The sequence below is a fragment of the Bradyrhizobium sp. Unk1 genome, from assembly GCF_059512345.1.
The window spans coordinates 115,344-173,014 of record NZ_JCAMOP010000005.1 but is presented as its reverse complement, the minus strand read 5'-3'; the positions used below and the strand labels follow the sequence as shown (position 1 = coordinate 173,014).

Annotated in this window: 44 protein-coding genes and 12 pseudogenes (2 of these 56 cut by a window edge); 24 read left to right on the top strand and 32 right to left on the bottom strand. The window is 59.1% G+C overall.

Annotation, left to right across the window (positions count from 1 at the left end; all coding sequences use genetic code 11):
- Positions 1–1,106, bottom strand: partial view of a hypothetical protein gene (locus AC5ZFO_RS08335; protein ID WP_496121933.1) — the start only. The gene continues 1,708 nt to the left of window position 1, outside the view; 1,106 of the gene's 2,814 nt are visible here — the first part of the coding sequence; the start codon lies at positions 1,104–1,106; its stop codon lies off the left edge, out of view.
- A 2,020-nt stretch (positions 1,107–3,126) separates the two neighbouring features.
- Here AC5ZFO_RS08335 and AC5ZFO_RS08330 point away from each other — a divergent pair.
- A complete protein-coding gene (locus AC5ZFO_RS08330) occupies positions 3,127–3,465 on the top strand; it encodes a hypothetical protein (RefSeq protein ID WP_282520701.1) in 339 nt (112 codons plus the stop codon).
- 85 nt (positions 3,466–3,550) lie between these two features.
- Here AC5ZFO_RS08330 and AC5ZFO_RS08325 read toward each other — a convergent pair whose 3' ends face one another.
- The 4 genes from AC5ZFO_RS08325 to AC5ZFO_RS08310 all read right to left on the bottom strand — a co-directional run bounded on the left by AC5ZFO_RS08325 (position 3,551) and on the right by AC5ZFO_RS08310 (position 6,367).
- Positions 3,551–4,039, bottom strand: coding sequence for a hypothetical protein (locus tag AC5ZFO_RS08325; protein ID WP_282520702.1), 489 nt, complete (start codon positions 4,037–4,039; stop codon positions 3,551–3,553).
- A 385-nt stretch (positions 4,040–4,424) separates the two neighbouring features.
- On the bottom strand, positions 4,425–4,616 hold the full coding sequence (locus AC5ZFO_RS08320) for a CorA family divalent cation transporter (RefSeq protein WP_496121975.1): 192 nt from the start codon (positions 4,614–4,616) through the stop codon (positions 4,425–4,427).
- Entirely contained in the window at positions 4,589–5,419 is an 831-nt protein-coding gene (locus AC5ZFO_RS08315; RefSeq protein ID WP_496121932.1) for a hypothetical protein, read from the bottom strand. Before AC5ZFO_RS08315 ends, AC5ZFO_RS08320 begins: the two co-directional genes overlap by 28 nt.
- 702 nt (positions 5,420–6,121) lie before the next feature.
- A complete protein-coding gene (locus tag AC5ZFO_RS08310; protein WP_496121931.1) occupies positions 6,122–6,367 on the bottom strand; it encodes a hypothetical protein in 246 nt (81 codons plus the stop codon).
- A gap of 420 nt (positions 6,368–6,787) precedes the next feature.
- Here AC5ZFO_RS08310 and AC5ZFO_RS08305 point away from each other — a divergent pair, with 420 nt between their 5' ends.
- The 4 genes from AC5ZFO_RS08305 to AC5ZFO_RS08290 all read left to right on the top strand — a co-directional run bounded on the left by AC5ZFO_RS08305 (position 6,788) and on the right by AC5ZFO_RS08290 (position 9,723).
- Entirely contained in the window at positions 6,788–8,005 is a 1,218-nt protein-coding gene (locus tag AC5ZFO_RS08305; protein WP_496121930.1) for a hypothetical protein, read from the top strand.
- Between the two features lie 5 nt (positions 8,006–8,010).
- The gene (locus tag AC5ZFO_RS08300) at positions 8,011–8,595 is read left to right on the top strand and encodes a protein-S-isoprenylcysteine O-methyltransferase (RefSeq protein WP_282520706.1); all 585 of its coding nucleotides are present in this window, start codon (positions 8,011–8,013) and stop codon (positions 8,593–8,595) included.
- 141 nt (positions 8,596–8,736) lie between these two features.
- Positions 8,737–8,928: a hypothetical protein gene (locus tag AC5ZFO_RS08295; RefSeq protein WP_282520707.1), complete on the top strand. Its 192-nt coding sequence runs from the start codon at positions 8,737–8,739 to the stop codon at positions 8,926–8,928.
- A gap of 174 nt (positions 8,929–9,102) precedes the next feature.
- Positions 9,103–9,723: a hypothetical protein gene (locus AC5ZFO_RS08290; protein WP_404979768.1), complete on the top strand. Its 621-nt coding sequence runs from the start codon at positions 9,103–9,105 to the stop codon at positions 9,721–9,723.
- Between the two features lie 72 nt (positions 9,724–9,795).
- On the opposite strand, the pseudogene AC5ZFO_RS08285 reads toward AC5ZFO_RS08290, so the two are convergent.
- Positions 9,796–9,972 (bottom strand): annotated as a pseudogene (locus AC5ZFO_RS08285) (lipid A biosynthesis lauroyl acyltransferase); the annotation flags it as partial.
- 1,872 nt (positions 9,973–11,844) lie between these two features.
- On the opposite strand from AC5ZFO_RS08285, the gene AC5ZFO_RS08280 reads away from it, so the two are divergent.
- Together AC5ZFO_RS08280 and AC5ZFO_RS08275 are read left to right on the top strand one after the other, a co-directional pair.
- A complete protein-coding gene (locus AC5ZFO_RS08280) occupies positions 11,845–12,192 on the top strand; it encodes a hypothetical protein (protein ID WP_496121929.1) in 348 nt (115 codons plus the stop codon).
- Positions 12,189–13,589: a DASS family sodium-coupled anion symporter gene (locus AC5ZFO_RS08275; protein ID WP_496121928.1), complete on the top strand. Its 1,401-nt coding sequence runs from the start codon at positions 12,189–12,191 to the stop codon at positions 13,587–13,589. Before AC5ZFO_RS08280 ends, AC5ZFO_RS08275 begins: the two co-directional genes overlap by 4 nt.
- Before the next feature lie 155 nt (positions 13,590–13,744).
- Here the strand turns inward: AC5ZFO_RS08275 and AC5ZFO_RS08270 are convergent.
- The 4 genes and pseudogenes from AC5ZFO_RS08270 to AC5ZFO_RS08255 all read right to left on the bottom strand — a co-directional run.
- Positions 13,745–14,395 (bottom strand): annotated as a pseudogene (locus tag AC5ZFO_RS08270) (IS256 family transposase); the annotation flags it as partial.
- An 846-nt stretch (positions 14,396–15,241) separates the two neighbouring features.
- A complete protein-coding gene (locus AC5ZFO_RS08265; RefSeq protein WP_282520712.1) occupies positions 15,242–15,970 on the bottom strand; it encodes an SOS response-associated peptidase in 729 nt (242 codons plus the stop codon).
- A gap of 1 nt (position 15,971) precedes the next feature.
- A pseudogene (locus AC5ZFO_RS08260) lies at positions 15,972–16,419 on the bottom strand (hypothetical protein).
- A 34-nt stretch (positions 16,420–16,453) separates the two neighbouring features.
- Positions 16,454–16,858 (bottom strand): hypothetical protein, encoded by a 405-nt coding sequence (locus AC5ZFO_RS08255; protein ID WP_282520713.1) that lies wholly within the window; start codon positions 16,856–16,858, stop codon positions 16,454–16,456.
- A gap of 140 nt (positions 16,859–16,998) precedes the next feature.
- On the opposite strand from AC5ZFO_RS08255, the gene ku reads away from it, so the two are divergent.
- Complete coding sequence (ku, locus tag AC5ZFO_RS08250) at positions 16,999–17,925, top strand: non-homologous end joining protein Ku (RefSeq protein ID WP_496121927.1); 927 nt, start codon at positions 16,999–17,001, stop codon at positions 17,923–17,925.
- Between the two features lie 102 nt (positions 17,926–18,027).
- The gene (locus AC5ZFO_RS08245) at positions 18,028–18,495 is read left to right on the top strand and encodes a metallophosphoesterase family protein (RefSeq protein WP_496121926.1); all 468 of its coding nucleotides are present in this window, start codon (positions 18,028–18,030) and stop codon (positions 18,493–18,495) included.
- Between the two features lie 81 nt (positions 18,496–18,576).
- On the opposite strand, the gene dinB is transcribed toward AC5ZFO_RS08245, so the two are convergent.
- Positions 18,577–19,635, bottom strand: a complete 1,059-nt coding sequence (gene dinB / locus AC5ZFO_RS08240; protein ID WP_496121974.1) for a DNA polymerase IV — start codon at positions 19,633–19,635, stop codon at positions 18,577–18,579.
- A gap of 181 nt (positions 19,636–19,816) precedes the next feature.
- On the opposite strand from dinB, the gene AC5ZFO_RS08235 reads away from it, so the two are divergent.
- Positions 19,817–21,979: an exonuclease domain-containing protein gene (locus AC5ZFO_RS08235; protein ID WP_282520715.1), complete on the top strand. Its 2,163-nt coding sequence runs from the start codon at positions 19,817–19,819 to the stop codon at positions 21,977–21,979.
- Between the two features lie 74 nt (positions 21,980–22,053).
- Here AC5ZFO_RS08235 and AC5ZFO_RS08230 read toward each other — a convergent pair whose 3' ends face one another.
- Together AC5ZFO_RS08230 and AC5ZFO_RS08225 are read right to left on the bottom strand one after the other, a co-directional pair.
- Entirely contained in the window at positions 22,054–22,317 is a 264-nt protein-coding gene (locus AC5ZFO_RS08230) for a hypothetical protein (protein WP_496121925.1), read from the bottom strand.
- A 1,178-nt stretch (positions 22,318–23,495) separates the two neighbouring features.
- Positions 23,496–23,621 (bottom strand): DUF1127 domain-containing protein, encoded by a 126-nt coding sequence (locus AC5ZFO_RS08225; protein WP_496121973.1) that lies wholly within the window; start codon positions 23,619–23,621, stop codon positions 23,496–23,498.
- A 262-nt stretch (positions 23,622–23,883) separates the two neighbouring features.
- On the opposite strand from AC5ZFO_RS08225, the gene AC5ZFO_RS08220 reads away from it, so the two are divergent.
- From AC5ZFO_RS08220 to AC5ZFO_RS08195, 6 genes and pseudogenes are all read left to right on the top strand, one after another.
- Positions 23,884–24,174, top strand: coding sequence for a winged helix-turn-helix domain-containing protein (locus tag AC5ZFO_RS08220; RefSeq protein WP_404979757.1), 291 nt, complete (start codon positions 23,884–23,886; stop codon positions 24,172–24,174).
- A gap of 5 nt (positions 24,175–24,179) precedes the next feature.
- The gene (locus tag AC5ZFO_RS08215; RefSeq protein WP_404979758.1) at positions 24,180–24,689 is read left to right on the top strand and encodes a hypothetical protein; all 510 of its coding nucleotides are present in this window, start codon (positions 24,180–24,182) and stop codon (positions 24,687–24,689) included.
- Between the two features lie 34 nt (positions 24,690–24,723).
- On the top strand, positions 24,724–24,900 hold the full coding sequence (locus AC5ZFO_RS08210; protein ID WP_404979759.1) for a hypothetical protein: 177 nt from the start codon (positions 24,724–24,726) through the stop codon (positions 24,898–24,900).
- A gap of 1,331 nt (positions 24,901–26,231) precedes the next feature.
- A pseudogene (locus AC5ZFO_RS08205) lies at positions 26,232–26,644 on the top strand (hypothetical protein).
- Between the two features lie 61 nt (positions 26,645–26,705).
- The gene (locus AC5ZFO_RS08200; RefSeq protein ID WP_282520716.1) at positions 26,706–27,059 is read left to right on the top strand and encodes a hypothetical protein; all 354 of its coding nucleotides are present in this window, start codon (positions 26,706–26,708) and stop codon (positions 27,057–27,059) included.
- A gap of 63 nt (positions 27,060–27,122) precedes the next feature.
- Positions 27,123–27,782 (top strand): annotated as a pseudogene (locus AC5ZFO_RS08195) (SOS response-associated peptidase); the annotation flags it as partial.
- 1,153 nt (positions 27,783–28,935) lie between these two features.
- On the opposite strand, the gene AC5ZFO_RS08190 reads toward AC5ZFO_RS08195, so the two are convergent.
- A complete protein-coding gene (locus AC5ZFO_RS08190; RefSeq protein ID WP_496121924.1) occupies positions 28,936–29,298 on the bottom strand; it encodes a hypothetical protein in 363 nt (120 codons plus the stop codon).
- 853 nt (positions 29,299–30,151) lie between these two features.
- On the opposite strand from AC5ZFO_RS08190, the gene AC5ZFO_RS08185 reads away from it, so the two are divergent.
- Together AC5ZFO_RS08185 and AC5ZFO_RS08180 are read left to right on the top strand one after the other, a co-directional pair.
- Entirely contained in the window at positions 30,152–30,502 is a 351-nt protein-coding gene (locus AC5ZFO_RS08185) for a nuclear transport factor 2-like protein (protein WP_496121923.1), read from the top strand.
- Positions 30,503–31,071: 569 nt separating this feature from the next.
- Positions 31,072–31,293 carry a cupin domain-containing protein gene (locus AC5ZFO_RS08180; RefSeq protein ID WP_282520721.1) on the top strand — a complete coding sequence of 74 codons (222 nt, stop codon included), beginning with the start codon at positions 31,072–31,074 and terminating at the stop codon, positions 31,291–31,293.
- Positions 31,294–31,833: 540 nt separating this feature from the next.
- Here AC5ZFO_RS08180 and AC5ZFO_RS08175 read toward each other — a convergent pair.
- From AC5ZFO_RS08175 to AC5ZFO_RS08140, 8 genes and pseudogenes are all read right to left on the bottom strand, one after another.
- Positions 31,834–31,967 (bottom strand): annotated as a pseudogene (locus tag AC5ZFO_RS08175) (co-chaperone GroES); the annotation flags it as partial.
- 520 nt (positions 31,968–32,487) lie between these two features.
- Complete coding sequence (locus AC5ZFO_RS08170) at positions 32,488–32,886, bottom strand: SPW repeat domain-containing protein (RefSeq protein WP_496121922.1); 399 nt, start codon at positions 32,884–32,886, stop codon at positions 32,488–32,490.
- A 718-nt stretch (positions 32,887–33,604) separates the two neighbouring features.
- Positions 33,605–34,099: a DUF3788 domain-containing protein gene (locus tag AC5ZFO_RS08165; RefSeq protein WP_496121921.1), complete on the bottom strand. Its 495-nt coding sequence runs from the start codon at positions 34,097–34,099 to the stop codon at positions 33,605–33,607.
- 458 nt (positions 34,100–34,557) lie between these two features.
- A complete protein-coding gene (locus AC5ZFO_RS08160; protein WP_496121920.1) occupies positions 34,558–34,887 on the bottom strand; it encodes an FMN-dependent NADH-azoreductase in 330 nt (109 codons plus the stop codon).
- 44 nt (positions 34,888–34,931) lie between these two features.
- Positions 34,932–35,150: pseudogene (locus AC5ZFO_RS08155) on the bottom strand (carboxymuconolactone decarboxylase family protein); the annotation flags it as partial.
- Positions 35,151–35,929: 779 nt separating this feature from the next.
- Positions 35,930–36,463 (bottom strand): cytochrome b, encoded by a 534-nt coding sequence (locus AC5ZFO_RS08150; protein WP_282520723.1) that lies wholly within the window; start codon positions 36,461–36,463, stop codon positions 35,930–35,932.
- A 63-nt stretch (positions 36,464–36,526) separates the two neighbouring features.
- A complete protein-coding gene (locus AC5ZFO_RS08145; protein WP_496121919.1) occupies positions 36,527–36,745 on the bottom strand; it encodes a hypothetical protein in 219 nt (72 codons plus the stop codon).
- A 40-nt stretch (positions 36,746–36,785) separates the two neighbouring features.
- Positions 36,786–37,187: a hypothetical protein gene (locus tag AC5ZFO_RS08140; RefSeq protein ID WP_282520725.1), complete on the bottom strand. Its 402-nt coding sequence runs from the start codon at positions 37,185–37,187 to the stop codon at positions 36,786–36,788.
- A 378-nt stretch (positions 37,188–37,565) separates the two neighbouring features.
- On the opposite strand from AC5ZFO_RS08140, the pseudogene AC5ZFO_RS08135 reads away from it, so the two are divergent.
- Positions 37,566–37,964: pseudogene (locus tag AC5ZFO_RS08135) on the top strand (IS110 family transposase); the annotation flags it as partial.
- Between the two features lie 24 nt (positions 37,965–37,988).
- Here the strand turns inward: AC5ZFO_RS08135 and AC5ZFO_RS08130 are convergent.
- From AC5ZFO_RS08130 to AC5ZFO_RS08105, 6 genes are all read right to left on the bottom strand, one after another.
- Positions 37,989–38,408 carry a cupin domain-containing protein gene (locus tag AC5ZFO_RS08130; protein WP_282520726.1) on the bottom strand — a complete coding sequence of 140 codons (420 nt, stop codon included), beginning with the start codon at positions 38,406–38,408 and terminating at the stop codon, positions 37,989–37,991.
- 47 nt (positions 38,409–38,455) lie between these two features.
- Positions 38,456–39,493, bottom strand: coding sequence for a hypothetical protein (locus AC5ZFO_RS08125; protein WP_496121918.1), 1,038 nt, complete (start codon positions 39,491–39,493; stop codon positions 38,456–38,458).
- A 367-nt stretch (positions 39,494–39,860) separates the two neighbouring features.
- Positions 39,861–40,778: an NADP-dependent oxidoreductase gene (locus tag AC5ZFO_RS08120; RefSeq protein ID WP_496121917.1), complete on the bottom strand. Its 918-nt coding sequence runs from the start codon at positions 40,776–40,778 to the stop codon at positions 39,861–39,863.
- A gap of 65 nt (positions 40,779–40,843) precedes the next feature.
- The gene (locus AC5ZFO_RS08115; protein WP_282520881.1) at positions 40,844–41,761 is read right to left on the bottom strand and encodes an NADP-dependent oxidoreductase; all 918 of its coding nucleotides are present in this window, start codon (positions 41,759–41,761) and stop codon (positions 40,844–40,846) included.
- 466 nt (positions 41,762–42,227) lie between these two features.
- Complete coding sequence (locus AC5ZFO_RS08110) at positions 42,228–42,773, bottom strand: carboxymuconolactone decarboxylase family protein (protein ID WP_282520729.1); 546 nt, start codon at positions 42,771–42,773, stop codon at positions 42,228–42,230.
- Between the two features lie 35 nt (positions 42,774–42,808).
- Positions 42,809–43,444: a nitroreductase family protein gene (locus tag AC5ZFO_RS08105; RefSeq protein ID WP_282520730.1), complete on the bottom strand. Its 636-nt coding sequence runs from the start codon at positions 43,442–43,444 to the stop codon at positions 42,809–42,811.
- A gap of 575 nt (positions 43,445–44,019) precedes the next feature.
- Between AC5ZFO_RS08105 and AC5ZFO_RS08100 the strand changes: the two are divergent.
- Positions 44,020–44,345 (top strand): annotated as a pseudogene (locus AC5ZFO_RS08100) (endopeptidase La); the annotation flags it as partial.
- A gap of 1,187 nt (positions 44,346–45,532) precedes the next feature.
- Here the strand turns inward: AC5ZFO_RS08100 and AC5ZFO_RS08095 are convergent.
- From AC5ZFO_RS08095 to AC5ZFO_RS08085, 3 genes are all read right to left on the bottom strand, one after another.
- Positions 45,533–46,507 carry a LysR family transcriptional regulator gene (locus tag AC5ZFO_RS08095; protein WP_282520731.1) on the bottom strand — a complete coding sequence of 325 codons (975 nt, stop codon included), beginning with the start codon at positions 46,505–46,507 and terminating at the stop codon, positions 45,533–45,535.
- A gap of 697 nt (positions 46,508–47,204) precedes the next feature.
- On the bottom strand, positions 47,205–47,384 hold the full coding sequence (locus tag AC5ZFO_RS08090) for a hypothetical protein (protein ID WP_282520732.1): 180 nt from the start codon (positions 47,382–47,384) through the stop codon (positions 47,205–47,207).
- Positions 47,385–47,832: 448 nt separating this feature from the next.
- Positions 47,833–53,370 (bottom strand): trifunctional serine/threonine-protein kinase/ATP-binding protein/sensor histidine kinase, encoded by a 5,538-nt coding sequence (locus AC5ZFO_RS08085; RefSeq protein ID WP_496121916.1) that lies wholly within the window; start codon positions 53,368–53,370, stop codon positions 47,833–47,835.
- Between the two features lie 207 nt (positions 53,371–53,577).
- Between AC5ZFO_RS08085 and AC5ZFO_RS08080 the strand changes: the two genes are divergently transcribed.
- Positions 53,578–54,168, top strand: a complete 591-nt coding sequence (locus AC5ZFO_RS08080) for a hypothetical protein (RefSeq protein ID WP_496121915.1) — start codon at positions 53,578–53,580, stop codon at positions 54,166–54,168.
- A 461-nt stretch (positions 54,169–54,629) separates the two neighbouring features.
- Here the strand turns inward: AC5ZFO_RS08080 and AC5ZFO_RS08075 are convergent, their stop codons facing one another.
- Positions 54,630–55,859 (bottom strand): ABC transporter substrate-binding protein, encoded by a 1,230-nt coding sequence (locus AC5ZFO_RS08075; protein ID WP_496121914.1) that lies wholly within the window; start codon positions 55,857–55,859, stop codon positions 54,630–54,632.
- Positions 55,860–56,299: 440 nt separating this feature from the next.
- Here AC5ZFO_RS08075 and AC5ZFO_RS08070 point away from each other — a divergent pair.
- The 3 pseudogenes from AC5ZFO_RS08070 to hemC form a co-directional block, all read left to right on the top strand.
- Positions 56,300–56,482: pseudogene (locus AC5ZFO_RS08070) on the top strand (peptide-methionine (R)-S-oxide reductase); the annotation flags it as partial.
- Between the two features lie 2 nt (positions 56,483–56,484).
- A pseudogene (msrA, locus tag AC5ZFO_RS08065) lies at positions 56,485–57,021 on the top strand (peptide-methionine (S)-S-oxide reductase MsrA).
- Between the two features lie 153 nt (positions 57,022–57,174).
- A pseudogene (hemC, locus tag AC5ZFO_RS08060) lies at positions 57,175–57,671 on the top strand (hydroxymethylbilane synthase) (its annotated part continues 467 nt past the right edge of the window); the annotation flags it as partial.

Here is a 57,671-nt window from a genome sequence, read left to right as displayed (position 1 = left end):
TCAATGGTCGTGCGTTCGAAAGATACAAAGCCCCCAACCTGCATGCCGTCAGCGACAATCGCTGCGGGCTCGGCTGCGGGAAAATTGGCGGCGTTGATCGATGCTTCACGTATTTGGAATGCGCCGCCGATCGATGCGTTCCATAAGACGATCGAGCCCTGCACCGTGTTACGTGTTTGGTCGGTTGGGAGCATTAAAAGATCGCCACCAATCTTTACTCGTTCCAAATTGATAACAGGTCCATTCGAGTTCGAAAGGCTCGAGCCGCTCAGGTTGAGGTTGGCGCCGATCATCGCACTTCGCAGTAGCAGCGTGCCATCGACCGTCGCGCGGTCGAAGGATAGGAAGCCCTCGATTTGTGCGCCTTCAGCCGTGCAGGCCAACCCCATCTTTGCCTCGAACTTGGCGCGCGCGAATGTGCAAAAACCCCCAATCTTCGCAGCGTTCAGACGAAGCGCCGGGCCATCATCGTTGCGGAATATACCCTCGATGCCGTCGATGGCCGACGCGATTTGCGCCCCTTCGAGTGAAATTTGTGCGTTGCTTGTAAAACCATCACGTAGATAAATCGAACCACCGACGTTTACGCGGTCGGCGAGGATGCGGCTGTTGGCGCTCAATTTTGATCGGCGTAGGTCAATATCGCGACTGACGGATGCGCTGCTAAGGTCCAACGGCCCGTCGAGCTGACACTCGCGCATAAGAAGACTTCCGTCGAACTCTGCATAACGAGCATTTATCCCGACAACGTTGCATTCCCGGAATGAAGTCGACGACATCCTTGCATCGGTGCAATCAAGGGCATGAGAGAAGACGCATTTCACGAAGGAAATGGGTCTGGTGACGCTCGCAGCGCGTAGGTCGACCCTGCCAGAAATGCGCGCGCCAAGTATCTCTAGAGGTTGATTGGCGAGATCGGCACCCTCAAGGAGGATATCGCGGAGCAGGCGAGCATCGACGGTACGCTGCGAATCCCATTCCGAGCTCTTTTCGATGGTGTCGGCATTGATGTCAGGAGAGAAATTGCAAGCCGTTCGGTGCTTAAGTGCCTCCAGAAGCTTCTGTTTGACCCTTTCTTGCGAGTCTTGCTCGTCGGAGGATGACATCTTGAGCTCCTCAGCAAACCAGGGGGGCGTACCATCAAGAGTTGTGTCAAAAGTACATCTGAGTCTTGAGTTGTCAACGCCAACTAAGCGGTAAAACGCCAAGTGAGCGAATTGATAGCGATCCGGCCAATGTTGGAAGAGCACGCAACGCGCGCCGTCCGCTGATTGAACCTGGAGAGGCCGCGTTGTCTCAGGTACCGCTTCTGCGAGCTTACGACGCGCACCAACTCCGTCCCGTGGTGCGAGAGCGAGTCTTAGACTGACAGGGTTTCATTCGAGACGGAGATAGTTGGCGAAATAATAAGGGAATTGCCGAAATGGAGTCAGTCCGGGACTGATAAGGAAAACAGCGAGACGGAGTCAGTTGGCAAACTGATAAGGAAATAGCTGAAAGCTTATCAGTCTGTGCGAAAAGACTCGCTGCCAGACAGGATTGAACTGAGTCAACAACCCCGATGGACGCTGATTTTATTGAGCTTTTCGGTCCGGCGAATAGTTTTTGTGTGGCACTCTTGAGGGGCGCGGCGCGACCATGATTACCACATTCGGCGTGAGTTAGCCACGTCGGCGATGCCTTTGTTAATCCTCCTTTGGCCGACCGACGAGCCGTTCCTAGGCGCGTGGGAAAACCAGTCTTGTCCTATCAGAAGAGACGCTCGGGCGCTCTAGAGTGCGTTCCGGAGCAACCAGACGAGACAGTATGGCAAATCGTTTTCATCACCGGCAGCGGGGACGGTCTCGGCCTGGCAGCGGCCCAGCCGCTCCTTCGACAGGGACACGCGGTGCACGCTCGTTCGGACGACGCGCCACGGCGTCGGGTGCGGACAAGCGGCGGTCAAACGTCACGAAGGTGAAGTCCGGACTGCCCTCATAACCGGACCACCCGCAGACGCCTAAGTTGGTCGGCTTGGGGCCGACAGCCGACTTGAATATGAAACGCGGGGGTCGCCCCCGACGCATCGCAGATCTAATTTCTTCAGCCTTGCCTCACGTTTTTCGCGCTCGCGGGCTGCGCTTCCCCTTCTAATTGACGGAGTCGTTCGATTTGCGCTCTGAAGTTCTCAGGTAGCTCTCGATCTTCTTCAAATGACTTTCGCAGTCTTTCGCCAATCTTTTTAGCGATTGCGCGGCTGTGCGACGAGTCAATGGCAATGGAGTTTCGCATAACGGCGTTCTCCGGTCCTTGGCAAAGCCAATGAACCCCGGCCAACATCGATGGGGCGCTTAGTTCTATCCGGCTCGCCAGATCAAACGGAGACCCCAAAACCAGCGAGCGACTGTCGGTGAAAACCGAAAGTCGCGGCGGGCCACTTCCGCTTTGGGTCATTCGCGTCGATTTGACCGGCCGCCAATCACTTCCGGTCTTCCCCGATCAACGGACATTGTCAGAGTCCTACGTCATGTCTCAAAAGGGCCGATTGTGTTGCAAAAGTCGTTTTACAGGAGATGTCAAAAATTCTAAGGGCCGCTGGCGCGTTCTTCGTATAATGATCCGAGGGACCTCATCGCCTTGCGTAAAATTCATGGGCGACTTCGGTAGCGCGACTGAGGCTATGCGAATCATCGACCTCTTTGCGCTTCGGCCATAAGCCGACGTGACGTGCGCCAATGCACGGCCTGCCGTGCAAGTCGCGTCCATTGCCATCATTCATACTGCCGCCTTGAGCGCATTTGGTACGGTGAAACGATTGGCGGTGAATGCCTTTAGCAGATCACGAGGTCGGCTTTTGTACCAAGGCTCTTGACCCGCAAATCGATGATCCTCCTCATACGCGACTGGAGCCCCTTCAAAGCGCGGCTGAGCCCAACCTGAGCGCCAGAAGTTGTTTGACCTTGACGTAGATCAACGGTGGCAGAACTGGAGCGTTCTCTTGATGCACTTCGATCTTAGCTTATCAGCCAAGGCGCTGCCGTCCATGTCCGCTAGGATCACAAGCCGACCTAGGAAGTGCCCACTATCACCGAAAACGAAAGAAGAAACCCCTTCACCCCGGAGAAGTCAGGACAACCGAGAGCAGCTATGAAGGCGACCGCGCAAATGCTGTTTGTACTTGGGATGTTTCTTGCTCCTGTCGAGGTGAACGCTTCCTCGTGCTCGTCCTATTACATTTCGGAAATCACTCTTGTATCGCCGGGTGACAACGAGGCGGGGCGCGTACAGACTTTTGTTGGATTTGGAGCGTCGAAGGAAGAAGCCGAAAAGAACGCCCTGGGGTCTTGCTCGCACATCCAGCTTGACCTCGAAACATGCCTAGCCTCAGACCGTGTGCTGGATCGTAACGCCCCTTCGGATGACGCTAAAACCTCGCTTCATAAGAAGTACTCGAAGGCGGTCAAGCGCATCACTGGCTGCGATTAGCGCGACCCTCAGCTTCGGGTTGGGTCAGAAGCGGAAGTCGCGCAATTGGGGTTAGTGGTCGGCAAGTCGCCAAGGGCCGTAATTTTCACGGCTTCCCTTGTTCTCCTGCAATGGCCGCGATCATCTGCATGACATCATCGACATTCTCTCGCACGCCTTGAACTTTCCCACTCGCAAAGCCGAGTTCAGCGTTTGCACCCGGAATTTGTGTGTCGAACCTAACGGAGGTTACTTGTGATACGTTAATGTGGATCAGCTCGCCGTTAAGTTCAGTCAATTTGATCCAAGACATTTCGCCACGGTGCGATGCTTTGACCAACTGCATGACCTCATCGACATTCTCCTTCACCCCCTGAGCTTTGCCACTCGCCAAACCGAGTTCAGTGTTGGCACCGGAAATGTGTGTGTCAGATCTGATGAAGGTTACTTGCGCCACGTTGATATGAACCGACTTCCCGTTGGGTTCGGTCAATTTGAGAGAGCCGAGCCGAAAAGTTCTTGGCTCCTGCGCGCGGGCCGAGCGCGACCACGCCGCAGCGCCGCCGATTAACCCGAGAAAATCCCGTCGTCGCATCTCACGCCTCGCGATTAGGATGCGATAGTGTAGCTGTCCAGACCCGCCGCTTGGAATAAAATATATTTGGAGATACCGACTTCATGTCCGCTTTGGGTCTTGGCTGTGTAAAAACGCCAAAACGCTTGATGGCGTAGAAGCCGCGTTTCGATCTCTCGCGTTTTTACACAGCCAGGGTCACAAGTGGCTGTCCGGCCGTACCCGACCTTGGTCCGCTGACGGCCAAGAAGCCGACAACACGGCGATTGAGACAGAGGTCAGCGATGGGCCATAACCGGACTCGTGCAGCGCAGTGTAAGAGCACGTCCTACTCGATAACCTTCGTCGGCGATGGCGAGGTAGCGAAGGCGGCACGTCGAGCCCAAACGCGCACGCAGAGATCAACTCACATCAACCTACGGCGCCTCAGCCATAGTGCTGTGCCCACCACGGTCAGGGTCGGGATCACAAGCCCCAACCCAATAAATGCTGTCTTACTTCCTTCCAATGCGGTTAGCCATCCAAAGTTCATTCCAAAAAACCCAGTTATAAAGGTAATAGGCAAGAAAATTATAGAGACAGCGGTGAGGCGGTTGATCTGCTCGGCCTGTCGCTGGGCGATCGCGGTCGCATAACCATTACAATATCAGCGCCCCAGTGCGTACGTTCCTGAAGCCGCTGTTCAAGATGTTCGACCTGCTCAGCATAATCGTTCAGCTCGGTCGCCGCGCGCTGGTCAATACCTTGCAGTGCCTCGATGCCGATAATACCCGTACGGACCGCGCTGCTGTAGCGATCAACGTCCAACCAGACGGCCTGAAGGCGCTGCAATTTTTCTGCAAGACTTGAAAACTCGATCGACTGGGGTTCGCGCTGAATTTGCGTCCGCAGCTCCCAGATTCGGCCGTCGATCTCGCTGATCGCACTATGAAGCGTGCTTAATAAGAATTGGAGCAGAATTGCCGCCGCAGCTAGAGGACTTTCTTCCAGTTTCGCTGCGCGCTCGGCGAAATGCTTGTGAATTTCGTCGAGCACTGAAGGATCGCCGTTCCATAGGGTCAAAATGCACTTTTTCGAACCCAAGATGTGGACCTCTATGAAGCTTCTCCCGGAGCGCTCGGCCAGCCATGACACTGCGAGCAGCCGTTGCGGACTGATCACCAAGCTTCCAACTTGTCCGAAGCGCTGCCCCCAAACGATATCTGCAGGATCGAATCCAAGTTCGCCAAGAAACTTCGCGCGGCCGACTTCGCTGCCTCCGACCATGTCTAACCAGAAGAATTTGCCGCCAGCGATTAACGCACGCAGATCAAACTCGGTCGCCACGCTTCGGACGCCATCCGAGGCGATAGCGGTAATGGTCGGGTTCGTCGCCGCCGGAACCGTCGTTTCAAGGTTCATCTTCGGCACCACACACTAAGAGTTTAGGCCCTGAGAAGGGCTGGTCATGGAGAGCATTTTGCATCCGGCGATCAGGTGGAATCTTTCGCAGCGCGGATTCGGGAGAGGGCCGGGGTTGAGGGAGACGCGTGCACAGGCGCACCACTCCCGCGCCGCATGAGCCCTCTATCCGGAGCACAGACTACCATATCGTCAAAAAGGGGTGTGTCGTGCATCGCAGCAAAAATAGGTCGCCCATGTCTCAGATGGGTCAAAGGCTGCCCTCGTTAGGCAGCGTTACCTTGGTCGGCTCACCTCTCGGAAGCGGACATCGCCGGGCTCTGGGTCGAGGTCAGCCACGGGCCGATATTGTTGCAAAAGTCTTTTTGAGGTGGCGAACGAAAATTCTTGGAGCCGCTGAAGCGTTTTACGCTTGGCGACGTGAGGGACCATATCGCTTTATCCAAATCGACCACGGGCCTTCGTAGTGGCGTTGAAAAGCGACGCAGGGGCAGAGAAGTCCAAAGATCAACTTTCGCGAGATTTTCCACGACCCTCGATTTTCGACTTTTGCAACACAATCGGCCAAAAGCAGGCGTCGGCGAACGAATGTCTGCAGCGGCAGGAGGTCGCGACGGGAGCCTCCAGACGCAAGGCAGTTATGGTTTCCCTTCGTATGTACCCCGACAAGTGGCCCATTGCACGAAGCGGCCTGGACGGGCTTCAGGGAATGATCACCCCAACGAAATGGGTTTCTAAGACCCACTTTTTCTCCGGCTCCATGTACAACTCTGCTGGGCTGGAGCACCTGGGCTCGGCGCACATGATCATCGTCATATTCGCCCCATCGCGCCGTGCATAGGTCAAGCAGCTTTTGCAGGCATAGACGTTCGGATGTCGATGCCGTTCAAGCTCTTCCCACACATGCTCCAACTCCGAGCACCTCTCGCTGAAATCATCTTTGGTCATAGCATCCTCCCCAATGCTCAAATGGCCTGAAACCGCTCCACGGCTACACAATTCGCTTGCCAGCTCGCCCCAAACGCACGCCGATCGACAGACTCGCCATGCGATTCGAGCAATTCGTGGCTCTGGCGGGATGGCTGCGCGTTACCGCAGCGGCTATCTCGTTTCCCGGCGGCGTGGAGCGCTTTCTCACGCAGAATACCTTGGCGACGGGGCAACGCCTTCATCTGGAATTGGCCCCAATAGTCCTACGCGCGACTGCGCGGTGAGCCGTATCAAACGACAGATCGTCTCTCTCTTGACAACCCTTGGCGCCAGACGTTCGCTAGGTCTTATTAAAGGTCGATTGACGCGTGCGCGATGAGTAACATGAGAAGTTCGCAGACAGAAGTTGTTGCGGCTGACAATACATGCGGAGCGCCCGTGGCGAAGCGCCTAGTTTTCCATATTGGCGGCTATGATCCAACCACGCCACCTGCCGGCGCGGAACGACGCTTTCTGCGCGAAATTGAAAGGTTCCAGCGCACCTGGACTGTGGAAGCGATCATTAACGATTTGTGCGACAGCGCCGATCAGACCAAGTGGAAAGTTACGACCACCGGCCCCAATTGGCAGGTCGAAACCAACTACCATTTGGTTCGATGGGACGATGTCATTGAAGGCTTTAGCCGTCGGAGCATCGGTTCACGAATTCCGCTCGGCCTCCTTGCCTTTCTGGATTTCGTTTTGGCCGGCACTCTTTGGCGTTACTTGCTGACCAACTGGCATTACGCACTTTTCTTTCTCTATCCATTCGTCATGTTCGGACTACTCATGGCGACCGCCGTCTTGATTGGCGTGCTTGCATTCAAAGTCACCGGATCAACTCCCGTTGCTGCTGGTGGCGGCCTCTTCGGGGTCGCAGCCGTCTTGGCGGGTCCGTGGCGCTGGCTGCACCTGGGCGACTTGTTCGACGACTGGATTTTTTCTCGCAAGTATATTCGATTCGGCCATTCGGAAATCGAGCAAAGGCTGGACAGGCTGGCCACCGAGCTCGTGGCTGCGGCGAGCAGTTCCGCCGCAGACGAAATTTTGGTCATTGGACACAGTCTTGGCGCCGTACTTGCGGTCGATCTCCTCGATCGCGCCTTGAAGCTGGACCCTGCGCTCGGTCGGACCAAAACTCCCGTCACATTCTTGAGCGTTGGATCATCCATCCTCAAGGTTGGCCTGCACCCGGAGGCAGTACGCTTTCGCGCGACGGTGGAACGTGTGGCAAATTCTCGCGCGATCTTCTGGGGCGACTATCAGGCCCTCGTCGACCCGTTGAATTTTTACAAAAGCCGGCCAATGGCCGAAATGGGCTTGTCGACGGATAACGAAGCGACCGTCAGGGTCGTGAGATTTAGCCGAATGCTCGACGACGACATCTATCGACGCATCCGTCTCAATTTCTTCCGCTTGCACAGCCAGTTCGTCAGTGGAAATGATAAGCGAACATCGTACGACTACTTCATGCTCATATGCGGACCTATTTCAGCCAAATCCCAGACGCTCGCCCCGGATGGCGCCATATCGATGATCGCTGACGACGGAGGACTGATTGCGAGCGCGCCGGTGTCGGAAAGCGAACTGCTGGGAAATCCGGGCGCGGCAACCTGATTCAAATGACGCCCACCACTTCAAAAGTCATCTTCGTTGCGTTGGCGATCGGCTGGTACCTCATACGCTATAAGTACGCGCGGCGTTCCCGCCGTGCGAGGGTTGTGCGGAGCGCTCGCGGCCCCCTGGAAACTACGCTCCTGCTCATATCTCTTTCGGGACTTGGACTTGTTCCGCTCGTCTACGTAGCGATAGGAATACCTCATTTCGCAGATCGGAGCTTTTATCCCTCGCTGGCTTGGCTGGGGTCTCTCATTGCGATTGCGGCTTTGGGCATGTTTCACCTGACTCACCGTGCACTCGGGCGGAACTGGTCGATAAGTCTCGACGTGCGAGAGAACCATGAACTCGTGACGGAAGGGGTTTACCGGAGAGTTCGACACCCGATGTATTCGGCATTTTGGCTGTGGGCTATCGCCCAGGCATTGCTGCTGCCCAACTGGGTTGCCGGTTTCGCGGGATTGATCGGGTTTGGCATCTTGTATTTTGGTCGCGTCGCCAAGGAAGAGCGAATGATGTTGGAAACTTTTCGCGACAGCTACCGCGTCTACATGGAGCGAACCGGTAGGATTTTCCCATCAATACGCTGAAAGAAAACGTGCCCCTTCTGCAACATTCGCCAAAAAAGAGATCGGGCGACTGCCCGCACGGGCGTCTATTTGTTGCGTGGGTTGAGCGTCCGGCTAGGTTCAGAATCGGTAAGGGGTAGTGGGCAACTCAGGGGAGACTTGATGCTGAAATTCGTAATTGCGGGTGCTGCGTCTTTGGCTTTGGTGGGAGCGGCAGTTGCCGCGGATCTGCCTCGTCCGCAGCCCGTCGTCCAGACCGCGCCGGTTGGTAAATATCCCATCGGCAAAACTCCAGTCGGCAAATACCCGATCGGCAAGGCTCCGGCGCCGGCTCCGTTAGTCACCAAGGGATAATCCCGCCGATTCGAGCGCCTTCGGCCGTCGGGGCCGGAGGCGTTCACCTCCGATAATGCGGACTAGTTATAGCTTGGGCTGTGTTGGGTCCAAGAGGGGTCGAACGTGGCAAAAGCGATCTGGGAATACCGCAATCTGCAATTTATTGTCGGAGTCGCAATTTTTCTGGCTTCCGTGGGAAGCGCTAGTGCACAGCAACTCGCGGCGCGCGCTAATCTTCAGCAGAAACCGGACACTGCCCCCAAGACTTCAATCAACTCCGCTACGAAAACGGCCGCGGCTGCGCCAAGCAGCCCGCCAGCCACGTCGGATGCAAAGCCGGCCCGGGTATCTTCAGTTAAAGGACCCTACTATGTTGATTTTCGTGCCCGCACTGCTGCATCCTACGGACACGCATTTGTCTGGTACGGCAAGACGAGCCAAAGGGCGGTCGAAGTTGCGGGCCTGCATCCAGCAGGTGACACGCTGCCGTACATGTTGGGACATCTCATGTTTGTGCCTTCTGAAACGGGCGCAAGCTACGGTGACCTTGATGAGCAATATTTAACGGCCAGCTATCGAGTCTACTTGAATGAGGCTGACGCCAAAAAGGTATTTGCTTACATCAAGCATCTTCAGGCGACCTCGCCGGTGTGGAACGCGGGAACAACCAACTGCACCAATTTCATCGGTCGCATAGCGAGTTTTATGGGCCTGAAGGCTCCATTCCATTTGTTGAAGCCTGAAGAATACATAAACCAACTCAGAGCGCTAAACGGTGGACGTCAAACGGTGCAACTGGTTGCCGACCGGTAGACCCCGGGGGTATTCATGCAGGCTCTGATAATCGACGTCGGACTGCGAGGTGCGCATTTCCCAACACCTGGATTCGCGGATCCAGCCCTCGATCAAGTGGTAACCGCCTGCATCGTTTCCTGAATGTCGATTTGGGCGGCAGCGTCGTGGACCGGCTTCACTTGTTGACAGTTCGGCACAAAAGCGGTGTTCGGGCAGGCGGATGATGCGTACGCCGTGAATCGGGTGCTCGATCTGCCGCAGCAGGCGTGGCTAAAGTGGTTAATCGACACTCCGCGATGTCGCTTATGGGTCAATGGCGACGGTTTGCCCGACCCCTGATGAGGTCCGGTCTTCTACTCACAGCCGGCATATTGATGAAGGGCCAGAAACGGAAGTCGCCTTCGGCTCGGTTCCTCAACGGAAGGCACGGTCTGCATGCTCTGGCACGAGGGAACGTTGACGCAGATCAAGTATTCGCGGGGTTAGTCAGGGACAGTCGTTTCCCTAACAGGGAAAGGAGATTGTTATGAGACAAACCGGCCTGAAACGAGCTTTGTTAGTTGCCGCCGTTGTCGCATGTGGGGTTTCCGGTTCAGTTGGGTGGTCAAAAAATGACGGCCTCTCACTGTCCGTTGATAGCGCCCAAGCACGCGTGGGGCGACCATTGACCCCCGTGAGTGTCGCTGGCGTTGCACGTCGAACCACACGGCGAGCGGTAGTGGGCGGAGCGGTAGTAGGGGGAGCGGTGGTTGCTAGGCCGCGCTGCGGGTATTACCCCTACGGACCATGCTACTAGCCTTAGCTGGCCAAGGCTCGCGCCTTCCATGCCCGTGAATAACAAAAGTCCCGTGACGGGAAGTCCCCACGGGGCTTTGCTGCGACCTGCAACCGCGACAGAGGAACAGCTTCCAAACGGTCACGCGAGACCCGAACGACTGCTGTCGGTCAAAAGGCGAAGAACTCAACGTCAGCAAGTCTAGTCCGCTAAGGATGCAGCGTGCCACGTCTCGATCAATTCTTCCCTTCATGCACGCGAGCTACTGCAGGCGCTGCACCAGGACGATGAGCGGAGATGATGACCTATCGACCCACTACGCTCTAGCCAGCTACTTAGCTGTCCCCGTCGTAACTCCTGTCCCCGGCGTAACTCCGCGCCGCACTTGGCGCGCTTCACGGCGACCCTCGCGGCGCACTTGGCGCGCGTCACGGCGATCCTCGCGGCGCTCGCGTCGCCCCTCACGTCGATCTTGACGCCTTTCCATGCCAGCGGTCTGCGCCTCCGCGTCAGGGACCATCAGCACGGTCGGGAACGCGGCTATTGCGGTCGCCAAGCCCAAAGAAGAAAGAAGCTTCCGTCGAGAGATCATGACTGCCTCCCTTGCTGGATTGCCCCAAGGTCAAAAGTTTATTCGCTCTGCCCGTCCTCGGCTTGATCTATGTCATTGGACGGTTGCACAAATGTGCAGCGATAGGTCAAAAGTGCTGCTCTAGTGGCGACGTCGTTGTGTTGCAAAGGAAGAGCGAGCCGCCGACGACATCCCAAGGAACTGCTTTGGGATTGCCGAATTGATGGGTCGGCCAAAAACGCAGGAGGTCGCCATGCGCCTTCACCTGCCCCACCACAACTACTCTGTCGACTGGGTCACGCTAACCGCCGGCAGCCTGCTGTTGGTGGGTTTCGCCGCCGCCATCGCGGTCATGCTGGTCCGTTAGGAACGGAGGCAGCCTCCGGAAAAAATCCGGAGGGGCGTGGCCAGGTCGGCGTCACTTTGATCCATGTCAAAGTGAGACGATAGGTCTTCTGTGCAGGTATCCTGCTCTGAGTACATGGGGAGGCGATAGGTGTCCCCTTTCGCAGCACTTTTTTGCGGGTGTCTGGCTGGGATGGTCAGCGACCGTAGCCTTAGGGGCGCAGCGCACCACCTCACAAATGATGGTGGGCAGAGATCAACTCTTCTCCTCGTCGTGCTGATGATGCTTGCCGGAGTTGGCGCTGCCTCGCCAGCAAAAGCTGATCCTGCCGCCGACAATTCTCAGTGGCACGCGTTCAGTGGAACGTGGACTGCGGTTGGCAAACGACAGGACATTGGTCTAGGTGGCGATCGCCGGGCCTCGGTTGCGGACTACAGCGGATCACTGATGCTGTATGGGACCTCACGTCCTGCGCTGGGCTTCCGCGCCGAGGCTGTCGTGCTCAACGACAGCGCTACGGGTCTGATAGGAAGGGCTGTCTGGACCGACGACACAGACAACCACGTCTATAGCGAGCTTCGCGGCGAAACAACCCCGGCAGGTAACAGCATCGTTGGGACGTTTGTCGGTGGCAGCGGTCGGTACAAAGGCGCGACGGGCACCTACGAGTTCTCCTGGCGCTTCCTCCTGGAGACCGAAGATGGGATCGTGCAGGGCCAGTCGATGGGGCTCAGCGGCAAAGTCCGATTTCCGCCAACACGGAGCGAGCCCGCCCCAGGCACGTCTAAGCCATGACACGCCCCCTCACGACGCTGAAACAGGCGTTGCCGTTCGTGCTGGCGGTCGGCATATGGCTGACACCCGTTCCCGCCGGATTGACCCCGCCTGCCTGGCACCTGTTTGCCGTGTTTGCATCGGCGATCGCGTCGGTGCTCATCGGCTCTTTTCCGCTGCTCCCATCCGCACTGCTCGCTGTTGCGGCGGTGGTCCTGACCGGCACCATCACTCCGGCGAAGGCTTTCGCAGGCTTTGCCAATGCCAGTGTGCTGCTAGTCGTGATTGCCTTCCTGGTCGCGATCGCTGTGGTGAAATCGGGCTTGGGGCGGCGCATCAGTCTGTTCATGGTCAGTCTGTTCGGTCGATCGTCTTTAGGGCTTGCCTACAGTATCGTCATAACGGACGCGCTCATTGCTCCGGGGTTCCCCAGCAACACGGCGCGAGGTGGAGTTCTGTTTCCGATTGTACTGTCGGTCGCCAGCGGGTCTGGTTCGCGGCCGGAGGACCCCGAGGGTCGTAAACTGGGCGGCTACCTCATGTTCTGCGGGATGGCGAGCCTATCGATTTCGTCGGCGCTTTGGATGACCGCCACTTCCGCCAACCCACTCGGGGTCCAGGTGGTCAGGGACTTCGGGGTGGCAATTGGCTTCGGCAAGTGGTTGGTCGTGGCCGCAGTGCCTACACTGACTGCGCTCTTCCTGCTTCCCTTGCTCGTAGCGCGCATTTTCCCGCCGGGGATCGGCCGAACACCGGAGGCACCTGTTGCGGCGCGTAAGGAACTGGCGGCGCTCGGTCCGCTCAAGCGCGATGAATGGATCACGGCTGCAATTTTTGCGTTCATGGTCCTCGGTTGGGTGTTTGCCGATGTGTTGCAGTTGAACGCGACCAGCGTCGCTTTCGCTGGCCTCGGAATGTTGATCATGTCAAATGTCCTAGGATTGAAAGACATCGCAGAACACGGAGAGGCCCTCGAAACGTTTCTGTGGCTTGCAGTACTGTTTGCCTTGAGCGGCCAGCTCAATGAACTCGGGTTCATGGGTTACGTCGGCCAGCGCCTGGCGTCCTACATAGTCGGCCTTTCATGGCACATGACCTACGTCGTACTGATCGTACTGTACGTGCTAATTCACTACATGTTTGTCAGCCAAACTTCACAGGTGCTGGCTTTGCTCGGCGTTTTCCTTGACGTCGGCGTCCGAGGAGGCGTGCCCGCACCGCTAATGGCGTTTGCTCTGCTATTTGCGAGCAGTTACTTCTCAGTCATTACGCCCCAGGGTGGCAGCCAGAACGTCATCTTTGTAAGTAGCGGCTACCTCACACAGCCGGAACTCTATCGGCTCGGCCTGCTCGTGACACTCTGCTTCCTTGCGGTGTTCCTGATAATCGGCACTCCATGGATCCTATTGGTCACCTGAACAGCTTACGCGGTAGCTGCTTGCAAAAAAATTTGTCGTTGTTGGGGGCCACATCTCGCAGGCATGGCCTCCCGGGCGCTAAAAAAGTGATCGTGTCCCCCGGCGTGGTGTAATTGGCGGCGGGTCACCGCGTTCGCCGGCAAGAGCCGGGCAGGTCAGCTGGCGATTGCCGGGGCGCTGACGGTTGGATCATCGCTCAACGGCGCGATGGTTTCCAGTGTCATGTAGCGGGCACGCTGGACGGCCCATTCATCGTTCTGCTCGAGCAGGATCGCGCCGATGAGGCGGATGATGGCATCTTCATTGGGGAAGATGCCGACCACCTCGGTGCGCCGCTTGATCTCGCCGTTGAGGCGCTCAATCGGGTTGGTCGAGTGCAGCTTGGTTCGATGCTGGGGCGGGAAGGCCATATAGGCGAGCACATCGGTCTCCGCTTCGTCGAGGAAGCCAGAGAGCTTGGGCAGCTTGGGACGGAGCTGGTCGGCGACCTTCCGCCACTGTGCTCGTGCGGCCTCGGCATCGTCCTGGGCAAACGCGGTGGCGATGAAGGCGGAGACCACGCGCCGCCCGCTCTTGGCGGCATGCGCCAGCGCATTGCGCATGAAGTGCACGCGGCAGCGCTGCCAGCTGGCGTTGAGCACCTTGGAGACGGTGGCCTTGATGCCCTCATGGGCGTCGGAGACGACCAGCTTGATGCCGCGCAGGCCACGGCGAGCGAGCTTGCGCAGGAAGGCCGTCCAGAACGTCTCAGCCTCCGAGGGGCCGATATTCATGCCGAGAACTTCGCGCCGGCCATCGCTGTTGAGCAGGCCGCCTCCAGCGAATTCATCGGTCCTCGTCCGGGTGGACCCATCTGTAAGGCGTGATGGTGTGTCCCACTGGTGACTGGTAGCGCGTCGTCACACAGCGGTGGCATAGCGCTTGCTAGGTTGACGGCCGAGGTCTCCAAGATGTCGGCGCTGAGGCCTTCCGGGGGGACCGCGACAATCCTCCGACCGCGCCGCCGAGGCCTCGCACCGAAAAAAATCTCAGCCCGTGCATGCCCGCGAAAATCCGGAGGGGCGTGTGTGTGTGTTCGGAGCGTTTCCGCGCTATCGTGTAGTGCTAATTTTCGAAATGAGATTCCACGGCAACAACGTGATTTGACGGCTGCTCAAATCGAAATAGAGAACACCGCGCTCCCCACTCCGAAGCACGTGAGCCTCAATTCTCTGCCCGTCCGTTGTGTTGAGAGTGGTTGCTGTTCGCAAATGCACCAAGGAGCAGGAGACCGTCGATTACGCCGATCGCAGTGCGAACTTCCAGTGGAGCTTCGTCGGGCTTGGCGAATGTCCGCTACGGGACTTGGCTGTGTGAAAACGCCAAGACGCTTGAGCGCGATAGAAGAAGTTATTCGTCCAAGGTCGTTTTGGGGCTCAAGCTCGCAAGCGCCTTCAACTTTGACGACGAACTGAAGAATGTAATTCTAGTTGTGTTTCGATCCTTCGCGTTTTTACACAGCCAGGGTCAAAAGCGCCGGTCGAGGATACCGCGAACGAGGTCCGGTCTACCCCCATCAGCAGACTTGAGGGTGGCGGACCTTCCCTTCGGCTGATTTGGTTCGGTACTTGATTTCGGCAAGCAGCTTCGGCGATGTCTGTTGGCGGTCGCCCTTAGGCCGCTTGCGCAGGGTCTTCCTTCTCGCCGGTCGCGACGATCTTGAGCGCCCCGTCCGGCAGCGGACGCTGCAGCACCTTGGCCTCATCCCAAGGAGCGCGCATCCAGATGTCGCACTCCTCGGCCGTGGTGAGGATCACCGGCATCGCTTTCGGGTGCACGCGCTTCACCTCGACGTTCGGCTCGCAAGTCAGGAAGCCGAAGATGTCCGTGGTGACCTCGCCTTCCTTCGCCTTTCGCACGCTGGTCCAGTTTGTCCAGATGCCGGCGAAAGCGGCGAGGGGCCGAGACTCATCGAGTGCGAACCACACCGGCACCTTCTTGCCGTCGATCGTGTCGTACTCCGAGAACGACGTAAGTGGCACAAGGCAGCGATTGTCCGGCCCGAGCCACCGCTTCCAATGGCTGCTGCTGGTATTCCGGATGTTGGTCGTCCCGCTGTCCGGCTCCATCCGAAGTAATTCATTGAAGTCTACCGGTTTGCCCTTCGCTTCCAGTTTCTCGGCCCGCTTCTTCGTTGCATCCATCAGCGCCCTGGATGAGGACGGCATGCCCCACCGCGCCATGACGATCTCACGGTCGTCGGCCGCGTTCCGGACGATCGGTGCCGGATAGTCCGGGAAGATGCCGGGCATCGACGCCAGATTGCCGACGTGGCTGTTCAGCGCGCCGAACAGCTTGCGGATCGCGTCGACGTTCTTGGTCATGCTGTAGAGGTTACACATCTCAGGTTTCCGGAGCCTGGTGGGGGCGAGCCGTGAGTTGCAGGAGGGTAGCGGCCGGGCGGCGCCCTGCCTTAGCACACTTGCTGCAGCGAAGCCGCCCAGCTAGGTCGTGTACGGCAGTGGTTGGCGGATGGCGCAGCGCCGCCAAGTCGACGTCCCGCCGAGTCTTGCAGCGCGAGCATTCGATCTCGATCCATGAGTAGCCACCGTTCACGGCTTGGTCGATGGACGGCGACGGGTCGATCGGGCCGCCGTCGGCCCACATGCGCTCGTTCCAGGACTCGCAGAGTAGCTTGTCGGCCTCGCGGATCAGTGCCTCGCCTTCTGCCCTGGCGCTCTTCGGAGCGTCGCGCCAAGACCGTCGTCATCGCTCGCGACTTCGACAGCTCTTTCGCAAGAGCCTTGCGGTCTCCTCCGGAGAGAGGCGTTGGATGATAGCGAGGAGCCATCTGTATAACCTGGCGTCAGACGGCACCGGCACAGCTACTCGAACGAAGGCCAGCAACCGTCTTCCTCATGGAGGCCGGTGCGCTCCGTGCAGGTGTTGTTCAGCAGACGCTGGCCTACCTCTCGCCAGATTGCGCCAGCCCCGTAGAAGCGAGTGGCGTCTGCCTTCTGAATTTCCACGATCCGCTCGCAGCGGCTGCAGGTGACGCGCAGCACGTGACGGCTGATCTCAGACAGTTTGTGTGCCTGGATCGGCTTTTCGGCGCGAACGGCATCGGCGCGGGCTTCCCCGAGAAGCGACGCCCAGTACGCAGCTGGCAAGTCGTCGGCTGGACCGACGGCCGGCGTGGAAGGGGTGTTCTTGCCGACGGCAAGGGTATTGGCCAGCTTCTGGATCTGTTTCATGGTCGGAAAGCGCCAACTAGCGGGTCGGTCGGTCATGGTCAGAGTAGAACATAACAAGAACAAATGGTCGAATCTGGTTCTCAGAAAAATGCTTCGGACCGCCTGGCCGTTTGTCGGAACTGGTCGCGGTCGTTCGTCTTGAATCCGAGACGCCCTAGACCGGAGTTCTGCGTACCATGGCCCCGCGCGCCAACTGGAAAGGCTTTTTGAGGCTCTCCCTGGTCACCTGTCCGGTGGCTCTGTATCCGGCGACCTCGGAGAGTGAGAAGGTCTCGTTCAACCAGCTCAACCGGGCGACGGGCCATCGGATCAAATACCTGAAGGTCGATGCGGATACCGGCGACGAGGTACCCAACGAGGACATCGTCAAGGGCTACCAGCTTGAAAAGGACCAATTCATCGAGGTGACGAAGGAGGAGCTCGAAGAGATCGCATTGGAGTCGACGCGAACCATTGAGATCGACGAGTTCGTCAATAGATCCGAAATCGACCCGAGGTATCTGATCCGTCCCTACTACCTGCGTCCCGACGGCAAGGTTGGTCACGACGCCTTTGCCGTGATCCGCGAGACCATACGCGAGATGGACAAGGTTGCGATCGGGCGGGTCGTGCTGACCAATCGCGAACACATCATCGCTCTCGAACCGCGCGAAAAGGGCTTGATCGGTACCCTGCTGCGCTATCCCTACGAGGTCCGCGATCCGGCGGAGTATTTCGACGAAATCCAGGCCGTCAAAGTCACAAAGGACATGCTGGATCTCGCGAAGCACATCGTGAACCAGAAGGCGGGGACGTTCGACCCTGGGAAGTTCGAAGACCACTATGAAACCGCACTGATAGACCTGATCAACCAGAAGCGCTCGGGCAAGACCATCCGCCCGAAGGAGCGGCCCAAAGGCGAAAACGTCGTCGATCTGATGGAGGCGCTGCGGCAGAGCGTCGGTCGGGAGGGCGCGCCGGCGAAGGCGAGCAAGCCCGCCAAGAAGCCGCGCAAGGCGGCGGCGGGTCAGAAAGAGATGTTGATGTCGATCCAAGGCAAGAAGCCGGCGAAGGAAGCAGCGGCGAAGAAGCCCGCGACGGGCCAGCGGCGGAAGTCGGCTTAGGCGACTGATGTCAGGCACTGGTGGCGCTTCAGGAAAGCGCGAATTTCCTCGATCGACCGCTGCGGCCCAACGCGCGATAGGGTGCTTCGACTGGACGCTGCGATGACCTTCACGATCGGCATCATCTCGGATACGCACGGCCTGCTTAGGCCGGAGGCTCTTCGCTTGCTGGCCCACGTCGACCACATCATTCACGGCGGCGACATCGGCGATCCCGAGATCATCACCGCGCTACGGAGAGTTGCCCCCGTCACGGCGATCAGGGGGAACGTAGACACGGGCGAGTGGGCCACCGAATTTGCCGAAACCGAGCTCGTGCGGCTCGCCGGACGGTTGTTCTACGTTCTGCACGACCGCAATGTCCTGCAGGTCGATCCCGTAGCTGAGGGCATCGATGTCATTGTTTCCGGCCACTCCCATATGCCGAATATCGCTACCGTCGATGGCGTACTCTACGTGAATCCCGGCAGCGCGGGGCGCAGACGTTTCAAGCTACCGATCGCGCTTGCGAGCCTCGAAGTCGCGCCCGACGGACTGAACCCGATCATCCACGATCTTGAAGTCGGATAGGCCGCGCCGCGCACGTCCAGCCAGGCGAAACCTTCGGCGCCGTTTCGGTCGCCGCGCTGTAAGCCGCGTCTATGGGCGGCGTCAGATAGGCAGATCGAGCTGAGGTCCAATATCGTCGTTCGCCGGCGTTTGCAGCGACGACAGCGGCACGCCCAGAAGGCGAACCGACTTCGGGAAGGGCATCTCGGCCTGCAGCAGGGCGACCGCCAAGCTCTCCAAGTTGTCCCGGCTCGATACGAAATTCGGGATCGACCGGCTCCGCGTGATGATCTCGAAATCGAAGAACTTGACCTTGAGCGTCACAGTCTTTCCCCGGTTGCCGGTGATCTCACAGTGGCGCCAGACCTTGTCGATCAGTGGCTGGAGTTCGGCCGCCATCGCGTCGAATGTCGTGAGGTCCACCGAGAACGTGTTCTCGGCGCCGATGGACTTGCGGATGCGGTTGGCGCGGACGGGACGATCGTCGACGCCGCGCGAGATCCAGTAGTAATAGGCGCCGGACTTGCCGAAGTTGGCGTTCATGAATTCGAGCGTCTGGTTGCGGATGTCCATTCCGGTGAAGATGCCGAGGCCGTTCATCTTCGCGCTCGTCGCCGGACCGATGCCGTGGAATTTGCCGACCGGCAGCGACTCCACGAACGCGGCGCCCATCTCGGGAGAGATGACGTACTGGCCGTTCGGCTTCCTGTGATCCGAAGCGAGCTTCGCGAGAAACTTGTTGTAGCTGATGCCGGCTGAAGCGTTGAGGCCCGTCTCGGCCTTGATCTTCTCGCGGATCCGCAGCGCGACGTCGCGGGCAAGGGGTATGCCCTGCAGGTTGTCGGTGACGTCGAGATAAGCCTCGTCCAGCGACAACGGTTCGATGAACGGCGTGTGCTCCGCGAAGATGTCGCGGATTTGCCGGCTGATTGCTTTGTAGACCTCGAAGCGCGGTCTAACGAAGATCAGGTCCGGACACTGCCTCTTGGCGGTGACGCACGCCATCGCAGAGCGGACCCCGAACTTGCGCGCCTCGTAGCTTGCCGCAGCTACGACGCCACGTTCCGCCGAGCCGCCGACCGCGGCCGGCTTGCCTTGAAGATCCGGATTGTTCCTCTGCTCGACCGACGCATAGAAGGCATCCATGTCGATGTGGATGATCTTGCGGTGGGAAAGGCCGGTGTCGAGTCGGCTTTCGGCCGGTGCTTTCTACGGTCCGTCCTTCGCTCCCGCCTTGACAAATAGAGCTTTCGGAACAAAAAAGGAACGATAAAACTGTGTTTGGCGGATCGTTGAGAGCAGATTCGTCGACCAGAAACGATGGGAACCCGGCGCGCGTCAAATGAAGCCTACCACGTTGCCGGTCTACTACTATCTCGACCACTTCGTCGAAATGCTCGACTTTGTCGAGAGGACGTATGGCGAGATCCTAACCGACGAGCAACGTTCGTTCACCGCGCGCTTTCGCATCCTCTCGAAGGACGCGCAGTGTCTGCTCATCCGGATGGTCAACCGGCGAGGGGCGATCTTCAATCGCGCACTCTTTAAGTACCGCGAGATAACCGACCTCGAAATCGCGGCTCGTGACTTGATCGAGTGTGGCCATGCGCGCGGCCTGCGTGCCGAGGACTATTCCGCCTTCGTACTTTGCCTGCCGAAGACCGCACTTCTCGACGGCGCCCGTGCAGCGGGGTTCGGCCGCGACGTCCTCACCTCATGGTCGAAACCGGTGCTGGCCGACTTCTTCGTTGCCGCAATTCCGTTCGATCTTGCGGCAAAACATTGCGGGGCCGGCGGCTTCATAGCGCTCGACAACACGCGGCCGATCGAATTCCTGCTGTACCTCTATTTCGGAAAGACGGTCGACGACCTCAAGAACTTCGCTCTGCGCGATCTCGGCGTCCTGCGCACGAACAGGGAGACGTCGTTCAGCGCTCGCTTTGCCGACGCCGACGAAGCTCATGCATGCTTTCACTACAGCCAAGTGCTGGACCGCATCGAGGTCCGTTCTGCCGGCATCTATGCACGGGAGGCTGCAGCGATCCTGGACGGACCCCCGCGGACGACCGAATATGCCGCCGACCTTGCGGCCCGCGCCGCGTGCCGGGTCGGGCAGTTCTTCGAGAAGCAAGGCGACAAGGATCTGGCCGAACGGCTTTATCGTTTCGGCGGCTCGGCCGATTGCCGCGAGCGCCTCGTCCGGTTGCTGTACGCGGAGGGCGACAAGGAAGCGTCTGAGAATTTGCTGCGGGACATGATCGATGATCCCGAAAGCGACGACGAGCATCTCTTCGCGACGGATTTCTACGCGCGCAAGTTCGGCGGACGGCGGACAGGTCTGTGCACTGAGTTGCTACGATCGGGGCGGACGATCGTCGTCGACGACACGCATCGCGGTAATCCCGAGGCTGGGGTGGCTGGCGTGCTGCGGCGCCTGGGCGGGCAGGTCTACTTCGCGGAGAATACGCTTTGGCACATGCTGTTCGGGCTGCTGTTCTGGGATGAGCTTTTCGAGTCCGGCCAGCTTCACAGCGGTTTCGACTGGGTTCCGCATTGCCTTCGCGACCGGACGTTCCATCGGCGGTTCGCCTCGCAGATCGACGTCAAGCTCGCGGAGATCAGATCCGGTAATGCGCTTCCGATCGTCTTGCGCACCGTCACCGCTAGATGGGGCCGACCCAATGGAGTCTTCGCTTGGGACCACGTGCAGATGGGCGCACTGCGTGCCTTGCTCGAAGGCGCCCGCGCGGACGGTTTGGCCGAGATTGTTCAGGCGATGTGCGAAGACTTTCCCCGCACGCGGGACGGTTTCCCTGATCTGATGCAAGTGCGCGACGGCAAGGTGTCTTTCGTCGAGGTCAAGGCGGAAGGCGACGCCATACGCCGCAACCAACTGACTCGCCTGCGCCAGCTGGAGAACGCCGGCATCCCGGCCAAGATCGGCCGCGTGGACTACCGGTTCGACCCGGAGCAGGACTACGTGGTCGTCGACATTGAGACCACGGGAACCTGGTCGTCTGGTGATCGCATCACCGAAATCGGTGCGGTCAAGGTCCGTAACCATCAAGTCGTCGACGAGTGGCACTCGCTTGTTAATCCGCAGCGGCCGATCCCCGCGAAGATCGTCGAACTGACCGGCATCACCAACCAGATCGTTCGGGATGCGCCCGTGTTCCACGAAGTCGCCGACAGTTTTATGGCGTTCATGGGGGACGGCATCTTCGTCGCCCACAACGTGAACTTCGACTACGGCTTCCTGTCGTACGAGTACGAACGGCTCGAACGACGCTTCCGCTTTCCGAAGCTGTGTACTTGCGTGGGAATGCGACGTCGATATCCCGGGCACAAATCGTACGGACTCGGAAAGTTGTGCGCGATCTACGACATCGAGCTCGAAGAACACCATCGCGCGCTATGCGACGCTCGGGCGGCGGCCCGGCTGTTGAACCTCATAAACAAGAAGCGCGACGACGGCATTTCGGCAGAAGCGGTGCAGGCTGCTTAGTCGCATTCCGGACAAGATCGCCTCTGCCGTCCCATACTACGGCGACGAAAGACCGAGGCCGCTAGATCAAAATGCTAGTCTGTTGGACACTCTGGGCACGTGTCGCCGATTGAGTCCAACACCTCGGCAATTGCGGCTGCGGCGGCCGCCGGCGAGACGCCGGGCGGCGGTGCCTCACAGGCGAGCTGGAACGCGCGGTCGCGGGCATGAGGATCGGCCCGATCGAGCATCCAACCGTGCTCCTCGCATTCGCGGATGGTGCCGGCATCGCTCAGCGCCAAAATGGCCCAGCCACGCAGGGTCCGTATTGCCGGCCGTCTCTCCTTCGTCATCAGCATAGAGATCACTCCTGCCGGGACGAATCCTTCCGCCCCCTCGCTCGTTCCGGGCGGTTAGCACGCAGGGATTCGCAATCGGCAGGGCTCCGGCTTGTCCACCTGTTCCGTTGTCCTGTGCAGAACGCTAGGCGACCGGGGCGGTCGTTCTTCTCCCAGTCGCCACGATCCGCAGAGTGCTGCCCTTAGCGGCAGCGCTTGCAGCTCAGTGCGCTCCTCGTCGCGTCCATCAAAGCCTCTGCGATAACGGCATGCACTCTGCGAAGGCCCTGCAAACAAAGTGGAAAGCTAACGCTGCCGAACAGGCTTGAACTGTCTCCCCGATCTGCCGCGGTATTGATTTTATGAAAGTTCTAGATCCGTAACACCGTTCTTGTGTGGCACATTCAATGAAGCAGACGGAGTTAGTTTGCTCACTCATGAGGTTTCTAACAAAACGGAGTCAGTTGGCTCACTGATAAGGTTTCTGCCAAAAGCTTATCAGTGGCTGAGGCCAAGGTTCCGCAAAATCCCTCCGTGAACAGACAGTCCCCGCGTCGGCCAAAGTGCCGAATGAACGCCCACGCCACCAACATTCCCGGAGCGCCGAGAGGTCTCGGCGAGGGACTGTGGGCTCCTGGGGATATGACGTGACTATCTGAAGAATTCCGTAGCGCAGCTCACAGTTGATAAGGGAATATTCGCAATCAATACCCTCTACCAATACCTGCGGAGCACAACTTGGACCGACAACATAGCGCGCCAATTCTTCTCACCTCAGAAGGGCGCTCCATTGCTCTTGAGCTTATCCCGCAGCGTGGCCCGGCGGCTGCAATGCTTGAGGCCCATGAGTTGGTCCACGCTCACGCTGCAGCTCTGCCAATTGCCGAAAGATGGGTTGAGCCCTTGCGAAACCCATCACCAATCCGACTCTCTCTCGCCATATCGAAGACCGATTTCGGACTGGTGGGCCGCCCAGCGGATCGGGTCGTGACCGAGTTCGACGTGAGAGTGAAACGAAGACGACGCCCAATCGCGCACGCGTTTCATCCGAGCATGCATCGGATCGGCTCGCACCCGCGAGCAGACGTCAAGGCGAAGCAACAGAGAGGCAGCTGAGGTCCAACAGCAGACTGATGCGCGGAAGGAAAGAGCGTATCATTCATCCTTGTCGACACGCTATGACCAAAGCGCCGGCTTATTCACGGCGCGACGACAGCGCCTCGCGGGTCGATAGCGCGATTTATAGCGACGTAGTCGATCTCACCACGCGTGATGCCGATGTCCATCAACTCGCCGTCCGTCAGCCGGCATAGCTGGGCTCGCAGTATCTCGCGTTTTCGCCACTCGCAAAACGCATCCCAATATGCTTCGAGGGGGCTGTAACTGCCGCCTTGCGGTTGCCGGTTCGAACTCAGTGGTCTCGTGGATCGTGCTCATCGCGGTGTGTCCAAGGTGAGCTGTTTCACCATACTAAAGCTGCCAGCACATCCGCTGGCGCGCTTAACAGGTGGCTTACATTCTCCTTACCGGCAGCTTATTCTTTGCGCTCTTGGGGCTTCAGAGGTGACATCGAAGAGGAATGGCAGCTTGCGTTATCTCTTTGAGGACTACGCATTGGATACCGACCGGCGCGAACTGTATCGCGCAACGGACGTGATTATTGTCACACCTCAGGTGTTCGATCTGCTTGACTATCTGGTCCGAAACCGGGAGCGCGTTGTCAGTAAAGACTACCTCATCAACGCCGTTTGGAGCGAACGTATCGTTTCCGATGCCGCGCTGACGGCTCGCGTGAACGCCGCTCGGAGCGCAATCGGCGACACGGGCGAGAAGCAGCGCCTCATAAAATATTGCGGCGCAAAGGTTTCCGCTTCGTAGGCAAAGTGCAGGAAGCACAGACGCTCGCGGTTGAGCCGGTTAACGCTGCGGCGCAGAGCGGCGACATGAAGCCGACCCCAAATTCAGCGCAGCGTCTGTCCATTGTCGTGCTGCCGTTCACCAACCTGAGCGGTAACCCCGAGCAGGACTATTTCGTTGACGGCGTGACCGAGAGCCTGACCACGGATCTATCGCGCATCGGTGGCTCGTTCGTCATAGGTCGACACACCGCATTTACCTACAAGGGCAAAGCGGTTGATCTCAAGCAAATCGGCCGCGAGCTGGATGTTCGTTCCGCGCTAGAAGGTTCTTTGCAGCGTGGCGGTGATCGGCTTCGCGTAAACGTCCAGCTCGTGGACCCCGAAACCGGCGCGCACCTGTGGGCTGATCGCTTTGACAAACGGATGGCTGATTTGTTTGACGGCAGGACGAGATTGTATCAAGGCTCGCTACACACTGAATGCTCAACTGATCGAGGCAGAGGCGCGGCGCGCCGAGCGATCGCCTCTTCCTGATGCGATAGATTTGTGTTTCCAGGGCCGTCATTCGTTGAACAAGGGACGCTCGCCCGAAAACCTGACACAAGCTGGTGGCTTTTTTGAGCGAGCCTTGGCGCTTGATCCCGAGAACGTCGAAGCGCTGGTCGGGAAGGCCAGCGTCGATCTAATAACTGCCGCCGCTTTCATGGTTGATGACCGCGATGCGCGCTTGTGGCGGCGGAGGTGATGTTGAACAAGGTATGTCCATGGCTCCGCGTCATGCGCAGGCTCATATGTTGTTTGGCATGACGCAGCTGTTCACAAGGCGCGCAGTGCTGGCAATCGGAGAATTTGAGCAGGCGCTTGCACTTGATCGCAATCTGGCCACCGCCCACGTGATGATCGGATTTACGAAGTCTTTATTGGTCGAGGAACGGAAAGCGAAGCCCACATCCGGCGGGCGTTCCGACTCTCTCCGCGCGATAGCAACGCCTATAGGTGGATGCACTGGCTTGGCGTCGCCAAATTGATCCTCGGCGCCGACGCGGAGGCGGTCGATTGGCTGCGCCGCAGCCTTGAAGCCAACCGGACTATGCCGTGGTACATTTTCAGCTTGCTGCCGCTCTTGCACTCGTGGGCTCGCTGGAAGAGGCGCGGGCCGCCGTGCGCGCGGGGCTTGCGCTAGATCCTGCCTTCACCATACGCCGGACGCGAGGGCTCATACTCAGCACCGATCGAGCATTCCGCGCCGGCAGCAACCGTCTGCGCGATGGTATGCTGATGGCTGGAGTGCCGGAGGCGTGATGTCGGCTTTGGGTCTTGGCTGTGTGAAAACGCCCTGGTCGAGCGCGATAGAAGAAGTTGTTCGTCCAAGGTCGATCTAGCGCTCATGCGCGCAAGCGATTTCAAGCCAGACGGCAAACTGAAGAACGTAATTCTAGCTGTCTTTCGTCTCCTCGCGTTTTTACACAGCCAGGTCAAAATGCGAAGAACTCAACGTGAGCAAATCTAGACCGCTCTACCCCACTGACCGGACCTCGACGAGGCGCGCCGACACTTCGGGAAGGGCAGAGCCGCACACCGCCTTTGTGTGCGAAATGGCACGAAAAGAAAGCGCGAAATCAAAAACTGCAAATATCCTCGATGGGCGGCGTCGCGCGTACCCCGCGTTTTGGGCGGGCCCCAAAGGACCCGAGAAACCGATGGGGCAAAAAGAAAGGCCGCCTGCGTTGCCACAAGCGGCCCAAGTCTAGGGAGGAAACGCCCAGGGAGGGCTGCGATAGCGGGAGCACTATCGCACGCCCTATACAATACGATTGCGATCGGCGGCTCAATTGAACGTAGGTAAACGTCGGGCACCTAAAGGGGGCACGGACCTATACGAAGGTGTATGGCAAAGCCGACAACTTCCGCACTAGGCGTAGGCCGTCACTGCCTGCGCATTACGTCGAGCATCGAGCACGGCATCGCCCTCAACCTCGACGCGTCAGCACGAGCGCCATCGTTGTGCCCGGTGCGTTATCCACGCAAGCTGTAGCGGCTTGCCTTGGCCCTCTTGGCCGGGCGATGCTCCTCGCCATGGGTAGCAAATCACGCGAGACCTCTACGGGTCGTCGGTCCGGGCGGTTGCTGAGCAGGCAGCAGAAGCGCGCAGGCAGGCCGACAAGCTGGCCTGCGAGGCATGGAATAAGCGCATGCTTGCCTTCAAGGGTCCGGCGCAGCCATCGCCCACCCTGGGCGATGCGCTCAATGCGGGGCTTGGCTATCTCGAAGTGAAGTGCCTGGGCTGCGACACGCACCAGACCGTCGCGCTGGACATCGTGCGGCGGCCGAAGACGACGCCGGTTCATGAGCTGGAGCGACACATGCGCTGCAAGGATTGCTCGGCGGTGCGGGTCTATCCGTACAAGCGAAGCCGCCTTGTCGCGCTCCGGCGCATCAAGATTTCGGCGAGCGATCCACCATCAACGCGGTGGCCTGGAGAGCGGTAGGCCCCTAGGAGTTTTCGGAGGTGCAACTCATTGAGCGGTCATTCAAGTAGAGGACCGCTCTTTGAACCACATCGCCGTTATTTTGATCTTACTCGTTGGCGGCTCTTCGCTCGCCTTGGGCCAGAGTGCGGGTGGATCGAGCAGTGGCGGCTCGGCGGCGAGCGGAACTGCGGCCACCGGCTCCGCAGGTTATGCGGGCGGCACCCTATCGACCGGGCATACCGTAAGCGGCACTGCGGGCTACTCCGGTCCCAACGTGGGCAACGCGCTCAGCCACGCCGCGACCGGCGGCGACGTGGATGCTTCCTCGGTTACTCAGCCTCTGCCCCCGCATGACAACGCGGTGGATACGCCCGCCGCTGAGCGCGCCATGAAGAACTTGGGCAACACCGATATTGGCATTCTCAAGAAGTAAGACATGCTGCAAGTCGGCCTCGGCCTTGGCGTTTGCGGCCATTCTCGGTAGTCGCCGCGCGTAATGTGCAACCTCTTCAGCATCACCACGAGCCAAGAGGCCATCATCCGTCTCTTCCGCGTGGTCAACCGCTACGTCGGCAACCTCGCGCCTATGCCGGGCGTGCTTCTCGACTATCCCGCGCCGGTGATCCGCAACACCGAGGCGGGCACTGAGATGCTGACGATGCGCTGGGGCATGCCGCCGCCACCGCGCACAGGCGGCCCGCCCGTGACCAACATTCGCAACATGTCATCACCGCACTGGCGCGGCTGGCTGAAGCCCGAGAACCGCTGCTTGGTTCCCGCCAACAGCTTCGCCGAGTATGCACCGGAGCCGAACCCGGAGACCAAGAAGAAAGACGTGGTCTGGTTGGCGCTGAATGAGGACCGCCCGCTGTTCGCCTTCGCAGGCATCTGGACCGAGTTCAAGGGCGACCGAGGCACCAAGTCCAAGCCGGTGCCGGGACCGCATCAGGTCTACGGCTTCCTGACGACCGCGCCGAACGCTGTCGTCGCGCCAATCCATCCGAAGGCGATGCCGGTGATCCTGGCCACGGACGAGGAGCGCGATGTTTGGATGCGCGCACCGTGGGACGAGGCGAAGGCTTTGCAGCGGCCGTTGCCGGATGACGCGCTCAAGATCGTCATGCGGGGAGCCGACAAGGAGGACAAGGCTGTCGCATATAGGATGCTACCAGCCAATGTTGATCTAAACGTTAGATCCCCAAAAGCGGCGCGTATTTTTGCCCACTCAGCATCCGCGCGTTCTGAGCTGGATTCGAAAATGCGCGACGAAAGTGAGAGCGTTGCGGTTGCCTTCGCGATCTCGTATCGGCCCAATGCCTCGATAGAGAAGGGATCATCTGACCTTTTGATTGGAACTGGCGGTAAACATCATCATAAGTACGCTCGCACTCACGACGGAGCCATTCAAGCCCAAGCCAGCGCGACACGATTTGTTCGCTAAAAACAATCTGCGCAGCGACGGCGATCGTTGCCAAGTCTGTGCTCCTATTCAAGATAACGAGTGCGTAGAGTATTGCATACACTGCGATCTTAATGAGCTCGACCCTCGCCATTTGCGATAGAGTATCGTGACAATAGAAACTATTCTCGAGCACTTGAGCTGCGATCCTCGCTGACGCGCTGGATCACCGATTTGACGAATCCGTTGAACCGGCCAAACAGATGCTGCGGCGAGAGACATGCCCCGCAACAAGCGTACCGAAGAAGACCTGATAGGACATGCGGCGCCCGTCGCTGCATGTGGCTGGCCAATTCCCCTTCTTCAGAGCGCGCGTGCGCGCAAGAATCAGGTTACACTAGGAAAAGCGGACATCCATTGGCAGGCAGGACTGCCTGGCTATCGAGAATGACCCGACGTGCGCATGATCGAGGAATGCTAAAGTCCCCAAATAGATGCATGTCTTCCTCAAATCGGAAGCATGTTGATCACTGTACCAACAACAAAGCACAGCGATCCAACAAGGTAAAGCCAGTTTGCTAGATTGCCCATGCGACATCCCGAGGAGTGACCGGCTGGGGCTCTGCAGGCTTGTTCATTTCAGCATGCATCCTTGATTGCAACATGACCACTTCCATCACGCAAGAAGCGGCTCGAGGAAGCCGCTCGCTCCCGAGCTTTTGGCGTTACCATCAGTTGTGGTCACCATCAGCCGTAAGAGAAGCCAGGATAGGAATATGTCGGATTGCTCCAATTTGACCGTCAATCCATTCGATGTCGTCGAGGGTGGTGATCTGATCACGGATCGCCCGGAGGTCGGCGCGGACTCATTACACGCACGCGCCAGCCTTCGGGAGCGCAGAGGGTTTTATCAATACGGCGGACACGTCGGCGTGTCGGTCCAGGGCGCTGTCGCAAAGGCGCCGACGCGCGGTCCGGGCAGGCAACCTGACGTGTAATATCTGTAACCGTCTGCTCCATAATATGAGTCATAGGTCGGATAGCCCCCATACGAACTATAGGCGGGATAGCCCCAGTACGAATTGTAGCCCAAGTACGAAGGGTAGGGATCACTCCGCCGGACCCGATAGCGCACGTCCGGGGTCACAGCTGGCGCTGCCGCCTTGATCGACGTGCCATTGATCGGTGCGGCAGATGAATTTGCCGTGGCGGCCACTGCGATAGGAACAACAATTGCGAGCGCAATCGCGAGGCCGCGGACTTGAAACTTCATGGCAGCTCCTGTTTGTCTTAAACCGCGCGACAAGCATGACCTTGCAACGCAGGCGAGGGAAATCACCTCTCGCCATGGAGTCGATAGACGATCATTATTATTGCGCGCGCCGCGCGAAGCCACAGCGAGGATACCCTACAGCCGCATCCGCAGAGACTTCTAAACCTGTTATCGCCCTTGGACTAATCGAGGTTGCGCGTGCCAACGTGCCGCGGTCCTTGACCCTGATGCCGCTCCTACGGTGGTTTTGTCGCGCGCCACATCACCGACCAGATGCCGGACCGAGGTTAGAGAAGGGCAGGACATCGCCAATTTTGCGGATGGACAGGATGCCTACAGAAAAAGTTTTGGAAAGTTGGAATTGGGTTACGTGGGTAAGGACCAATCTGTTCCAGCACACTCCGGTCTGGTGGTGGCACAAAGAGAGTCCCCCGGCCCGCCACTCGATCCGCGCTGCCCCGGACGCGTTACGTCGCCTCTTGGCCCTTCGAGACATATTGTGCGGCCGCGCGATCTTGGTCGCTAACAAGCATAGCGAAGTTGTCGGGCGGCCGTCTATTGCCGAGGACGACGCTCCTGACCCGTTGGGGAGGTGGTCGCCTTTAGAGGTCGAGCGCCATAAACCTTCGTATCGTATCGGTGCCCCTTTAGATGCCAACGGGTACCGATCGTTCAATTGAGCCGCTGATCGCGATCATCTTAGGCTCGATGCGCTGCAAAAGTGCATAGGCTCATGAAGTGCTATAGTGAAAATGGATGATGGACGAACAGCGAATATCTGCTTCATGCCGGGAGCATGGGCTGATCGCGAGCGCAGAGCGATCACGTCTTGCACATAAGCGTGAGTGAAGACATGTCCAATCCCGTCGCAAAGATCGTCGATCGTCACCTGAAAATCTGGAACACTCGAGATGCCACTGAGCGCATCACGGGCATCCCTTCAACGTATGCAGCAGACGTAGTCATCGGCGAGCCGGCAGTGTGGTTTTCAGGTTTTGCGGGCGTTGAATGTGCGATTAAAGCGGTACACGCGCAGATGCCGGGAATGCACCTCGCGGTCACTGGCCCGATCCAGACAACGGGGGACACGTCTACGTACACTTGGGCGCTCGCGGGGAAAGACGGCAACGTCGTCAAGGGCCGGGATGTGATCACAGTGAAGCACGAACGGATCATCAGTCGATACGTTTTTTTCGACACCTGACCTTAGGGCGCGGGGCCTTTGCGCCCCTCTCGTTTTCCGGGTCTTTTGGGGCACAGTGCAAAGTGCCGGGATCGCGCGACTCGCTCTCTTACCTCGGTCCGGCATCCGGTCGGCGACGTGGCGCACGACAAATCCACCGAAGGGGGCGGCTTCATAGTCGATGGCGGCGGCGCGCCTTGGCGCGCGCAACCTTGATTGGTCCAATGGCGGCGACGGGAGTCGCAGGTGCTGCTGGTGACATTCCTCGCTACGGTGAGGCAGCGCGGGCGGCAATAACGATCGTCTATCGACTCTATGGCGGGAGGTGATTTACCTCACCGGCGTCGGAAGGTCATTCTCGTGTGGTGGTGGATAGTTCTTTGACACGATCAGGAGGCGACAAATGTCAGTCCAGCAGCCGGTTCTCACGGCGCCCCACGGCGGCGAGATGGTGCCCTCGAGCGGGGCTCGAGCGTCGAGATGAAAGTGGAGAGCGGTCAGTCCCGGAGGCGACTATCGCGCTGTCCTGGGACGGTGCGCGCCGGGGAGGAGCCGCCGCTGCACACTCACTCGCGCGAGGACGAGTCTACGTGGTGCAGGGGCAGCTAATCGCGCGGGTCGGCGATGCCCGCGTCGAGGTGGGGCCGGGCGCCTACGCGGCTCTTCCTCGCAGTGCGCCACATACGATCGAGGTGGTCGGTAACCAGGCGACTCTGCTGCTCAGCTTCGTGCCGGGTGGGCTGGAACGCTTTTTGGTCCTTCGGGAAGGCGAGCAGCCCGACCCGGCCGCTTTCGGTCTGACGTTCCCCTAGGGCCGGGGGCCGGCGGCGCGGCGTTCGTGCCGTCCGCCGCGAGAGGGAGGAAAAACCCCCGATTCGCATGCGGCCGAGCTGGGACGGACGGTCGGTGAATGCTCTGCGCCTGCCGCTCACCGTTTCACAAAAATGCGCGCGCGCCTTGTATTAGCAGGCCGGCTCGGTCTCACGCCGCTTGAACCGCGAGCCACGCGCGCGTTCAATTCCAAAGCTGGGAAGCGAACGTGTTTTTCAATTGGTTGCTCGTCGTGCTCATCGGCGTCAGTGTAGCCGTCCTAATCGCCCACGCGATTGATGCAATTCGTTTCTAGCTTGTGCGATTGGATCTTTGACCGCATTTTCGAGGTCATACGGGCGCGCGCTTTCTGAATTCATACGCGCCTTGCGCAGCCCGCCCGCGCCGAAGTCTTCTAACGGGAGGTAAATCTCACGTCCAAACGGTCATGCTTCCAGCGAACCTACCGGGCGAAGAGACGGCTCCGGCTTCAGGGAGCTTTTGAAGGTAGGCCGGGGGCCGCTCCGCCAGCTTGGCGGCGAGCCGGCAAGATTCAAGACGCCCTGGGATGGCTTTTCCTCGGCCGTGTCGGGAATGATGATGCCGCTATTGGGCTTCTTCTGAGCTTCGATGCCCTTGACACCACGACGCGGTCGCGAAGTGGACGGAATCTCAGCAGTCCTCCCGCCTTTTGTGAATATTCTCTAGGTTGGCAGTCGCAACATATGCCAGTGACACTGGTGCGCAAGAGGTTCGGCCCAACGATGTTTGCTCGGATGACGCAAGTGCTCCGTCACAGCCGAACTAGCCCCTCGACGAACCGCGGCCGAAAATGCTCGACGTTGGGAAGACCTCGTCGAAGGCTTTTGCCTTTTCAAAGTCGCGCTTAGTCCATTGGGGTTATCGTTTCAGCACGTATATCGCTGGCGTACAGCGATCCACAGCGACCGTTCACTTTTCACCTTCCGATCGGACTATTCGCGCGAAAAAGCCCGGAGCTCGCTTTGAGCCCCGGGTAGTCGGGGGAGGAAACGCCCGTGGCGTTGGTGCCATTCACTTGCCATTAGTCAGTCCGCCGGCACCAAGCGGGAGCTCAAAGTGGTTCAGTTCATCGTCGGGACCGAGAACTCCATTCGCGGCACACTCCTCGCCCATCAATTCAACCTCAAGCAGCCCTCTCGACGCTGGCGCCGCCTTTAGCCGGCTACGCGACTGTTCAACCCCACACGCGCGATTGGCTGCTCAGGCGCGTTAAAGACTGACGTCGTTAGCAGAACAGCGGCAGCGAGGATCCAGTAATACCAGGCGTCGAGCTCGAAAAATTTGAAGGCGAACGGGGCGATGATGAACACCACGCCGACGGTGCGATCGACCCAAAGGTGCAGCCAGTAAGGAATGATGCGGACGAGCCCGGTGGCATGGTCGGTCAGGGCGGCCAAGAGTAGCGCGGCGACACCGACAACAACCGAAAGCCACGTTGCGACGGGCCCGCTCTGACCGAGCTTCAGCCAGAACGGAGCTGCAATCAAGACGATAGCGATTGGATAATCGATTAGGTAGGCGTGGATAGACTTACTGATGAAACGGAACGACATCGGCGACTCCTACGCGCTTGGTTGCTCGAGCGGGTCCTTGCGACGCGGAGACTGCAGCCGACTAAGACGACGATCACGCCGCCCTGTGCTGGCTAGCACTCAGTAGAACCGCGACGGGTCAGCCCCGGTTAGAGGCACAGAAAGGCTATACCGATACCCTAAGCATTAGAAATTCCCGGTCGTCATTGTTTCCATTCCACACGCCCGGCGCCATAGATGCAGGCTGGTGCGGCGTCGAGCAATTGACCACCGGTCAAAGAGCGAAGTGAACTTCAACCGCACGCGGCGACGATGCGTTAGTGTCCGGATGTCGAGGTCGGAACGACTCGGGAACATCGTCCGGACCGTGCTATACGTCATCCGCTTCATTTCTGGGCACCCTAAGCAGGTTCGCGACGGTCGCTCTGCGTTAAAAAATTCGCGCAGCGAACCCCGAGGGAGGCTCGTGGTGGGCGTACGAGAACGGCAAAAGCGCACGGGTACTGTGGGCATTCATGATGCGCGTGAATAACTCGAACTCATTCTTACGATCTAGCGCATCTTGGACGGATGGGGCATTTGGCGCGCCAACGCATTCGAAGGTGGCTCAGGAGATGACCAGACTCTGCGGAAGCTCGGCGAGTGCTCGTTTAAAGCAGCTGGCCTAACATCAGCTGCTTTGGGAAATGGTCGCGTTCCTCGGAGCCATCGCGCGGCGAACCCAGCATATTTGTGAACTTCAGTCGCGCGACAGTGGCGGGCGCTTCATAACGAGAAGCTCCGTCACATCGTGCAGATCATCCGCCGATGAGATGGCAACTGTCAGCCACTTTCCGTCGATGTATGTTTTGGCTTCGTCATAGAGCTTGACCAGGTGCGGACGCCAGACATAACGCCTCTCCTCAAACTTTTCTCGCTCAGCTCCACCCATGACCACCACGGCCCAAAACAGTCGGTATTCCTGCACCAAGGTGCAGAACGCCCTGGTCTTCTTGTAGCGCAAGGACCAACCGCGGTTTCTGCCACCGTAAAGCCAGTCCGGCTCGAAAACTCCAGGGTAGAATTCGACGATCCAGTTCCGCAGCCCGGTCCAATACCCGAACGCCTCTGGTCCGATCCACTCGCGAACGGCGCCGTCACTGGGCGGTGCTGATTTGTCGGTGATCCTGTCGCCGATTCTGGGAAACGTCACGCCATCGACGGCTGCTACTCTCGTTCCTATAGGTAAAATCATCGAAAGACCTCCAGTTTAATAGTCCGGCGGAGGCCGGAGGTGATGCGGGTGTGCCAAGCGCTTGCGGCGCGCCCTTAGGGAGCTCCTGGTCCGACGCTCTCCGCAGCAGGGTGTGTATGCCTCGCGATCCGGTCTACCGGTGCCTGAGAGCATTGCAGGGCAACCATGCGCGCCTCGAAGCTCTCCCATGACAGTCAGATCGAGAGCGGCGAGCGCTTTCTCCCTCGCCAATGGAGCTTGCTCTCGGTCGAGGAACGCGGTGGCCTCTAGGGGATAAATTGCTGGGTCCTCAGCCCAATGGATCTAAGTGTTAGCGACAGATAAGGCGTGAGGAAGTCCGGCTGGTTGGCTCGGTCTCCAGTAAAGACGCCGCCAGAGGCGACGCCGATGAACACCGGACGATCCTGGAGCATTCCCACCTTTCCGGTGGGCTTCGACATCATCGTGCGAACGACGCGCTAGATTTGATCGATCCACGCTTTGAGAACCGAGGGAATGGTGAAGTTGTGCATAGGCGTTCCGATGACAACAACATCGGCCGCTTCAACTTCCCGGATAAGCGCTTCGGAAACATCCAGAGAACCCTTCGGCGGGGCGGCTAACGTGGCGGGCGACGCCAACGCGGCGGCATAGTCAGCCACGGTATGGGGCAAGGATTCGAACCCTAAATCACGCCGGGTAATGCTCGCCCCGGGCGCCACCTCAAGAAGCTTTTCGACGATCGCGGCCGAAAGCTCACGGCTATGCGATTCTCGACGCGGACTGCTATCAATATGGAGAATGTGCATGTGATCGATCCCAATGGCTTCGAGAAGTTGCGACAGGACAAAGCTCAGATCGAGCCGGCCGGCGTCACGGCGGGAAAGTCCTTCACGGGATCGAATACGTTGTTGAAAAAGTTCGTCAGCGAGTACATGGCGACTAGCGCGACGATCTCAATAACATTCGCATCCGTGTAGCCGGCATCGCGGACGGCTTTCACATCGGCATCGCCGACCTTGCCGCGGGTGTCGATGACTTTACGCGCGAACTGCACGGCGGCGTCCCGCTTCGTGAGATGTCAGTTTTTGCGATAAACCGATAACCTGCCAGTCGATTTAACCGCTCGATTTCCAGCTGGTTGTGCGATCGAGCGCCCGCCCGCCCTTTGGCGTCTGGCGAGACACGGAAATGCTCGACGGACTACTCTAGAACAGTTTGTCGAGTTCCGGAGCATGTGCGTCTAGAAAGTTCGCTAGGTCAAAGGCTGTAACGGGATGGATAGCCGAAAATGTTCGACGGGCTGAACCTCGTTTTGACGCGTTGTAGATCGCCGACCGCGAGGGTTGCTTCTGGTCGGACAAATAGTCAAAGGAGTTTTCTGCGAAAAACCGAGCTATCTGCTCCATATGAAAGGGAGGCGGCAGATTTTCTGGTAGAAACCAATCCGCAGCAAATCTTCCTTTAGCGACATCGATGTGGTCTCACCAGCTTGCTAGAATTCAAGGAGGTCATCACCCGCTTCCGCTTTAGCGTGCCATCACTTTCAGGTGTTCGTCGACAATCGCTGCCGTCACGTCAGTCGGATAGTACAACGGTGCCGCGCCTCCCGGTCGTGAATAAGCGCTTCTACTGCCGCAGGCCCGACCGTTGAGCATCAGATCGTCCGGGCAAGCGCATGGGTGACCCGTGGCGTGGTACCGATCTCGACTTGCCTTGATAATGATAGCCGCTATGGCCGCCGCAGTAAGCGCAACTTCGACCTTACGCGTTGTCATGCAAACCTTATCAGTGGCTAACGCGACTGGCATTGGTGGCAAACACCTTGCCGCAGTAGTTCGGACTAATCATTCATGCGCCCGGAGCCATCGACTGAAAGACTTCGTCGCGCAGATAGAAGTGGTGGAAGAGAGCCGCGGCTGCATGCACACCGGCAACCCAGAGGATGGCGCTTCCGAGGGTAGTGTGTATTTCCATGATCAGTTGCCCCAGTCCATGCGCCTTCGTTATCTGGGGGGCAATGTCGAATCCGGGAAGGGTGACGGGAATCCCCTCGAACCAGGTACCGAGCACCGCCGTTGCTGGAATCGCGATGAGGAGTGCATAAAGCGCGAAGTGGACGACCTTCGCCGCCGCAGCCATCCATCGCGGCATCGGTTGCTTCGCGGGCGCGCTGTCGATCAGCCGCCATAGCAGCCGCAGTACGACGACAATGAAGACGAGCACCCCGAGCGTCTCGTGAATCCTACGGAGCCCATCCGCGGCGCCGGAATAGAGCGAATAGCCGTCACCCTTGCTCAGCACAAAGGCGGCGAGAACCAGCACGACGGTCAGCCAATGGAGGGCCTGGGCGCCCGCGCCGTAGCGAGAGGAAGTGCTGCGCAAACCGATTACCTAACTCCGATCTTAAGCCCGCCGCAGCGGTCGATGAACTGTGGCGGCGGGTCGTCAGAAATCAAATAGCGGCGCCAAGTGCCGGATGTTGAGCAGCGAATGATTGACCTCGAATGCAAGGATCGACGGCAGCACAGCGCCGCTCTTGCTTTCTTGAGCGCCTGCGGGTGCAGCCCGCCCGACAGCACTCTCCGTCACGCCGCCAATTTCGGCAGCTCCGAGACCCATAAGTAGCTTGAGTCGCAGCATCGAGAATCGAACATCGTCGGTCAAGGGGTTTTCTCCTTTCCACGCTCTAAGATGGAACCGATCCTCACATGGCAGTCCGCGTGTCGAGGTTCGCTCGCTGGGCGGCGCTCACCTCGGGCGTGTTGAGAACTGAGGTCGTCTGCAAAACCGCAACGACGAGAACCCAGTGATACCCGGCGTCAAGCCCAGTGAAATGGAAAGCGGAGGTGGCAGTGATGGAGACCACACCCAATGCGCGGTCCATCCAGAGATGCAGCCAGTAACTGATGACCCAGACGAGCCCCGTCAGGTGATCCGTGAGTGCCGGCAGCAGCAGTGCCGTAACACGGGTCACCATCGAAAGCCACAGCGCGACAGAACTGCTCTTGCCTAGCTTCAGCAGAAATGGCGCGACCATCAAAACGAAGGCGACGGGATAGTCGATTAGGTAAGTGCGGATAGAGTTGGTGATGAAGCGAAAGGGCATGGGGTAACTCCTGCATGCTGGGCTGCTCGATCGAGTTCTTTGGACATCGAGAGTAGGGCCTGCGCACACGAGCGGTGGATCGACCGCGTTGTGATCGAGTGGCTACCCGTGCTGCCACCAAGTGTCGATGTGATGTATAGTGAGGGTATTCGCGTCTGAGCGCCGTTAGAAATGGCGGATCGTTATCGTTTTCATTCTCTCCGGCGCGCGCGTCTGAAGCTTTCAGACGCCAACGACCCCCGCGCAGGAGGTCAGAGCAAGCGCGCGAGTAGAAATCTCTTCCATTCGAACGCTCCCGGTTTGTCCATCCAAACTGATGCCAACCTAGATGCCGTAATGGGCCCAGCTCCGAGCAAAGGGTGATGATGGTGGCTGGAGGAGGCGAAGGTCGCGAGCGAACCCGACGCCTTAGTTGAATTTTTTAAGACACTTGGCTTTGCGGTGAAGCGGATCGGGCTGGAGGCTAGGCCATTGTCGCAATGGCTGCATGCGGGGCTAAAAGGAGCAGGATACGAAACGGTTCTGCTGGAAACGCGGCATGTAAAGGCCGCATTATCTGCGATGACAGTCAAGACGGATCGCAAGGATGCGCGCGGGATCGCCCAGTTGATCCGGATGGGTTGGTTCCGGCCGGTACACGCAAAGTCGGTCGATGCGCAGGAGATCCGGGCACTCCTGATCGCACGCAAACAGCTTCTTGGGCGGCTGATCGATGTGGAATTGAGTATCCGCGGGATATTGCGTGGCTTTGGGCTGAAGGTTGACCCGGTCACGCGGAAGAATTGCATTCCGTCTGAAGGCTTACTTGATGGACGTGGTCAGAGGGTTGTGATTGGTGTCGAGGACGAAGATAGCGAGCAGCTTTGCCGGCTCGGTCTTGCTCGCGTTGCGGCTGATCGAATGGATAGCGCCGGGCGGTTCGGACCAGCTCTCGCCTGCCAGATAGATTCGCGTCTCACCGTCATTCACCTTCGACTCAATCGCGCCCGAAATCACATAGGCGTAGATGAAAGCCGACTTCGCGTGGGTGTGGGGCACGGAGGCCGCGCCGGGCGCGTAATCGACTTCCACGGCGATTAGCGACTTGCCAGGGATATTGGGAATGGCCGCCTCGAAGTTCTTCGTGGCGGTTTCCGCTTCGCTATCATGGACGTTGATTGGGCCGGCCATCGAGAAGGCGGGGGCGACGCGGGTGGCGGCGATAACGGTTCGGAACTTCATGGGTTTTCTCCTGTTGCCTAGGTTGGTCTTCGTTCTTCATTCGCGAGTCACGAAGCCAAAACACCGATCCTGACGACGCACATTCCCGCGATGATCGCGGCCGCGACGATGGCGCTCATCGCGACGCAGACATCCCAAAGGCGATCGGCATTACGTTGATCGACGCCATGCGCGATCAGCACCACTCTCAGCCCTGAAGCAAGGTGGCTCAGGACGAAGAAGACGCCGAGCGCGTAGTGAGGCAGTAGACGGATATTCCATGCGTCATGAATGAGCCCAGTCGGGGCTCCGATCGCGAAATTCCAATCTGTCGGTTTGCCGAGGAAGCTTCGCGCGTAGACGAAGACCGAGTTCATGTGGCCGAGAATGAACAGTGATAGATAGGCTCCCGAAGCGACCTGGTAGGTCCGCTGGAAGTCATGCGCTGCAGCGCTCCAGCGCCATGCCAGAAAGAGGCCAGTGCCGATCTGGAAAAGCATGGCCGCCACCAATAACGGTTCACCTACGGCAGAGCGATAAACCAGGCGTCCGATCTTCATAACGGCTGCATGCGCATCCGGCCCTATCAAGCCGAACAGATGATTGGTAAGATGAAATACCACGTATAGGCACAGGACGGCGGCCGTTACCCCGTGGACAACCCGCCAATCTCCGACTGCAGGCATAGCTGCAGCGACCGGATCTCGGGCAGACTGCGACCAGATCGCGATTGCGAGCCAAATCGCACACCAGACGACCTCGTCGGGAATGGGGCTTTTGATCAAGACCTGGACAACCCCGAGAAAGACATAGAGTGTTGGTGACATTACGCTGGCATAGGCGAGGCGTCTTGAACCGGGATTCGACGTGAGACGGCATGCCAGAGCGATCCCAAGAAACGGCACGACGAACGCAACGACCAGGATGAAGGTCGCGCTGGCGATTGCGAGCGGTGGCGGGCTTACGGCCTGCGTGCTGACGACGGCATGAAAAGCCTTGAGCAGAAATGGATAACAAATCGCCGCCGCTGCGGGAACCACAGCCAAATAGTCAAGGCGATTGTCAAGAGGCGTCCTGCGATTCTGCGGGCGAACAAATGCTTCCATCACAAATCTATAGAGCCACAATAAAGAAACCGGCGTACGAGACGATTTCCAAGACAGGTGTGAAGACTTGCCTTCGCGTATTGCGTTACGATCGTGCATCGATTCTTTATTGTTCGATGACCACATAAACTCACACTTTCTCAAAGACACAGCGCCTGGCCGCAACCGAACCTGGCTTCGGTCATGCCGAACACGTCGCGCAATACCCAAAGCGGGGGTGTCGCCGTCGACATCGACATCATGAGGTTTGCCGTTGATCTTCAACGTGAATGCTATGGGTGCCTCTTTTTGGCAGGGAGCTGACAGGATGCGGCTGGCCGACCTGGACAGCGCCGGCCGGCTGCGTGCATCAATGGGCGTGCGTCGCTCAGGAACGAACGCGGATGATCGTCTTCCCCTTGCGTCGCTCGGTCGGGTTTAGGGCGGCAACGGCGTCGTCGAGGGTCGAGACGTTGCCTATGTTCGTCCGCAGTCGTCCATCCCGCACCCGCTGGACGATCTCACTCAGTTGGGCACGATCGGACTCGACGACGAAGTCGACCGCGGAGCCGTCGTCGGGCCGTGCTTCGACCGGCCCGACGATGGACACCAGCGTTCCTCCGGCTCGAACCAGGCCTGCGGACCGCTTCCCGATGTCGCCGCCGATGCCATCGATCACCAGATCGACACCGCCGACGTCTTCCAGGACGTCGTTGTCGAGGTCGACGAACTCCTTCGCGCCGGATTCGAGCACCTTCTGACGGTCGGCGGCGCGTCCGGTGCCGATGACGTAGGCGCCGAACTCTCGTGCGAGCTGCGTCACCATAGAACCGACTGCGCCCGCCGCGCCGTGCATGAGTATGCTCTGCCCCGCCTGAAGGCGGCCATGCGGGAACAGTCCCTGCCACGCGGTGAGGCCCGAGATTGGCAGACTCGCGCCCACCGTGAAGTCGACGTCGCCCGGGAGTGGCGCGAGGTTGCGTGCCTCGATGGCTACATACTCCGCCAGGGTGCCGTCGCGATACCAGTCGGCGAGGCCGAACACGCGCTGTCCCACCGACAGCCCCGTCGTGCCGTAGCCGAGAGCGGCGACCACTCCGGCCAGCTCGTGGCCGGGGATCGACGGTGTTCGATCACGGTCGAGGCGATCGGTCCAGGTCGAGGGCCACTCCAGCTCAGTCGGCACGAATCCCGACGCATGAACCTGAACGACGACGTCGTTTACTGCCGCCTGCGGCTCAGGCCGCTCCACCAGCTTCATCCCTGTCGTTCCCGCAGCCGGGTCCGTTACCACGATTGCTTTCATGTGAATTGTCTCCATGGGTGATTGTTCTTCTTGGTGGAAATGTTGCTTGGATGAGCGCATGTCGCTCACGGACGAACGCGGATGATCGTCTTCCCCTTGCGTCGCCCGGCCCGGTTGAAGGCGGCGACGGCATCGTCGAGGGGCGAGACGGTGCCGATGTTCGTCCGCAATCGCCCGTCCCGCACGCGCCGGATGATCTCACTCAATTGGGCGCGATCGGACACGACAACAAAGTCGATCGTCAGGCCGTCGGCGGGCCGTGCCTCGGTCGGCCCGGCGATCGTCACCAGCGTTCCTCCGGCTCGGATCACGGCTGCGGACCGCTTCGCGATGTCGCCGCCGAAGACATCGAACACCAGATGGACTCCGCCGACGTCTTCCAGGGCGTCGTTCTCGAGGTCGACGAACTCCTGCGCGCCGAAGTCGAGCACCGTCTGACGGTGGGCAGCGCGTCCGGTACCGATGACGTAGGCGCCGGCCTCACGTGCGAGCTGGGTTACCACCGAACCGACTGCGCCGGCCGCGCCGTGCACGAGGACGCTCTGCCCCGCCTGAAGGCGGCCGTGCCCGAACAGTCCCTGCCACGCGGTCAGGCCCGGCATCGCCACGCTCGCACCCACCGTGAAGTCGACGTCGCCCGGCAGCGGCGCGAGGTTGCGTGCCTCGACGGCCACATGCTCCGCCAGGGTGCCGCCGCGATACGAATCTGTAAGGCCGAACACCCGCTGTCCCACCGACAGCCCCGTCGTGCCATAGCCGAGGGCGGTGACCACACCAGCCAGCTCTTGCCCGGGAATCACCGGCGTCCGGTCACGGCCGAGGCGATCGATCCAGGTCGAGGGCCATGACAGCTCATCCCAGGTGAATCCCGACGCATGAACCTGAACGCGGACGTCGTTTATAGCTGGCTGCGGCTCGGGTCGCTCCGCCAGCTTCATCCCGACCGTTCCCGCAGTTTGGTCCGTTACCACGATCGCCTTCATCATCTACCGCCCGATGTGTGGGATGTCGTCATTTCCCTTTTGCGCATGAGCGAAAATAGAACGGTGAAGATCGATGATCCAATGACCTTCGGCTATGGAATCGATGCCGCCAACTCGGTGTGCAAAAATCAGCGGTGCGGAATAAACGTCTGCTTCTCACGCCAAAGGGCCGCCGTCATATTGATGATCTACCGCTCGGCCCCCTTGGCTTGGAAAAAATCTCATTGAGGGGCTTCGATTTTGCCATTCGATCCTCCGGAGATGCATATGGTTTTACATGCTCGACCGCGGAGACAATCGTGGAACCCTGATGTGGTGCTAAATTACCCTAGCCTTGCCGGTACATCCGAAAAGCCCAGACGCGTTCCCGAGAATCGTGCCTGGGTGCATCTAGGCTTTGACGTCAAGCCCGCGTCACACGACCCCTCTGAGCACTCTCGGAGAAAGTCGATGCGACCGGATAGAGTCAGATCGGGCCAACCCGTGTAACGGCGGGAAAGTCATTTTCAGGATCGAACACGTTATTGAAAAAATTCGTTAGGGAGTACATAGCCACCAGCGCGACGATCTCCATGACATTCGCATCCGTGTAGCCTGCATCACGAACGGCTTTCAGATCGGCGTCACTGACCTTGCCGCGGGTCTCGATCACTTTGCGCGCAAACTGGATGGCGGCGTCCCGCTTCGGGTCGATGGCATGGCCCTTCCGAGCGAGAATGATTTCATCTGCCGGCAGCTTGGCCATATGCTCGGCGGTAAAGCTGTGAACCGACAGGCAGTAGTCGCAGCCATTCATTTCGGAGACAGCGAGGCCGATGCTGTCACGGGTCTTCACGTCGAGCGCCTTGCTCAAGGAGCCGAGCAGGGCGGCCCACGCGTTGAACGCGATCGAGCTCTGCGCGAATGTCGCTATCATATTTGGGGTGAACCCGATGTTCTTGGTGAACGCATCGAGAGTCGGTTTACTATCGGCCGGCACTTGTTCCGGCTTTAGAGCTGCATTTCTTGGCATCATAGTCTTTCGTAAGCTACGGGCTTTACTAATGCTTATACGAGATCCAGCACGTCGGCGACCGGACGGCGCGGCTTCTGCGCCCAGTTTCCCGGACGCTCCGGCCCCACGGACAACAACATGACCGGCACTTCGTCCTCGGCCAGTCTGAACTCGCGGTGCACCGCTTCGGCATCGAAACCGATCATCGGCGTCGAACCCAGGCCCAGCGAGCGGGCCGCATAAATCATTGCCGCCGCGCCAAACGTGCCGGTGCGTACTGCCTCGTCGCGCTGGCGCTGCGGGTACTCCATGTACAGATCGCGTGCAGGGATTTCCCATTCCGACACCATGTTCGCCTGCATGATGCCCGCTTCCACTAGCGGTGCCAGACGCTCCGGTACTACGGTGGAATCGGCCAACTGGCCGCAGACGATGAAGGTAACGGCTGCTTCGGTGATCGCGGGCTGATCCCAAGCGATCGGACGCAACCGAGCCTTGGCTTCAGGCGAGCGTGCGGCGATGAAGCGCCAGTTCTGCAGGTGGAAGGATGTCGGCGCGGCGGTGCCGATTCGCACGAGCTCGCGGATTTGGTCGTCGCTCAAGCTGGCGGCAGGGTCGTAGTACTTGGCGGCGCTGCGGCTCAGGATACACTCTATAACGGCGTTGGTGATGGTGGTTCCGTTGGTCATGATGATTCCTATGGGTGAAGGGATAGGTTAAGATACGAAAGTGCTTTCGCGTCTTTTTGCTGAAAATGCCGCGGCGATGGGGCCCGTTCGGCGTCTAATGGCAACGCCATGGGTAATTTCCGAAAGCGAAGGCAGAACAGTGTGACCTCGTTTCGAGAACTGCTCGGTGCAGGGCGGCGGCTTGACCAAGTGACGCATCAGCGAACACACGTTCGCGGTCGGACCGACTGGAGCCGCTTCGCTGCTCTACGCGAGCGCCACCACGGTGGCCGCGACTAGCGAGACCGCAACAGCTGGGCCGACGGTCTCTGGTGATTTCATTGGGGGCTCCTTTGTTGCCCGCGCACGGCACCGTGGCTCCGCGCAATGGCTTCATTCAAAGTCGAGGCGGCCGCGTGTTCGGCCGACCCAGTGAACCTCACGATCGGACGCAGCCGGCGAAATTTGAAATTCCGTTTTGGCATGCATTCGATAAGCGTGGGGCATCGTCGCTCAAAAGCGCTGTGCGCGTGCCTCCCGGCGGTCCGCGGTCAACCATCGAGGCCGTGCCGAATTCGGACCGGGCGGCGTAGCTGAAGGAAAAGCAGGAGATCCTGGAGTCGGTCGACCTCGTCGCGTGCATGGACAAGGTCGCGCGGCTTCTCGCCGTGCGCATAGAGGTCCTGCGCCTCAGCAACGAGATCGGCCGCCAGAACCAAGGCGACGCTCGACGAGCGGCAGCGCAAGGCAGTTTTCCGAGCAGGCGACGATCCAGCGCGAGCTGGGCGAGGGGGGACGGCAAGCCCAGGAGGTCGCGGATCTGGCTTCGGCGATCGCGACAGCGAACATGCCGGAGGAGGCAAAATGCCACGCGCTGAAGGAGCTCCAGTGTTACGAGCGCATGCCCGAGGGCGCCGCCGAACAACACCCTTTACCCCTTCCTCCGTCGAGGCGGCAACTCGATATCACGGAGTAGTTTTATTGACGCTGCCTAAGCCGGTGAGATTCCGTTCCGTTGGGTTTCCCCCAATTTCTCCCGGGCTCTCGCTATCCGAATCGGGCTAGCGGCAATCGCTGCATTGTATTTGAGCTTCTGGCTCTCGCGCGAAGCGCCGTCGACGGCGATTGTGACAATTGCAATTGTCGTCGAACCAAATCGTGGCTAGGCCCTCGAGAAGGTGGTCTTTCGCGTGATCGCGACTGCCATCGGGGTCGCAGTTTCGATTGCAAGAACGGCGTTCTTCTCCCAAACGCGCGATCTTCCTGCTGATAGCGTATGCCGGCTGAATAGGCCTATGCGTGTCGGCAAGCCGGAACGGCTCGGTCAGCACGCGGTGCTGCGATCCCTCGCTGTCAAACGCGAGGCCCTCTGCGCAGTGACCGACCTCAACTATCCCGCCCTCGAATCCGGTGAACGAGTGCCCAGGTAGGTCTCGACCGACACTGGGGCAGGGTCGCGGTGGGCTGGCCGGATCGGATTTTGCGCGAGCTGGCGGAGGATGTCCGTGAGCAGGAGCTCTTGGTGCTGCTGCTCGTGGTGGCTTCCGAGCTCGATCAGCTCAGCGACCTCCCAGGGTTGGCCGTGGGCCAAGCAAGCTGGCGACTGCCTGGTCGACTCCGCCCGGTATGCCTAGACTTCGTCCAAGGACGCGGCTGCCGCGCTCGTAGGAATTAAACAGGAACGTGAACCGCTCATCGAACGGTCCGTAGCCCTTCGGGTGGGCGAGAACCATCGTCACAAAAAAACAGGTCGTGTGTGCGAGGTGTCACTTCGCAGGGCTCGCGTCGGTCATCTGCTGCATCGTTGCGTCCGCGTCGGAAAGAGGTTCCCCGAGCTACGCGCTCGTGTGCCGTAGTAGAACCGCTCAAGGTCGCTGAGCGCGAGCGCCGACTGAAAAGATGCGCAGGGGCCATTGCAAGTCCTCACGATGAATTCGGAATAGACTGTCGCAACGCGCATGGCACCGCGCGCGCCAAACGTTATGGAATACTGCAACTGCGTCATGGCCGGGCTTGTCCCAGCCATGACGACTTCGCTTCACGTCAGCAACGACGGTTGGATGGACGCGACAAGTTCGGGCATGAGGAGGCGGGACCGGGGCCCAGGAGTTAGATTAAGGAGCCTGCACCTTGAGCGTCAGTCTTGCGAACATTGTCGTTGTTCGAGGCAGGGCCAGACGAGTGGCGGAGTTTATCCAGCGCACTCGTCCAGTCGCGAACACGAGCAACTTTGATAAAGGCATCGAGCGCCGGCGAATACTGCCTCCCCGCGACGGCCAAAAGCTGCACCTCTCGCCGGACGGGGTCGCCCTCAATTGGAATAGCGGTGAGCGACGGCAGTCTGGGTGCGTGCTCTGGCGCCAAGATGGCTCCAAAACCAGCGGATGCCATCTGCTGAAGATGCCCTTCCTGATCGCTCCTGTGCACAACGTTAGGCCCTGGATTGTCGGCAAAACAAGCCTGCTTGAATCGGCCTGCGACGTCGCATCCGAGTCTTTCGAGAAATACCACCTCATGCAAGTCTGGGAGCGGGATAACGGTTCGCCCCGCCATCGGATGTTTCCGAGATAGAACGAGCACGCACCGCTCCTCGAAGAGCGACCAGCGGTCGATACGTTCAGGTAGCTCCACGGCGTCACCGACGAGTGCGGCATTGATCTCGCCATCTAAAAGCATCGCAACGAGCCCGTTGGCATCGGTCTCGCGCAGATCAACTCGAAGGTCAGGGATGATCGTGGCGAGCTCCACGAGCAATTCCGTAATGAGCGCGGCGGAGACGGACGGCACCAGCCCGATCTTGAGCGGGGCGATTGTCTTCTTTTTATAGCCTCGCGCCTGAAGCCATACCGCCTCCGCGGCGGCAAATATCTCCTCCAGCGTGGGCAAAATCATCTTGCCCAGCTCGGTGAGCTGGGTGAGGTGACGTTCACGGTGAATCAACGCGCCACCGAGTTCTTGCTCTAGCTTGTGTACCGCCTTTGTCAGCGCCGGCTGGGTCACATTGCATTGCTCCGCAGCCCGCGTAAAATTGAGCGTCCTTGCTAGGGCCAAGAAATATCGTACCTGATGAAACTGCAGCTGCATACTCATACTCGAAAGATTTGCCGTGGTGCGGACCGTTCCAGTTCGTTGCCATGGTGGGCAGGGGCGATGGTCAAGCGGTTTGTCGCCGAGGTTCCGAGAAAACAGGTATTGTGCGCCGGCTCGGAATTGGTCGACCCGCGCCTTGCGGAAAGTTTTCTCACTGACGCTGTTTCCTATTAACGTCGCGGACCAAGACATCAGCTCAATCCGAGAGCCGGAAACACCGCGTCCGATCAAGCGATGCAGTTAACGCTGGGAATATGGCGCACATCCTTGTTCTCCGTGACGCTCTTCCGGACTACAGATAGAGCTGATTGATCGCGGCGTTAAGCGCAGTTCTTGTTGCAGCGTTCTCATTCTTGCGGGTTTGTTGGGTGAGTATTTCATGGCGCTTGCATCTGTAGCGTGTCCAACACCTCAGTGGTCTGGACCGCCGGGTCCACCAAGTGGACCCGCAGAATCTGCCGTGGTCTAGAGGATCGGTTCCGCTAATTCGGACTGCGCGAGTGATCCTTTACGACGGGTTTCGCTGGGTGCCGACACGCTAGTCATATCTGTAATCAAGAAGCGTAGTATGTACTCTTCGCTCGCCAAGTTGACGTGCGGCCCCACGCGTTGACCTGCTCGTAACGAGCGCAAATCACAATGCGACGAGATTGGGAAGGGTCACGGAAGTCAGTCTCAGCCTACACGCGCGTCACTCATGAATTTCGTTCGAATGCTTTTCGATCACCGCTCCCGCGTGACGGCAACTATCCGCAATTCTCTTGAGCGCCGCCTTTGCTTTGTCGATGTCGGGCATCGAACGATCAAGCCAGGGCACGGCGGGATCGGCATTCCTTGTCATCACGGGCAACGGTCGCTTGATCTTGTGCACCGTCGCGGCGCTACTGCATCTGAACTCACTTGGATGCACGGTGAGGGGGAATGCGCCATTTGGTTCCTTCGATCACGCCGCAGCAAATACTGAGACGTCCTCGGCGGTCGATGAGCTAGTTAGCTACAACGCCCCGACCAACCCGAAGTCGCCGCGATCTGGGCGCTCGGACTCTTCGTTCCCGTCAGCTGCGCCGAACATGGAAGGAGATGGCTATGAGTGGTTCAAAGGAACAAGCCACGAGCATGGCGCTGTCCCCGACGATGAATAGCACGAAGGTGGCGCCGACCTTGAAATCAGTGGGACCAGCCCCAGGTGTTCTTCCTGAAGGAATATAAGTCGCTGTCCTTTATGGCGATCCGATCCGGCCTGGCGTATAGGCCATCTTAGCGCATCACAATATGCCACACCTGAATCCGCTGGCGGAGCCATCTGCAGGATGTTCAATTCACGCCGCCTGATTTGACTGTGCGGGCAGCGTGAATTGAAAAGTTGTGCCCTGAGGTTGGTCGGCGGTGGCCCATATTCGTCCCCCGTGAGCTTCGACAATCGAACGGCAGATCGATAGCCCCATGCCCATGCCGCCGGGCTTTGATGTAATGAAGGCGTCAAAGACGCGGTCGAGGTCCAGTGAGCTCAGACCTGGACCCGAATCCCGCACTTCGACAAGCACGCCGTCCGGCTCACCTTTAGCGGTGGTGATGACTAGTTCTCGTGACCTCTCGCAGACCGAGCTCAGCGCTTCGATCGCGTTGACGATCAGGTTCATGATCACCTGTTGCACCTGGACCCGATCTCCTTGAATGAGCGGCAAGCCCTTCACGAGGTGTGGCCGCACCGAAATGCCATTCTTCACGACTTCGCCACAGGTCAGGGCTATAACCTCAAGGATTGCTCCGTTGATGTCCACGTCTTCTTTCCGGAGAGGTGCTTTTTTGAAGAGCGCGCGCATGCGGTCGATGATCTCGCTGACGCGATTGCCGTTTGCAAAGATCCGGTTGAGAGCCGTTCGAGCTTTCTCCAGATCTGCCGGTTCTTTGCTCAGCCAGTGCAACGCCGCAGAGGCGTTGTTGAGCGTCGCCCCGATCGGCTGGTTGACTTCATGGGCAATCGAAGCCGAGAGCTGCCCCAGTGTTGCGACTCGATTCGCGTGCACGAGCTCCATCTGCACCTCGCTGTAACGCCGCTCGCTTTCGCGAATTTCCTCCTCCGCCCGCTTGCGCTCGGTTAAGTCGACCACGAAGGCCACGCCCTGGTCGTGACGCCCGCCGAACGTCGCTGCCCCAACCAGCACCGGCACGCGGCCGCCGCTTTTCAGGAAGTACTCCTTCTCATAGGGTTGCGTGATTCCGGTCGCCTCCAGATCCGCCACACGTCGGTCGTCAGCATCGCGCCATTCGGTGGGCGTCAGATCCCGCCAGCGCAGTTGACCGGAGACGAGATCGTCGCGGCCGTATCCGACGATGCGGAGAAAAGCTTCATTGGCATCGATGATCCGACCGTCAAGATCCCAGACGAAGATGCCGATGATGTTGGCATCCACTAGCCGTCGGATCCTGGCCTCCCGCTCAGCTAGATCGCGGTACAGGCTGGCGTTCTCTATTGAGATAGCCGCCTGGGAAGCGAGCAGTGTGAGGACCACCATTCGAGCTGGAGTAAACGCGCCAGTCGTAAGGTTGTTCTCCAAGTACAGCATCCCGATCAACCTGGTCTGCTTAAGTATCGGCAGGCAGAGCACTGACCGTGAGCGGTGGTCGCGAATATAGCCATCCGCTGAAAACGAGTTCTGACTGGACGCATCGTGCAGGAGAACGCTTTCTTTTGTCCGAAGGACGTAGTGAAACACAGACTTCGGTAGATCTGCGGCCGTGACGGGTGCCTGTTTCAGGACCACGTTCGCGTTGTCACTGCTGGTTGTGGCCTCTGCTTCTATTAGATATTCGTCGCCTCGGGGAAGAATCAAGAGACCTCGATCGGCGCCCGCATGTTCAATTGCCAAACTCATGAGCGTGTTGATTAGCTTCTCGAAAACGATCTCGCCTGACACTGCTTCCGAGACTCTGATGACGGTAGCTAAATCGAGCCGCTCGATGGGTGTCACTATCGTCGTCGTGGAATCCGGGATCGACTTGTCCACTTTGAGATGCGGATAAAGCCGCTCGAGTTGGCGAACCTTTCCGTCGGCTCCCCAGCGCAGGTAGCAGGCCCGCGCGGCCCGCAAATAGGTCCCCGCGATCTTCTCGTGACCGCGCTCTGCGTAGAAACGCCCGGCAATCTCGTTGGCAATCGCCTGGTTGTGCACGAACCCGTGTTTGTGAGCTTCGTGGATAGCCTTGTCGTACAGCTCCTGAGCGTTCAGTACGCGGCCCTCAATGCGGGCGATCTCGGCACCGACCAAGGCAGCACGGTTCTCGAAGTTTTCCGCACAGCGCGCCGCCCATACTTCGAGTTGTTTGTGGTGGGCCACAAGAGCCTCAAAATGTTGCTGTTTCTCGTCCGGCGATGCAGAATGCCATGCTGCCGCGTGGCCGAGCGCACTATAGAAGCAATACTCCGCCGTTTCAAAATGTGATGGTGAGGTCCAAATTAGCTGTTGCGCTCTCGATGACGCATCCATGGCGGAAGCATAATCCGCAGCGAAGAACCGGGCTTGTAACTTGCGGACCCAATATCGAAACTCGAGCAGCTTCAAGACCGGATTACTCGCTAGGTGACGCTCGAATCGAACCTCATCGAATCCATCGTGGTTGAAGGAGCCAAACGTCGGAGTCAGTCCGCTAAGCGTCCGAATAAATCCGAGCTGCATGGTGAGATTATCAATGACGAAACCGAACCGAACCTTCTGCGCATACTCGAAACCCCTCTCGGCTTCCCGTTCCACCTCAGCAAGCGGGTCTCCCGCTGCCAAAAAGTTGGTTATCAAGTGATTGCAGCTATAACCCGCAAATGCAATGTCCCCTGTGCGGTCGGCAGTAGCAAAGGCGCGGCGTACCAGATCACGTCCCTCTAAGACATGTCTTGCCCACGGCATGACAATGTTCCCAAAGGACATGTACGTTCGAGCTTGATAGCGCTTTAAGCCGCGCTTTTCTACCAGTTCATAGCCAAGCCGGCCGAAACGAAAACCGTCCTGATAGTTGCTGAAGCGAGGTCCAGCGATCTGGGCGAACCATACATAAGCGAAGCATGACCCATCGCTGTTGCCATACTCGAGGCTCAGATTCACCATTCGACAAACAACGAGCGAAGATAAGTTCTCCTCGATATGCATTGCCGGAAACTCGGCTAATATATCTAGAGTGGCGAGTAAGCCCGGATCGCTCATCAATGGCAAGTCGATGAGTTCCTCGATTTGTCGACTGCCAAGCTGGGACCAGATTCGATCGTATTCGCGTTGTACGTCGATACTAGTCGGATGAAGTGACCAATCAATGCCTCCACGCTGGAGGTATTCAAGGCATATCTCCACGCCGCGATCGCTCTGGTCCAAAGCGGTATAGAGCGTGAGCCGCAAACGTGTGACGGCGGCGGTATCGAGGCCGCTTCTGGCACGACGCGCCAGCATCGAAAGTCGAGTTTCGGCTGCCACCTTACTCGCGGTCAGTAATTCGCACTCGGCCGTTAGATATTCGATGGCGAAGATGAGTTCGTAGTTGTAGTCCCAAATCTGCTCAGTCAAAAACGCCCGCCCAACGGCGAGATAGGAAAGCGCTGAAGTATACGCCGTTGAGACCTTCGCGCGTCTACCTGCAATTAGGTTCAATTCTGCGACCCACTCACGCTCCTGATCTGACGTTATGAGATGAGAGCCACGATTGAGCTGGTTTACGATATCGAAGATCTTCTCTTCGATCTGCGTTGGCGGAATTCCGACTGCGAGGAGGCGGCCAATTCGAATATGAGCTTCGGCGCGGGCCGTTTCAGGTATTAGTGAATAAGCCGCTTCCTGGACACGATCATGCAGAAAACTATAGGCGCTTTCTGAGTGGAGAATGAGCCCAACTCGGACCGCTTCCAGGAGATCGCGATGCACTACATCCTTCGAGTCTCCGTAAGTCGTTGCAAGTAGTGCGAAATCCGCGCTGTTGCCTAAACAGGCAAGCTGCTGCAGTGCGTTCTGAGTTCGAACGGGCAGCCGAGTCAACTTCCCAACCATGAGGTCCACCACGTTATCGGTGTAACCCTTTGCGTGAATGAGATTCAGATCCCAAGACCATCGCGCGTTGCAGTGGTCAAAAATCAGTAACGCCTCCTCTGCAAGCGCATAAATAAACTGATTAGCGAAGAATGGATTGCCAGCAGTCTTCTCTTGAACTAGTTGCGCCAACGAGGTGGCGCGGTCGGGCTCGCAGTGAAGGGAATCCGCAACCAATTGTCCCAAGTGTTCACGGGCCAGAGGCGCGAGGGTGATCTCCTGCACTATCGCGCCAGCTTCGCGGATTGATTCGAGCCTGCGCGTCAGGGGATGGGCGGAGTCCACTTCGTTGTCTCGGTAGGCGCAGATCAACATCATGTACTGCACGTCCTGCCGGCTCAGAAGATCTTCGAGCAAATCGAGCGTTGCTGCATCGAGCCACTGCAAATCGTCGAGGAACAGCGCAAGCGGATGCTCCGGCCGCGCGAATACGGCGATGAATCGCCGGAATACCAATTGGAATCGGCGTTGCGCATCCAGTGGCGGTAGGATAGGAACCGGAGGCTGTTCTCCGATGATTAGCTTCAATTCCGGGACAAGATCGATGATAAGCCCCGCGTTTGGCCCCAACGCCTGGCGAAAGGCATCGCGCCAGATGCTCAGCTCTTCTTCCTCCTTGCCGAGAAGCGGGCGGACAAGGCTCCCGAAGGCCTGCGCGAATGTGGCATAAGGGATGTCGCGTTTGTATTGGTCAAACTTACCCGAGGCAAAAAGGCCGCGGGGCGGTACAAGCACCTTGTGCAGCTCATTGACGACAGAGGACTTGCCGATACCGGAATATCCGGAGACCAGAACCAACTCTGGCGCACCGGTCTTGATGATGCGATCGAAGCAGGAAAGCAACGTCGCGATCTCACGATCTCGTCCGTACAGCTTTTCGGGGATCAGCAGCCGGTTCGGCGTGTCCTGCAGGCCGAGCGGGAAGTCATCGATGCGGCGGCGCGCTTCCCATTCCGCCAGGCAGCGTCGCAGATCGCGCTCGACACCGACGGCGGTCTGGTAACGATCCTCGGGGGTCTTGGCGAGCAGCTTCATAATGATCGCCGAGACGGGCGCTGGGACACTCTCTAGCCGTTCCCCTGGCGGCACTGGTTTTCTGGCAATATGGCAGTGCACCCATTCCATCGGATCAGCCGCCGTGAAGGGCAGAACGCCCGTGAGCATCTGGTACAGCGTGACGCCGACGGCGTAGAGATCGCTGCGGGCGTCGATCGAGCGGTTCATCCGCCCGGTTTGTTCGGGGGCCATGTAGGCAAGTGTACCTGCGATGGTCTCCGGCGGCTCGGGCGCCTGCCGCTCGCGGGACAGGCGCGATGCGATGCCAAACCCAGTGAGCCGCACGTGTTCATCCGCGCAGTCCACCACAATATTAGCTGGCTTGATGTCTTTGTGGATGAGCCCGCGCTGATGAAGCTTGCCCAGTGCAGAGGTAACAGCAATAGCAAGGCGCAAGAAGCGTCCTACCTCCTTGGGCCCACCGAGCAAACGATCGAGCGGCTGCCCGCCACCCAGATCATCGAGCACCAGTACGGTCCGACCGGCGTCGCGCATGAGGGCGAGCGGCCGCGCCGCCCATGCCCCGTCGAGTTCATCTTTCAGCTCGTATTCGTGCGTGAGCCGATCGAGTGTCGCCCGGGACGGGTGGTCAGCGGCAGGCGCAACAAGCAGCACGGCGAGCCGGTTGCCATTGTCGTCCACTCGCCAGCCGCGACTGAACACGCGCTCGCCGTCCTCCCACAACACCTGAGAGCCGGCGTCCGAGTACGAGACGTTCAGCGACTGCTGCACCATCCGTCAAACTCCGCCGTAGGGCTTCGGCTTGAAGTCGGCTGATCAAGCTCTTCGCGCGCCACACGCGCGGCCTCTCTCCAGCCTGGAGAAATCGTACTCCATCACCCGAGAAATGCCAGCCTTCCCTTGTCTTGCCGGGTACGGCGGACGCAGATCCTTCTTCGTTTAGCGACGATTGCGAGCGATTTACCCGTCCCGACCAAGGAGGTGCAGAAGCGCGAGCTGGAACGCGGCGACCAGTTGGTCTACCGCGAGCGCCAGCTGACGCAGCTCACCGAACTTGGAAAGGAAGTCCTTCCGATGCCAGCATGCGCACTGGCCTCTGCAGAGGCGGTGGCCCATAAGTTCCAACGCAAGGAAGTCGCCACTGAAGATGGCCTCACCCCCTCCATCTCGGCGTCGCTCGCCCTCGATCCGGTCGCGGAGATCGCAAAGTTCGTCCCTCTACTTCACGTCGAGCCGCGCGAGGGCGCGGCGGAGAAGCTCGTCGATCTCGTGCTTGAGGGCGAGATCAACGCCGCAATGGTCGGGGACGTGCAGGACATGCCCGTCCGCATCGACGACTGCTCGCTTTCGAGGAGCGCTACGTTCCGGTTCTCGCGCCGACACACTGGCTCGCAAACCGTCCCTCGATCGGCATCGACGATCTCCGTGATACCATCTTGCCGGAACGAGCCTGCTGCGACGTCGCCCCGAAGAGGCAGCAATCGTATTTCCCCGAGAAACCACCCCCCCTCGGCTACTGCAGCGGTCACGACTTGCACCTGCAGTATGTGGCCGCCGCTGGCTTCGGCGTGATACTGGTGCCCGAGCACATGCCACGCTTCCGACGCTCAAGACCATTCCGCTCGAAGGCGACCCGGTTTCGCGGAAGGCGCGGTTGTTGGCTGTGCAGGGGCGCCGCAACTCGCCGGCGCTGGACGCTTTCGTCAAGGTCGCGCGGCTTCGCGACTGGTCGGTCGAAGTCCCCACCGGGGCATGCCGCACGCAACGATCCCGGAGGTGTGACCACGACACGCACGCCGGCGGGCAACCGCCTCCGGCCAATCGATCCGCATGACTGACGCCTTACTGATGCCGAATCGACAAGATATTCGCTCAGATTCGCACCGAGCTGTTGACGACGTTCAGCGTCGCGGACTAGGAGTCAAGCAGCCACCTCGTGGGCTGGCTGCGCGATACAGACGTGACATCGCACGCATTGAAGGTCGGAGACGTCGCGCCGGATCGACATCCGCCGCTATGATCAATAAAGCGCACTAGCCTCCGATATCGCTGCCTAGTGTGGGCCCGAACAGCTCCCATCTGTCGCCCTTGAACCTCCGGAGCTGCACCTGTTTGATCGGCGCGAAGTCGATCGGGCTGGTGTTGATCTTGATGCCGGGCAGCAGGTTGGTGGTCCTGAAGTCCTTGAGGTTTGCAGCCTGCTTCATCACGTTCTCGCGCGTGAGGTTATCGCCGCACTGCTTGAGCACCTGAACGAGCGTCTGGGCCATATTGAAGCCTGTCATCACCAGACTATCGGCCCGATCGGCTTCGGGGAAAATGTCGGCGAGGAAGTCGTCGAAGGCCTTCATGCCGGGATCATCCTTCCACTGCGGATCGAGCGCGTCCATCAGATGGGTCACTGAAATGATGCCCTGTGCGTTTTCGAAACCGGCGGGCTTGATGACGGCTCCGATGGAGGTGCTGACGCTGTTGAGGACGTGCAGTGGCTTCCAGCCGATCTCGGCCGCCTTCCTGATGGCTTGCGCCGTGAATTTTGGCGTGGTGATGTCGACGAATACGTCGGCATTGAGCGACTTCATCTTGACGACGTGCGAGTCGATGGTCGGCTCGACCACCTCATAGGCGTCTTCGGCAACGATCATCGACGCAGCCTTGGTGCCGAGGCCATCCTTCAGGCCTTTGAGATAGTCCTTCCCGTAGTCGTCGTTCTGGTAGAGGACGGCGATCTTGGCGTTCGGCCTTTCCTTCAAAATATACCTCGCGTAGATCCGTGCCTCGTTCTGATTGTTAGGCGACCAACCTATAGTCCACGGGAAGTTCTGCGGATCATTCCATTTGGTCGCGCCGGTCTGCACGAACAGTTGCGGCACCTTTTTCGCGTTCATATATTTCTGTATGGCGGTGTTGGGCGGCGTGCCAAGCGAACCGAAGATGAGGAAAACTTCGTCGCTCTCAACCAGTCTGCGCGCCTGCTCGACCGCTTTTGATGGACTATAGCCGTCGTCATAGGAAATGAAGTTGATTTTGCGGCCGTTGATGCCGCCTTCGCCGTTGATCTTGCGAAAGTAGGCGGCCTCGGTCCTGCCTGTAGTACCGTAAGCCGACGCCGGCCCGCTGTAGGGCATGATGTTGCCGATCTTGATTTCGGTGTCGGTTGCGCCGGCATCGTATTTCTTCTGGGAAAGTACGCTGCCTCCGCTGGCAGCAAGCATTATAATGGCAGTCGAAAACGCCGCCAATCCTCGTGCGACGAAGGACATCTCGTTTCTCCCTATGAACCAATGAATGTGTCTGTTGTTATTGGCACACTCGGGAGACCTCGCTCGGATCTCTTCTCCGAGAGTGAACACCATTCATCAGGAGCTGTCGATCTTCACGAACGCCACTCGCGTGCGCGTTCGGCGTCAGTTCGCGCGAATTCGTCAATGGAGCTGCCCCTAATTCTCAAGACTAAGTCTCGCGACGCCCGCGAGCGCTCGCGCGAACAGGTTAGTCCGCTTTATCGGAGCCCCCCGTACACGTCTTCGCTTTAGCCGATCGGTATCGCGGCGAGCGGAGTCAAAGCCCTGTTCCAGCAAATGTCAGACCCGTCGCCTTTGGGCAAGTGCAGAAAGAAACACCTCGAACCGCGATCTCGATGGCATCGTTTCGATAGCCCGTTGTGATTGGACGGTCGACCAGGGCCGCGAACGTCGTCGAACGGACCGAGGTTCGCTCCAAGCACGGCGACAGCCACCTTGGCCACGTCTTCCCGGCTGGGTCGCGCGACAACGCCGGGTTGAGGTACTGCATGAACTCAGCCTCCTTGATTTCATCCACCGCGACCAATTGGAGAGCGAGGGGGTACGGCGAGTACTCAAAGCTCTTCTCGAGGGAGACCTGACGATGGCAGCGACTACAGAACGCGCGATCCTGGCCGGGGGCTGCTTCTGGGGAATTCAGCAACTGGTGCGGCGCTTGCCCGGCGTCGTCTCGACGCGGGTCGGCCACTCGGGCGGCGACGTCAAGAACGCCACGTATCGCAACCACGGCACGCACGCGGAAGCGATCGAGATCACGTTCGACCCGAGTCAGACGAGTTTCCGCGACTTGCTGGAATTCTTTTTCCAGATCCACGACCCGACGACGCCCAACCGGTAGGAAAATGACCGAGGCACAAGCTACAGGTCGGCGATTTTCTACACCAGCGAGGATCAGCGGCGCGTCGCCCAAGATACCATCGCCGACGTCGAGGTCTCAGGGCTGTGTCCGAGCAAAGTGGTGACCGAGCTCTCGCCCGCTGGCGATTTTTGGGAGGCCGAGCCCGAGCACCAAGATTATCTGGATCGCATTCCTAACGGCTACACCTGCCACTTCGTCCGCCCGCAGTGGAAGTTCCAGCGGCAATTCCTGTCAAGTTTTGGCGCGCCTGGTCGGCGATGATGTGTGATGCTTCAACGTGCGAGCCCAAGCAAAGCAAGCATCATCCCGGTATAACCAATGATCACATCGGGAGTCTGCCGTGATAGTGAGGGAGTTGCGAGATGTCATTGGCGCGCTGCAGAGCGAAGTTGAATTCGAGGCCGCTGTGCTTCGATGGCGGCAAACCTTATCCGGTTCGGTACGCGCAAGGGCGCGATAGCGCTGGTGCAGACCGAGGAAATTGCCCGCCGGCTTTCCGCGGCCGCTCCCGGTCTCGATGTCGAGATCGTCAAGTTCGAGACGACGGGCGATAGCACCGGCTCGGCAAGCTCTTGCCGCATGACGGCAAGGAGCGGGGCACCTTCGTCGCTGAAATCCGTCGCGCGGTTTTATCCGGTGAGCTGCAGGCCGCGATGCAATCGCTCAAGGACGTGCGGACACACCTGGGCTCGTGATCGTGGCGACCTTGTGGCGCGATCCGCCTGGAGACGTGCTGGTGCTGCGGCCGGGCGTTTCGCTTGCCGAGATCAAACGTATCCACGGCAATGGGTTCAAGGTCGGCACCAACTCGGTGCGCCGCGCGGCTTACGCGCGTCGGCTGTTTCCCGACATCGAGGTGATTCATTTTCGCGGCGCCGCCGACACCCGCGTCTGCAAGCTCGATCATCTGG

Coding starts and splice junctions, on each gene's coding strand:
- AC5ZFO_RS08330 (WP_282520701.1), top strand. CDS start 3,127: ATGAAGGCGACCGCGCAAATGCTGTTTGTACTTGGGATGTTTCTTGCT.
- AC5ZFO_RS08325 (WP_282520702.1), bottom strand. CDS start 4,039: ATGCGACGACGGGATTTTCTCGGGTTAATCGGCGGCGCTGCGGCGTGG.
- AC5ZFO_RS08315 (WP_496121932.1), bottom strand. CDS start 5,419: ATGAACCTTGAAACGACGGTTCCGGCGGCGACGAACCCGACCATTACC.
- AC5ZFO_RS08310 (WP_496121931.1), bottom strand. CDS start 6,367: ATGACCAAAGATGATTTCAGCGAGAGGTGCTCGGAGTTGGAGCATGTG.
- AC5ZFO_RS08300 (WP_282520706.1), top strand. CDS start 8,011: ATGACGCCCACCACTTCAAAAGTCATCTTCGTTGCGTTGGCGATCGGC.
- AC5ZFO_RS08295 (WP_282520707.1), top strand. CDS start 8,737: ATGCTGAAATTCGTAATTGCGGGTGCTGCGTCTTTGGCTTTGGTGGGA.
- AC5ZFO_RS08280 (WP_496121929.1), top strand. CDS start 11,845: ATGCTGTATGGGACCTCACGTCCTGCGCTGGGCTTCCGCGCCGAGGCT.
- AC5ZFO_RS08275 (WP_496121928.1), top strand. CDS start 12,189: ATGACACGCCCCCTCACGACGCTGAAACAGGCGTTGCCGTTCGTGCTG.
- AC5ZFO_RS08265 (WP_282520712.1), bottom strand. CDS start 15,970: ATGTGTAACCTCTACAGCATGACCAAGAACGTCGACGCGATCCGCAAG.
- AC5ZFO_RS08255 (WP_282520713.1), bottom strand. CDS start 16,858: ATGACCGACCGACCCGCTAGTTGGCGCTTTCCGACCATGAAACAGATC.
- ku (WP_496121927.1), top strand. CDS start 16,999: ATGGCCCCGCGCGCCAACTGGAAAGGCTTTTTGAGGCTCTCCCTGGTC.
- AC5ZFO_RS08245 (WP_496121926.1), top strand. CDS start 18,028: ATGACCTTCACGATCGGCATCATCTCGGATACGCACGGCCTGCTTAGG.
- AC5ZFO_RS08235 (WP_282520715.1), top strand. CDS start 19,817: ATGAAGCCTACCACGTTGCCGGTCTACTACTATCTCGACCACTTCGTC.
- AC5ZFO_RS08230 (WP_496121925.1), bottom strand. CDS start 22,317: ATGCTGATGACGAAGGAGAGACGGCCGGCAATACGGACCCTGCGTGGC.
- AC5ZFO_RS08190 (WP_496121924.1), bottom strand. CDS start 29,298: ATGAAGTTTCAAGTCCGCGGCCTCGCGATTGCGCTCGCAATTGTTGTT.
- AC5ZFO_RS08185 (WP_496121923.1), top strand. CDS start 30,152: ATGTCCAATCCCGTCGCAAAGATCGTCGATCGTCACCTGAAAATCTGG.
- AC5ZFO_RS08170 (WP_496121922.1), bottom strand. CDS start 32,886: ATGTCGTTCCGTTTCATCAGTAAGTCTATCCACGCCTACCTAATCGAT.
- AC5ZFO_RS08165 (WP_496121921.1), bottom strand. CDS start 34,099: ATGATTTTACCTATAGGAACGAGAGTAGCAGCCGTCGATGGCGTGACG.
- AC5ZFO_RS08160 (WP_496121920.1), bottom strand. CDS start 34,887: ATGCACATTCTCCATATTGATAGCAGTCCGCGTCGAGAATCGCATAGC.
- AC5ZFO_RS08140 (WP_282520725.1), bottom strand. CDS start 37,187: ATGCCCTTTCGCTTCATCACCAACTCTATCCGCACTTACCTAATCGAC.
- AC5ZFO_RS08130 (WP_282520726.1), bottom strand. CDS start 38,408: ATGAAGTTCCGAACCGTTATCGCCGCCACCCGCGTCGCCCCCGCCTTC.
- AC5ZFO_RS08125 (WP_496121918.1), bottom strand. CDS start 39,493: ATGGAAGCATTTGTTCGCCCGCAGAATCGCAGGACGCCTCTTGACAAT.
- AC5ZFO_RS08120 (WP_496121917.1), bottom strand. CDS start 40,778: ATGAAAGCAATCGTGGTAACGGACCCGGCTGCGGGAACGACAGGGATG.
- AC5ZFO_RS08115 (WP_282520881.1), bottom strand. CDS start 41,761: ATGAAGGCGATCGTGGTAACGGACCAAACTGCGGGAACGGTCGGGATG.
- AC5ZFO_RS08110 (WP_282520729.1), bottom strand. CDS start 42,773: ATGCCAAGAAATGCAGCTCTAAAGCCGGAACAAGTGCCGGCCGATAGT.
- AC5ZFO_RS08105 (WP_282520730.1), bottom strand. CDS start 43,444: ATGACCAACGGAACCACCATCACCAACGCCGTTATAGAGTGTATCCTG.
- AC5ZFO_RS08095 (WP_282520731.1), bottom strand. CDS start 46,507: ATGCAGCTGCAGTTTCATCAGGTACGATATTTCTTGGCCCTAGCAAGG.
- AC5ZFO_RS08085 (WP_496121916.1), bottom strand. CDS start 53,370: ATGGTGCAGCAGTCGCTGAACGTCTCGTACTCGGACGCCGGCTCTCAG.
- AC5ZFO_RS08075 (WP_496121914.1), bottom strand. CDS start 55,859: ATGTCCTTCGTCGCACGAGGATTGGCGGCGTTTTCGACTGCCATTATA.